The 51,570-nt window shown below is 73.1% G+C and carries 42 protein-coding genes and 1 pseudogene (1 of these 43 cut by a window edge); 11 read left to right on the forward strand and 32 right to left on the reverse strand.

Annotated elements, in window-relative coordinates:
* The 5 genes in view from IE273_RS26485 to IE273_RS26505 are tightly spaced (at most 9 nt apart) and all read right to left on the reverse strand, a layout consistent with a single transcriptional unit that may run on beyond the window.
* A protein-coding gene (locus IE273_RS26485) for an ABC transporter ATP-binding protein (protein ID WP_189817669.1) crosses the window boundary here: on the reverse strand, window positions 1–244 show its 5' portion. It extends 785 nt beyond the left edge of the window; only the first 244 of its 1,029 coding nucleotides appear in the window; it begins with the start codon at window positions 242–244; its stop codon lies off the left edge, out of view.
* A complete protein-coding gene (locus IE273_RS26490; RefSeq protein WP_189817670.1) occupies window positions 237–1,211 on the reverse strand; it encodes an ABC transporter ATP-binding protein in 975 nt (324 codons plus the stop codon). Before IE273_RS26490 ends, IE273_RS26485 begins: the two co-directional genes overlap by 8 nt.
* Before the next feature lie 9 nt (window positions 1,212–1,220).
* Entirely contained in the window at window positions 1,221–2,189 is a 969-nt protein-coding gene (locus IE273_RS26495) for an ABC transporter permease (RefSeq protein ID WP_189817671.1), read from the reverse strand.
* On the reverse strand, window positions 2,182–3,105 hold the full coding sequence (locus IE273_RS26500) for an ABC transporter permease (RefSeq protein ID WP_189817672.1): 924 nt from the start codon (window positions 3,103–3,105) through the stop codon (window positions 2,182–2,184). The genes IE273_RS26495 and IE273_RS26500 overlap by 8 nt, the downstream gene beginning before the upstream one ends.
* A 5-nt stretch (window positions 3,106–3,110) precedes the next feature.
* Window positions 3,111–4,739: a peptide ABC transporter substrate-binding protein gene (locus IE273_RS26505; RefSeq protein WP_189817673.1), complete on the reverse strand. Its 1,629-nt coding sequence runs from the start codon at window positions 4,737–4,739 to the stop codon at window positions 3,111–3,113.
* A 260-nt stretch (window positions 4,740–4,999) separates the two neighbouring features.
* On the opposite strand from IE273_RS26505, the gene IE273_RS26510 reads away from it, so the two are divergent.
* Window positions 5,000–6,397, forward strand: a complete 1,398-nt coding sequence (locus IE273_RS26510; protein ID WP_189817674.1) for a CHASE3 domain-containing protein — start codon at window positions 5,000–5,002, stop codon at window positions 6,395–6,397.
* Between the two features lie 62 nt (window positions 6,398–6,459).
* On the opposite strand, the gene IE273_RS26515 is transcribed toward IE273_RS26510, so the two are convergent.
* The 6 genes from IE273_RS26515 to IE273_RS26540 form a co-directional block, all read right to left on the reverse strand.
* A complete protein-coding gene (locus IE273_RS26515; protein ID WP_189817675.1) occupies window positions 6,460–7,605 on the reverse strand; it encodes a PAS domain-containing protein in 1,146 nt (381 codons plus the stop codon).
* Between the two features lie 286 nt (window positions 7,606–7,891).
* Window positions 7,892–9,823: an ATP-dependent zinc metalloprotease FtsH gene (gene ftsH, locus IE273_RS26520; RefSeq protein ID WP_189817676.1), complete on the reverse strand. Its 1,932-nt coding sequence runs from the start codon at window positions 9,821–9,823 to the stop codon at window positions 7,892–7,894.
* Window positions 9,824–9,930: 107 nt separating this feature from the next.
* Window positions 9,931–10,341 (reverse strand): SPW repeat protein, encoded by a 411-nt coding sequence (locus tag IE273_RS26525; RefSeq protein WP_189817677.1) that lies wholly within the window; start codon window positions 10,339–10,341, stop codon window positions 9,931–9,933.
* A 183-nt stretch (window positions 10,342–10,524) separates the two neighbouring features.
* Window positions 10,525–10,806, reverse strand: a complete 282-nt coding sequence (locus IE273_RS26530; protein ID WP_373309399.1) for a WhiB family transcriptional regulator — start codon at window positions 10,804–10,806, stop codon at window positions 10,525–10,527.
* Window positions 10,807–10,898: 92 nt separating this feature from the next.
* The gene (locus tag IE273_RS26535) at window positions 10,899–11,303 is read right to left on the reverse strand and encodes an SsgA family sporulation/cell division regulator (RefSeq protein WP_189817678.1); all 405 of its coding nucleotides are present in this window, start codon (window positions 11,301–11,303) and stop codon (window positions 10,899–10,901) included.
* A gap of 112 nt (window positions 11,304–11,415) precedes the next feature.
* The gene (locus IE273_RS26540) at window positions 11,416–12,030 is read right to left on the reverse strand and encodes a hypothetical protein (RefSeq protein WP_189817679.1); all 615 of its coding nucleotides are present in this window, start codon (window positions 12,028–12,030) and stop codon (window positions 11,416–11,418) included.
* Window positions 12,031–12,628: 598 nt separating this feature from the next.
* Here IE273_RS26540 and IE273_RS26545 point away from each other — a divergent pair.
* Both IE273_RS26545 and IE273_RS26550 read left to right on the forward strand, forming a co-directional pair.
* Complete coding sequence (locus IE273_RS26545) at window positions 12,629–15,520, forward strand: helix-turn-helix transcriptional regulator (protein ID WP_189817680.1); 2,892 nt, start codon at window positions 12,629–12,631, stop codon at window positions 15,518–15,520.
* Window positions 15,521–15,673: 153 nt separating this feature from the next.
* Window positions 15,674–16,333 (forward strand): response regulator transcription factor, encoded by a 660-nt coding sequence (locus tag IE273_RS26550; RefSeq protein WP_189817681.1) that lies wholly within the window; start codon window positions 15,674–15,676, stop codon window positions 16,331–16,333.
* Between the two features lie 15 nt (window positions 16,334–16,348).
* Here the strand turns inward: IE273_RS26550 and IE273_RS26555 are convergent, their stop codons facing one another.
* Both IE273_RS26555 and IE273_RS26560 read right to left on the reverse strand, forming a co-directional pair.
* Entirely contained in the window at window positions 16,349–16,753 is a 405-nt protein-coding gene (locus IE273_RS26555) for a response regulator (RefSeq protein WP_189817682.1), read from the reverse strand.
* 61 nt (window positions 16,754–16,814) lie between these two features.
* Window positions 16,815–17,372: an Lrp/AsnC family transcriptional regulator gene (locus tag IE273_RS26560; protein ID WP_229887566.1), complete on the reverse strand. Its 558-nt coding sequence runs from the start codon at window positions 17,370–17,372 to the stop codon at window positions 16,815–16,817.
* Between the two features lie 100 nt (window positions 17,373–17,472).
* On the opposite strand from IE273_RS26560, the gene IE273_RS26565 reads away from it, so the two are divergent.
* Window positions 17,473–18,945, forward strand: coding sequence for a pyridoxal phosphate-dependent decarboxylase family protein (locus IE273_RS26565; RefSeq protein ID WP_189817684.1), 1,473 nt, complete (start codon window positions 17,473–17,475; stop codon window positions 18,943–18,945).
* Window positions 18,946–19,142: 197 nt separating this feature from the next.
* Here the strand turns inward: IE273_RS26565 and IE273_RS26570 are convergent, their stop codons facing one another.
* A complete protein-coding gene (locus IE273_RS26570) occupies window positions 19,143–19,883 on the reverse strand; it encodes a response regulator transcription factor (protein ID WP_189817685.1) in 741 nt (246 codons plus the stop codon).
* Window positions 19,880–21,181 (reverse strand): sensor histidine kinase, encoded by a 1,302-nt coding sequence (locus tag IE273_RS26575; protein ID WP_189817686.1) that lies wholly within the window; start codon window positions 21,179–21,181, stop codon window positions 19,880–19,882. Before IE273_RS26575 ends, IE273_RS26570 begins: the two co-directional genes overlap by 4 nt.
* 181 nt (window positions 21,182–21,362) lie before the next feature.
* Here IE273_RS26575 and IE273_RS44745 point away from each other — a divergent pair, with 181 nt between their 5' ends.
* On the forward strand, window positions 21,363–23,885 hold the full coding sequence (locus IE273_RS44745) for an FtsX-like permease family protein (RefSeq protein WP_189817687.1): 2,523 nt from the start codon (window positions 21,363–21,365) through the stop codon (window positions 23,883–23,885).
* A 270-nt stretch (window positions 23,886–24,155) separates the two neighbouring features.
* Here IE273_RS44745 and IE273_RS26585 read toward each other — a convergent pair whose 3' ends face one another.
* From IE273_RS26585 to IE273_RS26640, 12 genes and pseudogenes are all read right to left on the reverse strand, one after another.
* On the reverse strand, window positions 24,156–24,722 hold the full coding sequence (locus tag IE273_RS26585) for a TetR/AcrR family transcriptional regulator (protein WP_189817688.1): 567 nt from the start codon (window positions 24,720–24,722) through the stop codon (window positions 24,156–24,158).
* A gap of 65 nt (window positions 24,723–24,787) precedes the next feature.
* Window positions 24,788–25,249: a cupin domain-containing protein gene (locus IE273_RS26590; RefSeq protein ID WP_189817689.1), complete on the reverse strand. Its 462-nt coding sequence runs from the start codon at window positions 25,247–25,249 to the stop codon at window positions 24,788–24,790.
* A gap of 175 nt (window positions 25,250–25,424) precedes the next feature.
* Window positions 25,425–26,213 (reverse strand): acetolactate decarboxylase, encoded by a 789-nt coding sequence (budA, locus tag IE273_RS26595; protein WP_189817690.1) that lies wholly within the window; start codon window positions 26,211–26,213, stop codon window positions 25,425–25,427.
* Window positions 26,214–26,227: 14 nt separating this feature from the next.
* Window positions 26,228–27,949 carry an acetolactate synthase AlsS gene (gene alsS, locus IE273_RS26600; RefSeq protein ID WP_229887568.1) on the reverse strand — a complete coding sequence of 574 codons (1,722 nt, stop codon included), beginning with the start codon at window positions 27,947–27,949 and terminating at the stop codon, window positions 26,228–26,230.
* 428 nt (window positions 27,950–28,377) lie between these two features.
* A pseudogene (locus tag IE273_RS26605) lies at window positions 28,378–30,249 on the reverse strand (MFS transporter); the annotation flags it as partial.
* Window positions 30,250–30,332: 83 nt separating this feature from the next.
* Window positions 30,333–30,869, reverse strand: a complete 537-nt coding sequence (locus tag IE273_RS26610) for a MarR family winged helix-turn-helix transcriptional regulator (protein ID WP_189817692.1) — start codon at window positions 30,867–30,869, stop codon at window positions 30,333–30,335.
* 125 nt (window positions 30,870–30,994) lie between these two features.
* Window positions 30,995–32,728, reverse strand: a complete 1,734-nt coding sequence (poxB, locus tag IE273_RS26615; RefSeq protein ID WP_189817693.1) for a ubiquinone-dependent pyruvate dehydrogenase — start codon at window positions 32,726–32,728, stop codon at window positions 30,995–30,997.
* Window positions 32,729–33,014: 286 nt separating this feature from the next.
* Window positions 33,015–33,263, reverse strand: coding sequence for a Sec-independent protein translocase subunit TatA (tatA, locus tag IE273_RS26620; protein WP_189817694.1), 249 nt, complete (start codon window positions 33,261–33,263; stop codon window positions 33,015–33,017).
* 148 nt (window positions 33,264–33,411) lie between these two features.
* Complete coding sequence (locus IE273_RS26625; RefSeq protein ID WP_229887575.1) at window positions 33,412–34,917, reverse strand: dolichyl-phosphate-mannose--protein mannosyltransferase; 1,506 nt, start codon at window positions 34,915–34,917, stop codon at window positions 33,412–33,414.
* A gap of 305 nt (window positions 34,918–35,222) precedes the next feature.
* On the reverse strand, window positions 35,223–37,484 hold the full coding sequence (locus tag IE273_RS26630; RefSeq protein ID WP_189817695.1) for an ATP-binding protein: 2,262 nt from the start codon (window positions 37,482–37,484) through the stop codon (window positions 35,223–35,225).
* A 250-nt stretch (window positions 37,485–37,734) separates the two neighbouring features.
* A complete protein-coding gene (locus tag IE273_RS26635; protein ID WP_189817696.1) occupies window positions 37,735–38,976 on the reverse strand; it encodes a cytochrome P450 family protein in 1,242 nt (413 codons plus the stop codon).
* Between the two features lie 201 nt (window positions 38,977–39,177).
* On the reverse strand, window positions 39,178–39,669 hold the full coding sequence (locus IE273_RS26640) for a hypothetical protein (protein ID WP_189817697.1): 492 nt from the start codon (window positions 39,667–39,669) through the stop codon (window positions 39,178–39,180).
* 228 nt (window positions 39,670–39,897) lie between these two features.
* Between IE273_RS26640 and dacB the strand changes: the two genes are divergently transcribed.
* The 3 genes from dacB (at window position 39,898) to IE273_RS26655 (ending at window position 43,971) form a co-directional block, all read left to right on the forward strand.
* Window positions 39,898–41,274: a D-alanyl-D-alanine carboxypeptidase/D-alanyl-D-alanine endopeptidase gene (dacB, locus tag IE273_RS26645; RefSeq protein WP_189817698.1), complete on the forward strand. Its 1,377-nt coding sequence runs from the start codon at window positions 39,898–39,900 to the stop codon at window positions 41,272–41,274.
* Window positions 41,275–41,611: 337 nt separating this feature from the next.
* Window positions 41,612–42,754, forward strand: a complete 1,143-nt coding sequence (locus tag IE273_RS26650; protein WP_229887572.1) for a ricin-type beta-trefoil lectin domain protein — start codon at window positions 41,612–41,614, stop codon at window positions 42,752–42,754.
* Window positions 42,755–43,008: 254 nt separating this feature from the next.
* Entirely contained in the window at window positions 43,009–43,971 is a 963-nt protein-coding gene (locus tag IE273_RS26655) for an AraC-like ligand-binding domain-containing protein (protein WP_189817699.1), read from the forward strand.
* 55 nt (window positions 43,972–44,026) lie between these two features.
* Here IE273_RS26655 and IE273_RS26660 read toward each other — a convergent pair whose 3' ends face one another.
* Complete coding sequence (locus IE273_RS26660) at window positions 44,027–44,617, reverse strand: flavoprotein (protein ID WP_189817700.1); 591 nt, start codon at window positions 44,615–44,617, stop codon at window positions 44,027–44,029.
* Window positions 44,618–44,736: 119 nt separating this feature from the next.
* Window positions 44,737–45,489 (reverse strand): TetR/AcrR family transcriptional regulator, encoded by a 753-nt coding sequence (locus tag IE273_RS26665; protein ID WP_189817701.1) that lies wholly within the window; start codon window positions 45,487–45,489, stop codon window positions 44,737–44,739.
* A 154-nt stretch (window positions 45,490–45,643) separates the two neighbouring features.
* Between IE273_RS26665 and IE273_RS26670 the strand changes: the two genes are divergently transcribed.
* Both IE273_RS26670 and IE273_RS26675 read left to right on the forward strand, forming a co-directional pair.
* A complete protein-coding gene (locus tag IE273_RS26670) occupies window positions 45,644–46,105 on the forward strand; it encodes an acyl-CoA thioesterase (RefSeq protein WP_189817702.1) in 462 nt (153 codons plus the stop codon).
* Between the two features lie 35 nt (window positions 46,106–46,140).
* Window positions 46,141–46,893 carry an SDR family oxidoreductase gene (locus tag IE273_RS26675; RefSeq protein WP_189817703.1) on the forward strand — a complete coding sequence of 251 codons (753 nt, stop codon included), beginning with the start codon at window positions 46,141–46,143 and terminating at the stop codon, window positions 46,891–46,893.
* Window positions 46,894–47,182: 289 nt separating this feature from the next.
* Here the strand turns inward: IE273_RS26675 and IE273_RS26680 are convergent, their stop codons facing one another.
* The 3 genes from IE273_RS26680 to cseB all read right to left on the reverse strand — a co-directional run bounded on the left by IE273_RS26680 (window position 47,183) and on the right by cseB (window position 50,334).
* Window positions 47,183–48,214 carry a D-alanyl-D-alanine carboxypeptidase family protein gene (locus tag IE273_RS26680; RefSeq protein WP_189817704.1) on the reverse strand — a complete coding sequence of 344 codons (1,032 nt, stop codon included), beginning with the start codon at window positions 48,212–48,214 and terminating at the stop codon, window positions 47,183–47,185.
* 148 nt (window positions 48,215–48,362) lie between these two features.
* Window positions 48,363–49,607 (reverse strand): ATP-binding protein, encoded by a 1,245-nt coding sequence (locus IE273_RS26685; protein WP_189817705.1) that lies wholly within the window; start codon window positions 49,605–49,607, stop codon window positions 48,363–48,365.
* Window position 49,608: 1 nt separating this feature from the next.
* Window positions 49,609–50,334, reverse strand: a complete 726-nt coding sequence (gene cseB, locus IE273_RS26690; protein WP_189817706.1) for a two-component system response regulator CseB — start codon at window positions 50,332–50,334, stop codon at window positions 49,609–49,611.
* Between the two features lie 204 nt (window positions 50,335–50,538).
* Here cseB and IE273_RS26695 point away from each other — a divergent pair, with 204 nt between their 5' ends.
* On the forward strand, window positions 50,539–51,429 hold the full coding sequence (locus tag IE273_RS26695) for a class I SAM-dependent methyltransferase (RefSeq protein WP_189817707.1): 891 nt from the start codon (window positions 50,539–50,541) through the stop codon (window positions 51,427–51,429).
* Window positions 51,430–51,570: the final 141 nt, after the last annotated feature.

The following is a 51,570-nucleotide window of genomic DNA, read 5'->3' on the forward strand; positions in this document are numbered from 1 at the left end:
TGATGTCCTCGCCCTTGTACCGGATGGCGCCGGCCGTCGGCCGCTCCAGGCTGACCAGCATCTTGGCGACCGTGGACTTGCCGCAGCCCGACTCCCCCACGATGCCGAGGGTCTCCCCGCGGCCGAGGGCGAAGTCGACGCCGTCGACGGCCCCGACGGCACCGACCTGCTTCTTGAACAGGATGCCCTGGGTGAGCGGATAGTGCTTGACCAGGCCGCTGACTTCGAGGATCGGCTCAGGCATCGAGGCACTCCCTCCAGAAGTGGCAGGCGCTCACCCGGTGGTCGGCCACCTGGTGCAGGGCGGGTGCGTCGGTGCGGCAGACGTCCCGGGCCATCGGGCACCGCGGGTGGAAGGCGCAGCCCGGCGGGATGTCCATGAGGTTGGGCGGCAGACCCTTGATGGCGTACAGCTCCCGGCCCTTGGCGTCCAGGCGCGGGATCGACTCCAGCAGACCCCTGGTGTAGGGGTGGGCGGGGGTCTTGTAGATGTCGCGCACCGGTGCCTGCTCCACGATCCGGCCCGCGTACATCACCGCGATCCGGTCCGCCACGTCCGCGACCACCCCCAGGTCGTGCGTGATGAGGATCAGTCCCATGCGGTACTCGCGCTGGAGCTCCGCGAGCAGGTCCATCACCTGGGCCTGCACCGTCACGTCCAGCGCGGTGGTGGGCTCGTCGGCGATGATCAGCGCCGGTTCCAGGGCCAGCGCCATGGCGATCATGATGCGCTGGCGCATGCCGCCGGAGAACTGGTGCGGGTACTGCCTGACCCGTTCCCTCGCCGCCGGAATGCGCACCCGGTCCATCAGCTCGACGGCCTTGGCCCGCGCGTCCTTCTTCGACATCCCCCGGTGCACCACGAACATCTCGCCGAGCTGGTCCCCGACCGGCAGCACCGGGTTGAGCGACGACAGCGCGTCCTGGAAGATCATCGCCAGCTGCGCGCCGCGCACCCGGCGCCGTTCGCCCTCCTTCAGCTTCAGCAGGTCCTTCCCCTGGAAGAGGATCTGGCCGCCGGTGATCCGGCCCGGCGGTGTGTCGAGGATCCCCATCACGGCCTGCGCGGTCACCGACTTGCCCGAGCCCGACTCGCCGAGCACCGCCAGGGTCTCGCCCGCGTCGACGCCGTAGGAGACGCCGTTGACCGCCTTGGCGACCCCGTCCCGGGTCCGGAACTCCACGTGCAGGTCACGCACTTCGAGCAGCATGACGACGACTCACCTCAGTTTCGGGTCGAGGGCGTCGCGCACCGCGTCGCCGAGCATGATGAAGGCCAGCACCGTGATCGCGAGCGCGCCCGCCGGCCACAGGAGCATGTGCGGGGCGTCGCGGATGTACGGCGAAGCCGCGGAGATGTCGATGCCCCAGCTCACCGTCGGCGGCTTGAGTCCCACCCCGAGGTAGGACAAGGTCGCCTCCAGCGAGATGTAGGTACCCAGCGCGATGGTCGACACGACGATCACCGGGGCCACCGCGTTCGGCGCGATGTGCCGCAGCAGCAGGCGGGAGCTGGACGCGCCCAGGGCGCGGGCGGCCTGCACGTAGTCGTTCTGCTTGGCGGTGATGGCCGAGCCGCGCGCGATCCGGGACACCTGGGGCCAGCCGAGCAGCACCATGAAGCCGATCACCGGCCAGACGGTGTCGCTGGTGACCACCGACAGCAGTACCAGACCGCCGAGGACGACCGGGATCGCGAAGAAGACGTCGGTGACGCGGGACAGGACCGCGTCCCAGACGCCCCCGACGAAGCCCGCGAGGCCGCCGAGCACGGAGCCCAGGACCGCGACCCCGAGGGTGGCCAGGACGCCCACGGTGACCGAGGTGCGGGCGCCGTACACGGTGCGGGTGTAGACGTCGCAGCCCTGACCGTCGTACCCGAACGGGTGGCCCGGCTGTGAGCCCTGCTGGGCCTTGGCCAGGTCGCACGCGAGGGGGTTGCCCGACGCGATCAGCGACGGCCGGACCGAGATGACCACGAGGAAGAGGATCACCAGGCCGGAGACGATGAACACCGGGTTGCGGCGCAGGTCGCGCCAGGCGTCCGACCAGAGGCCGCGCGGTCTTCCCCGCGGGTCGGCGGCGGTGGGCTCCAGGGAGCGGGCCTCGCTCGCCGCGAGGTCCATCGCGCCGCCCGTGCCGGTCCCGGCGACGGCGCCCTCGGGTTCGTACGGCGGTTGCTCAGGCATAGCGGATCCTCGGGTCGAGTACGGCGTACAGGAGGTCGACGAGCAGGTTGGCCGCCAGGAAGACGAGGACGAGCACGGTCACGAAGCCGACGACCGTCTGGGTGTTCTGGCGCAGGATGCCCTGGTAGAGCTGGTAGCCGACGCCGTGGATGTTGAAGATCCGCTCGGTGACGATCGCCCCGCCCATCAGCGCGCCGATGTCCGTGCCGATGAAGGTGACCACGGGGATGAGCGAGTTGCGCAGCAGGTGCCGGGTGATGACCCGGCGCCGGGGCAGACCCTTCGCGATGGCCGTACGGACGTAGTCGGCACGCAGGTTCTCGGCGAGGGAGGTGCGGGTCAGCCGGGTGACGTAGGCCAGGGAGACCGAGGCGAGCACCAGGCCCGGCACGATCAGCTCGCCGAAGGCCGCCTGCGGGGACACCGACGGGGAGATCCAGCGCCACTCGACGCCGAGCAGCAGTTGGAGCAGCAGGCCGGTGACGAACGTCGGCACGGAGATGACGACCAGGGTGAGCAGCAGCACGGCCGTGTCGAGGAGGCGGCCCCGGCGCAGACCGGTGAGCACACCGAGGCCGAGGCCGAGGACGACCTCGAAGAGGATCGCCACGATCGTCAGCCGGACGGTGACGGGGAAGGCGCTGCCCATCAGGTCGATGACCTTCTCACCGTTGAAGGCGGTGCCGAAGTCACCGGTGAGGACATGGCCCATGTAGGTCGCGTACTGCTGGAGCACCGGCCTGTCGAGGCCGAACTCGTGTGTGAGCCGGGCTGCGGTGGCCGGATCGCAGGCCTTGTCGCCGCACAGGCCCGCGACCGGGTCGCCCAGCACGTTCACCATCAGGAAGATCAGCAGCGTGGCCCCGATGAACACCGGGATCATCTGGAGCAGCCGCCGGACCACATACCGCCCCACGTGGATCAGCCGACCTTGATCTCGTTGTACACGGGGACGCTGAACGGGTCCAGCATGACGTGCGAGAGCCGGTCGGACCAGCCGGCGCTGCCGTTCTGGTACCACAGCGGGACGGCCGCCATGTTGTCCCGCACGACGCCCTCCGCCTGCTGGAAGAGCTGGACGGCCCGGTGCGGGTCGGTCTGCGCGTTGGCCTCGTCGACGAGCTTGTCGAACTTCTTGTCCGACCACTTGCCGTCGTTGGAGGAGGCGTCCGTGTAGTACAGCGGCTGGAGGAAGTCCTGGATCAGCGGGTAGTCCATCTGCCAGCCCGCGCGGAAGGGTCCGGTCAGCTTGTCCTGGCCGATCAGGTTGCGGAAGTCGGCGAAGGTGCCGACCGGGTTGCCGACGCACGCCTTGTCGTTGCCGAGGGCGTTGTTGATGGAGTTGCACACCGCGTCCACCCACTCCTTGTGCGAGCCGGTGTCCGCGTTGTACGTGATCTTGAGCTGGCCGCCGGGGATGCCGCCGCCCTCCTCGATGAGCTTCTTGGCCTCGGTCGGGTCGTAGTCGCAGGCGGCGCCGCAGAGCCCCTTGTCGTAGCCGCCGCTCGCGCCGAGGACCGGGGAGGTCCAGTCGGTGGCGGGGGTGCGGGTGTTCTGGAAGATCGTCTTGGTGATCTGCGCGCGGTTGACCGCCATCGACAGGCCCTTGCGGACCTTCGCGGCGCCGGGGGTGTTCCAGCCCTTGTCGTAGAACGGGAAGGCGAGGGTCTGGATGATGCCGGCGGGGGTGTTCAGGTAGCGGTTGCCCAGGTCCCGGTGGACGTTGCCCAGTTGCTGGGCCGGGACGTCGTCGACGAGGTCGAGGTTGCCGGCCAGCAGGTCGGTGTAGGCCGTGTTGTTGTCGGTGTACACCTTCAGGTCCACACCGTCGTTCCGGGCCTTGTCCGCGCCGGGGTAGGCGTCCCACTTGCGCAGCCGCATCTCGGAGCCCTTGGTGTACGACTTGATGGTGTACGGGCCGTCGCCGACCGGCTTGGCCAGCCAGGCGGCGTGGTCGGTGAAGAAGGTTTTCGGCAGGGGCGCGAACGCCACGTAGCCGAGGGTGTCGGGGAACGTGGAGAACTTCTGGCTGAGCTTGACGGTGAAGGTGTGGTCGTCGACGACCTTGAGGCCGGAGAGCGTGTCGGCGGTCTGCTTCCCGCTGTCGGGGTGGACCTTGTCGTAGCCGTCGATGTAGCCGAAGAAGTAGGCGTTCTTCTGGTTGTTCTTCAGGCTCGCGCCGTAGTTCCAGGCGTCGACGAAGGACGTGGCCGTGACGGGCTCGCCGTTGCTGAACGTCCAGCCCTTCTTGACCTTGATGGTGAAGGTCTGCGAGTCCTTGGTGGTGATCCTCTCGGCCAGCGCGTTCTCCGCCTTGCCGGTCCTCGGGTCGTACTGCTTCAGCCCCCGGAAGATCATGCCGAGCACCTTGCCGCCCTGCACCTCGTTGGTGTTGGCCGGCTCCAGCGGGTTCTGCGGATCGCCCCAGACCGCGCTGAGGACGGCGTCGCCGCTGCCGCCGCCGTCCGAGCCGCCACCGCCGCCGCACGCGGTGAGGGTGAGGGCCGCCGCGACGAGGGCGGGCCAGGTGGCATAGGTGACTGCGCGCATGGGTCTCTCCTCGGGGACGGACCGTGACGGCGGACAGATGGTTGACCGGAAAGGTAGACATCGACCGATAGATCCGACATCACACGTTTGCGCGATATGCGCCCCTGGACACCTGTGTGGCGGACCGACGCTGCGATGCCGCACCTGCTCGCATACCTCGTGGGCATACGCCCGCGCCTGCCATGTGGACATGTCTTCCGCTCCCGTGCGGATACATTGCAGACTTCAGGTGTCTCGATCCATTCACGGGCAGGCGGAACATGGGCGCACGACAGGAGAACACGGGCCGGCGGCTGGGGCTGACGAGCCTCACGGTCGCGGCGAGCGGCCTGCTCGCCTTGTTGATCGGTGTGGCGTTCGCCGTCCTGCTGTTCGCGATCTCCGACGCGAACAGCTCCGTCTCGGCCCGGCGCGCGTCCCGGACGGCCCTCGTCGAAGCCGGCAGCATGGAGCGGTTGCTCCTCGACCTGGAGACCGGGCAGCGCGGTTACGTGATCACGGAGCGGGAGGAGTTCCTCCAGCCGTGGCAGGCGGCGCGCAAGGCGTTGCCCGCGGAGGAGCGGCGGTTCACGGACAGCGCCACCTCCCCGGGGCAGCGGCGCACCGCCGAGCGGATCACGCGCGGCGTCCAGTCCTTCCTGAACGACTACTCGGTCCCGCTGGTCGAGATGGTCCGGCGGGGTGATCCCGCCGCGTCCGGCCTGAAGGAGACGGCCGAGGGCAAACAGCGCGTCGATGTCCTGCGGGCCGAGTTCAACAGCTACATGACGGACGAACGCGCCCAGCTCGCGGAACGCACGGACGCGGCGGGCACCAACAGCCGCCAGGCGGTGCTCGCCGCCGCCCTGGGACTCGCGGCGTCGACCGCGCTCGTGGCCGTCTTCACGGTGCTCCAGCACCGTGCGGTGGTACGGCCGGTGCGCGGGGCGGCGGGCGCGGCGGAGGAACTCGCGGGCGGTGACCTGAGCGTGCGGATGCCGCCCAGCAGGGTGGCGGAGATCGGGGCACTGGGCACCTCCTTCAACACCATGGCGGCATCCCTCCAGGACAGCCGCAGACGCATCATGGAGAGCACCGAGGCCGTGCACCGGCGTACGGCCCGGGACCTGCACGACGGGGCACAGCAGCGTCTGGTGAGCCTGATGATCGGGCTCCGGCTGGCACGGGAGCTGATACCGCAGACGGAGACGGCCGCGATCGATCTGCTGGACCAGTCCATCGACAACGCGCAGACGGCGATCAACGAGCTGAGGGAACTCGCCTCGGGCATCTACCCGCTCGTGCTGACGGTGAAGGGGCTGGTGGCAGCGGTGAAGGACCTGGCGTCCCGGTGCCCGGTGCCCACCGTCGTCGAGAGCCGGGACGAGCGGCGGATCTCCTCCACCGTCGAGTCGAACGCGTACTTCGTCGTGGCCGAGGCGGTGACGAACGCGGTCAAGCACGCCCAGGCGTCCCGGATCGACGTCACCCTCGCGTTCGGGGACGTGCTGCGGATCAAGGTCGCCGACGACGGCGTCGGCGGCGTCGGCAAGGCCACCGCCGGCAGCGGGATGAGCGGGCTCGCGGACCGCGTGGCGGCCTTCGACGGGAAGCTGGCCATCGACTCCCCTCCCGGTGGCGGCACCACCATCCTGATCCAGATACCGATTCCGGCCTGAGCCGGAGGGCGGGATCTCCGCTCCGCGCGCTCACACGTGTGTCCGTGGGCGCGGTCGCGCGGTCAGAGCGGGACGACCGCCGTGACCGTGGTGCCGGTGCCGGGCGTGTGACACACCCGCAGGGTGCCGTCCAGACTCGCGGCCCGCTCCGTCAGGGCGGCCAGCGCCGCCGCGTCCGCCTCCCCGGCCGGCGGCGCCCCGTCGTCCACGACGGTGACCACGAGGCTCGCGCCGAGGTCGGCGGTCACCCGGACGCGGTCGGCGCCGCCGTTCTCCACGGCTCGCTCGACGGCCTCCGCGACGAGGAGATACAGGTGCGACTCGACCAGTCGGGGCAGCCGTCCGGACAGGGAGCCCGAGACCGTCATCGGCACCGGGCAGCGCCCGGCGAGGGCGGCGAGCGCCGCGGGAAGCCCTCCGGCGCGCAGGGCTCCGGGGCTCAGGGCGTCGGTGACCTCCCGCACGCCGGCCAGGGCCGCCTCCGTGTCGCGGACCACGTCGTGGAGCAGATCGATCACCCGAGCGGGTGCCGGGCCCAGTTCCTGCCGGGCGATGCCCAGGCCGAGCAGGGCTCGCACCAAGCGCTCCTGGACCGTGTGCTGGAGGGTCCGGGCGTAGCGGTGCTGCCGTTCCACCTGCCGGTGCGCGAGGAGCGGGAACGGCCCGTCGTCGGGCATCCCGTGCCCGGCGCGGGCCGGCTCGGCGAGGGGCACGAAGGCGTACAGGGCCGCGTCGCCGCCCGGCCGGGACAGCGGCACGCGGGTCCACTCGACCGGGAGAAGGGAGCCGTCGACCCGGGTGAGCGTGCCCCGACCGCTTACGGGCCCGGTCCGCCCGGCGGTCTCCTGCTGCCCGGAGGCGGTGGCCGGGTCGCTGTCGGTACCCGGCGGGTCGGACGGACGGCCGTCCGTGTCCGGCACCTCGGCCGGACGACCGTCGGTGCCCGGCACCTCAGCCGGACGGCCGTCCGCGCCCAGCACGTCAGCCGGACGACGACCAATGCCCGGCCGGTCGGACGGACGGCCATCGGTGCCCGGCACCTCAGCCGGACGGCCGTCCGTGCCCAGTAGGTCAGCCGGACGGCCGTGTCCCAGCGCCTCGGCGGCGGCGGGGTTCGCGTAGCGCACCGAGTGATCGGCGTCCACGGCCCAGACCGGCTGCCGTATGACGTCAAAGACGCTTCCCAGCTCATCGGCGATCGACGTCATCGCGCTCGTTCCTTCCCCCAGGGCTCGGCACCCTGCCCTCGCGGCGTCGGAGAGCGACGCCGGCGGACAGCGGCCGCCGCACGTCCCCACGCGAGGCGGAGCCACGCACCTGACTGCGCCGGCGCCGCTGGCATCGACTCTCACAGACACACCCGGACGACGCATCCGTCATTTGACTGGAAGCCGCCTCGTGCGAGGTGCGCGGTGCTGCTACGGCGCGGTGCCCGAGGGGACGGTCCGCCGAAGAGCGCGGCCGGTCAGCCGGTTGCCGCCGGGCGGGGCGGGGTCACTCCCGTCCCCCGGCGGCGGGCGTGACTCCCGCGACGCGGTAGGCGTCCGCCTCCTCCAGCGTCTCGTGCTCCAGCAGCGCGGTGGCCAGACCGTCCAGACGGTGGCGGTTCTCCTCCAGGGTGCGGCACGCCTGGGCGTAGCACTCCTCGACGATCCGGCGCATCTCACCGTCGACCAGGTCGAGGGTGCGCGGGGCGGCGGACATCCCGTAGGGCTGCTGACTGTCGTCGGGCAGCACCGACAGGTGTCCCACCCGGTCGCTCATCCCCCACCGCGTCACCATCCCGCGGGCGATGCCGGTGACGTGTTCCAGGTCGTTCTCGGCACCGGTGGTGATCACCCCGAACACGACCCGCTCGGCCGCCATGCCGCCGAGGGCGCCGATGATCCGGCCGCGCAGGTACTCCTCCGTGTACGCGTACTTGTCGGCGTCCGGTGTCGACAGGGTCACCCCCAGGGCCCGGCCGCGCGGCACGATGGTGATCTTCCGGACCGGGTCGGCGCCGGGCTGGAGCATGCCGAGCAGGGCGTGGCCGCTCTCGTGGTAGGCGGTGCGCCGGCGCTCCTCCTCGGGCATCACCAGCGGGCGCTGCGCGCCGAGTTGCACCTTCTCCAGGGCGTCGGACAGATCGTGTCCGGTCACCCGGTCCCGGTCGCGCTTGACCGCGAGCAGCGCGGCCTCGTTGGCGAGGTTGGCCAGTTCGGCGCCGGTCATGCCCGGGGTCGTACGGGCGATGCGGGCCAGGTCGACGTCCCCGGCGAGCGGCATGGACCGGGTGTGGATGCGCAGGATGGCCTCGCGGCCCTTGCGGTCCGGCGGGGAGACGGTGACCACCCGGTCGAACCGGCCGGGCCGGGTCAGCGCCGGGTCCAGGATCTCGGCCCGGTTGGTCGCGGCGACCACGACGACGCCGTCGGAGGCGGAGAAGCCGTCCATCTCCGTGAGGATCTGGTTCAGCGTCTGCTCGCGTTCGTCGTGTCCGCCCACCGCCGAACCGGTGCGCGCCCGGCCGATGGTGTCGATCTCGTCGATGAAGACGATCGACGGGGCCACCTTGCGTGCCTCGGCGAACAGCTCGCGCACCCGGGAGGCGCCCACGCCGACGATCATCTCGATGAACTCGGAGGCCGAGGCGGAGAAGAAGGGCACCCCGGCCTCGCCGGCCACCGCCCGTGCCAGCAGCGTCTTCCCGGTGCCGGGGGGACCGGCGAGCAGTACGCCGCGGGGCATCTTCGCGCCCATCCGGCGGTATGCCTCGGGCCGCTTGAGGAAGTCGACGACGTCGTTGAGTTCGCCCTCGACCTCGTCGATGCCGGCCACGTCGGCGAACGTCGTGCGCCCCTGCTCCGCCTCCACCGGCTTCGGCGGCTTGCGGCCCAGGACCCCGCTCATGCCGCCGCCGAGACCGCCGCCCGCCTTGCGGGCGACGAACACCCATACGGCGATGAGCAGCGCGGTCGGCAGCAGCGACACCAGCAACGACTGGCCGAGGCCCGGTCCCTGCGCCACCGGCGACGCGGACACCGAGACCTTCTGCCGCGTGATCTCCCGCCACAGCCCGTCGTCGTCGGCGAAGGCGGGCTCGTACGTCTTGAACCGGACGTAGGTGGCGCCGTGGTCACCACCGGGCACCTCGCGGGCCTTCTTCAGCGTTCCCTGGATCTGCGAGCCCTGGGAGTAGACGGTCTTGACGTTGCCCGAGTCCAGTTGCGCGGTGAAGTCGGTGTAGTCGATGGACGTGGTGCCGTCGCCGTGCATGGTGTTGTAGAGCAGGCCGGTCCCCAGGTAGATGACGAGGATGACCACGATCTGCACCAGGCAGCCGCTGCGGGAGCGCCGGCCGTTCGGCGCGGGCGGCCCGCCCGGCACTCCCTCGGAACGCCACGGGGACCGCGGGTCGTGTCGGGGCGGTACGGGTGCGGCCATCGGACTTCTCCTTGAGGGCGACGCGGTGCTCGTCGGTGGACGGGGGCGGTGCGGGGGTGACGGTGCCGGGCGGTGCGGGGGGGCGGTAGGTCACGGGAGGCGGTAGGTCACGGGAGGCGGTTGGCGCGCCGGACCAGGGCGGTGGACAACAGGCCGAGCACCAGGGCGAGCGCGCCGAGGACCACACCGTCGACGGCGGCGGCGCGTCCCGGATGCCGGACCACCGCCCAGGGCGAGCACGCCATCCACAGACCCGTCACCCCCAGTGCGGCGCTCAGCCCGGTCATGCGCTCGGGGGCCACCGTGAAGCCGACGGTCAGGAGGCAGATGGCGCAGCCCACGACCAGGTCGTGCACGGCGAGGTCGTGGTGGGCGGCGGCGAAACCCAGCACCCACGGCGACACGGCGTAGAACAGACCGACCAGGAACACCGGGCCGTTCACCAGGGCCACGTCGTGGCCGCCCAGGACCCGGACGCGACGCTCCCGCGTCCCGAAGGCGTCCGGGCGGCGCGCCACGTCGTTCCTTCCACGGGTAAAGCCAGACACCTGGGTCTCCTCACTCGCCGCTCCAGTCGACACCTCACGGCGCCGGCGCCGCGTACGACATGGTGGTACCGACCCCTCGGGGACACATCACACATGTGAGTGATTGGCCCGTGGCACGTGTCGCGCCGTACCGGGGGCGGTGACGCGCCTGCGTCAGGCCGCGCCCGCGGTACCCGTGTCGAACTGCCGGCGGTCCGCGTCCGACATCCCGCCCCAGATTCCGTACGACTCCCCGTGCTTCAGGGCCGTGGCCGCGCAGATGTCGGCGACCTCGCACCGGCCGCAGATGCGCCGGGCCCGCTCCTCCCGGTCGCGGCGCGCCCGCCCCCGCTCCCCCGGCGGGGAGAAGAAGGTGGAGCTGCTCATGCCGCGGCAGGCCGCGCGCTGCTGCCACTGCCAGTCGCTGAGGAGGGGCCGCGGGTTGCTCGGCATCATCTTCGTCTTCCTTCCGACAAGGGGTGTGCGACGGTCCTTCGGGACACACGTCCCGGTGTCTGCTCGTTCGTGCTGTGCCGGCGGTGGACGCCTCACTCCGCCAGCTGGACCAGCTCGTCCCAGTCCACCCCGTCCAGCTCGGCCCCGCGCGGCACCATGGTGTAGGTCCCGGCGAGCCACGTGGTGACCGGTTCGGCGGGGATCTCGAAGAGTGCCGTGCGGGCGCCTCCCACCCGCACGCAGAAGGAGGACGGTTCGCCGTCGAGGTCACACACCGGCCAGAGCACCACATCGCCCTCGCCCACCCGGGCGGACAGGCCGTCGGCCAGCAGATCCCGGGAGAAGACCCAGCGCACCGGCCGCTCGCCGTCGGTGTCGAGGACCAGCGTGACGGCCAGCGGGTCATGGGTGTCGTAGGAGATCTCGGAGTTCAGTGTGAGGGTGAGGTCCGAGGTCACCCAGTGTGTGACCTCCAGCGAGAGCTGGCACTTCTTCATGGTCGCCTCCTCGGGGCTCGGCCGGTCGACCGGCCTGGAAACGTGGGTTGTCGTGTTCTGCGGTCCTGCCGCGCGGCTGCCTGGGAGTGCGCCGCCCCGGCCGGGGCCCGCCTCAGTCGATCGCGCGCAGGGTGCGGGGGTGCCGCCGTACCGCGGCGAACGCCTCGACCGCGCCGGTGGCCATCAGTACGGAGCCGCCGACGTCGGCCAGCTGCCCCAGGGACGAGAAGGGGAAGGCGGTGATGAACAGACCCGCCGAGACGATCACCGCGTTCAGTACGTCGTCGTAGACGAAGACATGACTCACCGAGGACGAGGTGGCGGAGACGGCCATGGTGAGTCCCCGCAGCAGCCAGCCGCAGCCGGTCCACAGTCCGAGCAGGAACACGGTGTCGGCCCAGCCGTGGAAGAGGACCGCGCCGAGCAGCAGCGCGGCGATGCCTCCGGCGGACAGCATCCAGCGGACCGCCGCCGACGCCTTCGACTCGTGGACCGCCAGCAGTTGCAGGATCCCCTGCACGGCCAGGTGCACCCCGAAGAACGTGCCGGCCTGCGTCACCGTACGGACGTGCGCGACGATCAGCGCGCCCCCGACGGTCGCCGAGACCAGGGAACCGGCCAGCATCGCCCTCCGGGTGAGGACACCGCCCGGGCCGGCGACCATGCGTACGCCGGTGCTGCCCAGGGGGTGACGGACCTCGGCCCGAATGGTGTCCAGCTGTGCCATGCCCAGTTCCCGTTCGTCAGCCGCAGGCGTCCGGTGCACTGCGGGCCTTGTTGTCGTCGTTGTCGCTCAGACGTGCCGGTTCCGGTGGGCCGGTCGGCGCGAAAGGTGTCCGGCGGTGGCGGCTGTCCGTCGCGTCGCGTTCTCCTGGACAGCACCCCTGCGTCCGCCGGCCCTCCGGACCCCCGTGGCGGCGGGTCGGGGCTGACCGGGAACCCCCCGGATACAAGCGTTAGTCTCGGAATCGGGCCGCATCCGGGTCTGTCGTGTGATCCCTCGCCCTTCGTAGGGGCTCCCCCACGCCCGTGTAGGGTCCGCCCCACACCCGGGCGGGCATCGGCCGTGTGACGTGCGGCGACGTGCCCGCGCCGGCCGCGGCGCGCCGGCCGGATCCGGGGTGGCACACGCGCAGACGTCGGGTTGTCCCCACATCGCTCGTGGAGTACGCCCCCCTGCGCCTTTCAGGTGTGCTTGACAGCCACTGGAGGCGACGGCGGCACATCCTGTGTCACGAACCGAACCGAGGTCACATCACGTGTGCGGGTCCTCGGCCAGGCGGAAACGCGGCCGGCCGCGCGGCACACGACCACTGGAGGCTGCCTTGATCCAGGCGACTGACATCCCGCCGACGACGGACGGCACCGCCGTCCCCGTGCCCGCGGCGGTCCCGCGCGGGCACGGGCGCCAGCGGGAGCAGATCCTCCAGCGGGTGCTGCGGCTCCTCCACCGTGACGAGGGCGGGGTGCTGTGGATCGAGGGGCCCGCCGGCGCCGGAAAGTCCCGCCTGCTGGCCTTCGCCGCCGAGGAGGCGGCGCCGGCCGGGGCCCTGGTCCTGACCGGCGGCGGCGTCGCCGGGCACGGCATGCCACCGCTGGCTCCCCTGCTGGACGCCCTCGGTCCGATACCGGCCCTCCGGAGCCGCGAGCCCGGTACCGCGCATCGCGAGCCGGGGTCGTCGTACCCCGAGGCCGGTTCTCCGTACCAGCTGATGCGGCAGGTGGAGGACCACCTGCGGGACCTCGCCCACGACCGGCCGCTCGTCGTCGTCCTCGACGACGTGCAGCACTGCGACGAACTGACGTTGCTCGCGGTGCGGGGGCTCACCGCCCGGCTCGCCGGGCTGCCGCTGCTGTGGGTGCTCGCCGCACGGTCCCACGTCGACGTGCCGGCCGTGGAGTCGCTGCGGCGCGATCTGCTCACCGAGCGGGCGGTCCCCCTCGACGTCACGGCCCTGGAGCCGGACGCCGTACGGCTGCTGGTCCGGGACCTGCTGGGGCCGCGGGCCGCGCAGGCGGATCCGTACCTGCCCCTCTGCGGCGGCCTGCCGGGCGCCGTCAGACAGCTGTGCGCCCTCCTCGCCTCGCGGACCGGGACCGCCGGCGCCGTCCGTACCGGCGGGGACCCGGTGGCCGGGGCCGTGGCCGCCCGCAGGCTCGACCAGTTGACGCAGCAGGCGAAGGAACTGGTGCTGTTCGCCTCCGCGCTGGGCGACAGCCTCACCGTCCGGCACCTGTCCCGGGTGCTCGGCCGCGGCGAGTCCGCCCTGCTGCGCCCCCTCCGCGAGGTGCTGGCGGCAGGGCTGATGCGGGCCGGGCAGCAGCACCTCGCCTTCGCGCACCCGTCGGTGCGCGACGCCGTCGTCGCCACCCTGCCGTCGCCCGTACGGCTGTCCGTGCGCCGGCGCTCGGTCGACCTGCGGCTCGCGGACGGCACGCCCCCGGCGGTGCTCGCCGCCGAGATCGCCGAACTGGCCGAGCCCGGCGACGAGCACGCGATCCGCGTCCTGGCGACCGCCGCCCGGGAGCTGGCGCCCCACTCGCCCGCGACGGCCGCGGCCCACCTGCGCCGTGCGGTGGAGCTGAGCCGGGACGCCGCTCCCCGGCGGATGCGGCTGGCCGCGCGGCTGATTCCGCTGCTGTGGGAGACGGGCGAGTCCGACGAGGCCCGCGCCCTGGCCCGCGAGGTGGTTCAGGTGCCGCCGGACGCGGCCACCCACGCGCGGGTGTGCCTGGAACTGACCCGGATGGGCGGCCGGTTCCCGGTGGCCGAGGCCGAGGCGCATCTGCGCCGGGCCCTGGGCCATCGCGGGGTGCCGCAGCCGGTGAAGGACCAGTTGCTGTCGACGACCCTGCTGAACCGTCTGCTGGCGGGCGAGGCCGAGGAGGCCGGCGGAGCCCTGGCCGGGTCCCTGGCGCGCGCCCGGGGCACACACCCGCTCAACGACCTGACCCAGCGCACCCTCCGGTCGATGAGCGCCTGCCACCGGCAACGGTGGACCGAGGCGCTCGGACACAGCGAGTCGGTGCCGGCGAAGGTCGCCGAGCTGGACCCGTCACACGGGCCCGCCCTCCCCGAAGTGGTCGTGGCGACGGTCTGGAGGGCCGCGCTGCTGGGCCTGGCCGGTGACGGCACGGCCGCCGCGGAACTGGTGGAGGGCGGCCTGGCGGACGCGGAGCAGCGGGGCCGGCGGGCGTACCTGCCGCTGTGGCGCACCGCGCGGGCCCGGCTGCTGCTGGACGGCGGCCGGCTGCCGGAGGCGGCACGGGAACTGTCGGCGGCACGGGAAGTGGCCGCTGCCGGGGCCGGATCGCTTGCTCGGGGGACGTCCGCGGCGAGCGAGGCGGCCATGGTGTGCGCCCGGGCCCGGATCGCCTTCCACACCGGGGACGACGCCGAACTGGAGGCGTGCTCGGCCCTGGCGCAGACCTACCTGGAGGGCGAGGACCGGCAGTCGCGCAGGGCAGGGGCGTGGATCGCGGTCCTGACCGCCCTGTACCGGGACGAGGCCCTGACCCGTCACCAGCTCGGCGAGGCCGCCGCCCACCTGCGCCGCGGCTTCCTCCACGCGACCTGCCTCGACGCCGGGGACGTGGTGCTGCTGGTGGCGGTTGCCCTGGCCTCCGGGCAGCGGGACATGGCCGCCGCGGCGGTGGAGTTCGCCGAGGAACGGGCCCGGCTCAACCCCGGCCTGCCGCTGTTCGCGGGCGCCGCCGCGCACGCCCGGGGCCTGTTCGCCCGGGACGCGGACCTGCTCGCCGAGGCGGCGGAACGCCACGGGACCGCCCGCCCCCTGCTGCGGGCCCGCGCCCTGGAGGACGCCGGGGAGCGCGCCGCCGCGGCCGACGCCGCCACGGCCCGGTCCCGCTTCGAGGAGGCGTTCCGGCTCTACACCGAGTGCGGGGCGGAGCGCGACGCGCGGCGGGTGCACGGCAGGCTCCGCAAGCTCGGCATCCGGCCCCTCGGCGCGGCGGGCGCCGCCGCCCCCGCCGTACCGGAGCCGGAATGGCGCGGGCTGACCCGGTCGGAACTCGGCGTGGTGCGGCTGATCGCCCACGGTGCCACCAATCGCGAGGCGGCGGAGCGGCTGTTCCTGTCCCCGCACACCGTGAACACGCACCTTCGGCACGCCTTCGAGAAGCTCGGCGTCCGCTCCCGGGTCCAGCTGGCCCGCCTGTACGCGCGGGAGGTCGACTCGGCGGCGGTCTCCGCCTGAGCGGCCGGCGTGTGGAGGCCCGCGGGCTCGGCCGAGCACTTCCGCGCCGGCGCCACGCGATCCGGCGGCGTGCCGGTCACCGCCTCCTCGTCAACTCGACTCGTCAAATCGACTCGTCAACTCGACACGCACACCGCAGGCTAGGATTCCGCCATGAGCCAACCACTGCGGGCGGTGCTCGGAGAAGACCAGCCGATCGTACGCGAGGGCATCGCGACCATCCTGCGCCACGCGGGCATCGACGTCGTCGCGTCCGTCGACAACGCGGTGGACCTCGTCCGGGCCGCCGAGGAACACCGGCCCGACGTGGTGATCACCGACATCCGGATGCCGCCGGCCCTGGAGGCCGACGGCCTGGACGCCGTACGGAAGATCCGCGCGGCGCGGCCGGAGACCGCCGTGATCGTCCTCTCGCAGTTCCTCGACTCCTCCTACGCGCTCGATCTGGTCGGGGACGATCCGAGCGGGGTGGGCTACCTGCTGAAGGAGAAGGTGGCCAGTCCCCAGATCCTCATAGACGCCGTCGAGCGGGTCGTGGCCCGCGACTCGGCCCTCGACCCGGACGTCATCTCGGCCCTGCTGGGCCGCAAGCGCCCGGAGGACCCGCTGGCGGCGCTGACGCCGAAGGAGCGGGAGGTTCTGGCCCTCATGGCCGAGGGCCATTCCAACACCGGGATCTCCGAGAAGCTCTTCGTGAGCGTCGCCGCCGTGGAACGGCACGTGACCGGCATCTTCATGAAGCTGGGGCTCAGCCAGTCGGCTTCCGGGCAGCACCGCCGGGTGCTGGCGGTGCTGCGCTACCTCGGGCAGTAACGGGGCCGCCGGGGCTCACTGCCCGGGGCCCGCGGGCCCGGCCGGGCCGGACCGTCGGGGTGCCGAGGGGGCGAACAGGCCCCGCAGATCGGCGTCGAACAGCTTGTCCTTGGCGACGAAGGACTCGATTCCCGCTCTGCTCAGTTCCTCCTGCGACCAGAACGACTTGTCCGTGGAGGTCAGCACGATCCGCGGCGGAGCGTCCTCCTCGGTCAGCCGGCGGGCCACGCTCAGTCCGTCCAGGTCGGGCAGGTGCAGGTCGAGCAGCAGTCCGTCGGGGCGGTGTGCCCGCACCGCGGCCAGGGCCGAGGCGCCGTCCCGGGACTCCGCCACGACACGCAGGCCCCGTGCCGTCAGCAGCGTCGTGGCGATGCGGCGGAATCCGGGGTCGTCGTCGACGACGACGATGTTGATGCACATGTCCTCAGCATGCCCAACGGTCGGACGGCGGGGCCATAGGGGGAGCCCTACGGTTTGTGTATCACTCACGCAAGGGGATTTCCGCGCGCGCCCTCGTGGCCTCCCGCACCGGACGGGCGGCGTCGGGCGGGTTCCGCCTCGGCCGCCCGGCCTCCCCTCCCCTCTCGGCGGCCCGCTCGATCAGCGCGCGGGTGCGCGGCGGCAGTTCCTCGCGCAGCGAGACGACGGTGCTGGTGCGCACGACACCCGGCACGTCGAGGAGTTCCCCCGAGACACGGTGCAGGTCCGCGGTGTCGCGGGCGACGACCTTCAGCAGCAGGTCGGCCTCGCCCGTGGTGGAGTGCATCTCGACCACTTCGGGGAAGGCCGCGAGCGCGGCGGTGGCCCGGCGCCCGGTGGTCTGGCTCAGCGCGACGGAGACGAAGGCGACGAGGCCGTGGCCGAGGGCGGCGGGGTCGACGCGACGGGAGAACTCGCGGACGACACCGTTCGCCCGCATCCGCTGGAGCCGGGCGTGGAGTGTGTTGCGGGCGATGCCCAGCCGTTTGGCCAGGGCGAGGCTGCTGGCGTCGGGGTCGTCGTCGACGGCGAGCAGGATACGGGCGTCGAGAGCGTCCATGGTGACCATTCTGATATTCGATGCCTTGTGCACGTATCATAATGCTCAGTGACAGGTTGCTCTGTTGCGGGGACACACACGTGTTTCGCACGCTGCCGCCATGCCTCGATCCCCTGAACTTCCTCTGTCCGTGCCGCCCTGCGGCCCGCCCGCGGCGCCGGCCGAGCGGGCGGAGATCCTCGACGACCTCCGCCGCTACCTGGCGACGGCCTGGGAGTCGTTCGACCGTCCGCGGCCGAGCGAACCGCACCCGGACGCGGAGCTGGTCGGCAGGCTCGGCGGCCCGCTGCCGGAACTGCCGGGCGAGACACGTGCCGCGCTGGACGACGCGGTGCGCGTCCTGGAGGCCAGTGTGTCGCCGTCGCGACCGCTGTTCCTCGCCTACGTCGGCTCCACCGGTCTGGAGACGGGTGTGCTGGCCTCGGCGCTGTCCGCCGCCTACGACGCGAACCTGGCGACCGCCGCCGGGGCCGCCGACCTGCTCGACGAGCAGGCCGTGCGCTGGGTGGCCGAGTTCGTCGGCTACCCGGTGGCGGAGGGGCACTTCACCAGCGGCGGCCAGACCTCCAACTTCACCGCGCTGCTCGCGGCGCGGGAGCAGGCGCTGCCGGGCGCCCGCGAGCACGGGGTGGCCGGCCGGCGGGCCACCGTCTACTGCTCGGACGAGGCGCACCACTCCGTCGTACGGGCCGTGGAGGCGGCGGGACTGGGGCGCCGGGCGCTGCGCCGGATACCGACCGACGGGCAGCGCCGGATGCGGGCGGACCTGCTGCACGCGGCCCTGGTGCGCGACCGGGCGGAGGGCTGCACCCCGGTCGCCGTCGTCGCCACCGCCGGCACCACGCTGACCGGGGCGGTCGACCCGCTCGCCGCGATCGCCGACGTGTGCGAGCGCGAGGGCGTGTGGCTGCACGTCGACGGCGCCTACGGCCTGCCCGCCGCCGCCACCCGGACGGCCGCGCCCCTGTTCACCGGGCTCGACCGGGCGGACTCCGTCACCGTCGACGCGCACAAATGGCTCGGCGTGCAGAAGAGTTGCAGCGTGGTCATGCTGCGGCGGCGCGGTCCGCTGCGGGCTGCGTTCGGCCACGAGGAGCGCTACATGCTCCACCAGGAGGACACCGGCAACCCGGTCGACCACACCTTCGAGTACTCGCGGCCGTTCCGTTCCCTGCGCGTGTGGCTGTCCCTGCGGGTGCACGGCGCCGACCGGTTCCGGTCCTGGATCGAGCGGACGCTCGCCCTCGCCGCGCTGCTCGCCGACGAGGTGCGGGCGCACGCCTCGTTCGAGCTGCTGCACGAGCCGATGCTGTCGACCGTCTGCTTCCGGCACCTCGTTCCGGGGCTGGGCGACGCGGAACTCGACGCCCACAACGAGCGTCTCGCCCGCGCCCTGCAAGCCGACGGCCGGGTCTTCCTCGCGCCGGCCGTCGTCGACGGCCGCACCTGCCTGCGCGTCTGCTTCGTGAACTTCCGGACCGCCCCCGACGCCGTGAAGACGGTGCTGGAGGTGGCGGACGAACTGGGACTGGCCCTCGCCACCGGGAGCGGCGTCACCGGGGCGCACCTGTAGGGAGGGCCCTACACACATCGCCGTGGAAACATGGGGTCCGCTCCATCGCGGGGGGGCGTCCGCGGCGAGAAACATATGTCCTGACCTTCCCGGAACCGCCGCGGTCCCCAGGGGACGCACCGACCGCGGCAGGTGTCGCCGGGCATCCGTGAGGGACGGGTGCCCGGCGACACCGTTTCCGCGGCGCGTCCATGGCGTCAGTCGGCGGCCGGACCCCGTGCGTCCTGGGCGGTGCACACCCCGTTCTCCCAGGCCCAGGCGGCGATCTCCACCCGGTTGCGGGCGGCGAGCTTGCGCTGGACGCTCCCGAGGTGCGTCTTGACGGTGGACAGGGAGACGTACAGCTCGGCCGCCAGCTCCTCGTTGGTACGGCCGCGCGCGACGAGTCGTACGACGTCCAGCTCGCGGGCGGTGAGCGGGAGTTCGAGCGCTGTCGGGCGGGTCCGGGACGAGCCGCGCCGCCGGTCCGCGGGCCTGCCGGGGGCCGCCTCGGACGCGGCCTCGGACGCGGCGTCGGTCATGTGCCGGAGCAGCCGCACCGTCACCGCCGGGGAGATCAGGGCGTTGTCGGCGGCCACCGCCCGCACGGCCTCGACGAGCAGCGCGGGGGAACCGTCCTTGAGGAGGAAGCCGTAGGCGCCGTTGCGCAGCGCCCGGTACACGTACTCGTCCAGGTCGAAGGTGGTGGCGATGAGCACCTTCAGCGGGTCGGCCGCCTCCGGGCCCGCCAGCAGCCGGGTCGCCTCCAGGCCGTCGATTCCCGGCATCCTGATGTCCAGCAGGCACACGTCGGGACGCAGCCGCCGGGCCTCCCGCACCGCGCTGGTGCCGTCGGCCACCGAGGCGACGATCTCCATGTCGGGCTGGGCGCCGAGGATCATGCCGTAGGCCGAGCGGATCATCTGCTGGTCGTCGGCGATGAGGATGCTGATCGTCATGACTCCAGGGTGGCAGTCGTACGGTCGTCACCGTGACGCCGGTCGTCGCCGGGGGCGGGGAGCGGGCCGGGCAGCGGGATGTGTGCCTCGACGAGCCAGCCGACGCCCGCTCGCGCCCCCGCGGTGACGGTGCCGCCGACCATGGCCGCGCGTTCCGCCAGCCCGACCAGCCCGTAGCCGGAGCGCCCGGACCGGCCCGCGCCCCCGGCGGCGGGTTCGCCCGCGCCGCCGTCGGCGGGTTCCGCGCCGCTCCCGGCGGCGTCCGGTCCGTCGTCGGTCACCGACACGAGCACCGCCGGACGGGCGGTGTCGCCGCCCAGCCGTACGTCGACGGTGACCGACTCGGCCCCGCGCGCGTGCTTGCGCACGTTGGTCAGCGACTCGCGTACGACCTGGTGCACGGTGGCGGCGACCCCCGGCGGCAGGGTGGCCGCGGTGAGGCGGGGATCGAGGGCGAGCCTGGTGGCCGGGCCGGTCGCGGAGAAGCGCTCGGTCAGGGTGCGCAGGTCGGCGAGTTCCCCGCCCGGACCTGCCGTGGACGCCGGGCCGGCGGGGTCGCGCAGGACCGCCACCATGCCGCGCATCGACTGCATGGCCTGCGACCCGGCCTCCTCCACGGCCGCCAGCATGCCGTCCAGTTCCTCCGGCGACGGGGGGCGGCCGGCCGCCGTCGCGTACCTGACGGCCTTGGTCTGGGCGATGATCGCGGTCACGTGGTGGCCGACGAAGTCGTGCAGTTCGCGCGCGTAGTCGAGGCGTTGCGCCTGGAGGCCGGCCTGGTGCTCCTGCGCCCGGTACCGGTCGAGCAGCCGGAGGTACAGGCCCAGTACCGCCGCCAGGACGGCGGCGAACCAGAACGCCGGGACCACGAACGGCACCAGCGGTTCGTACTCGGACCGCGGCAGCCGCAGGAGGATCACGGTCAGCGCGACCAGCGCCCCGCCGGCCAGTGCCGCGGCGCGCAGCGGCGGACGCAGGCGCGCCGCGCGGACGACGACCAGCAGCAGGGCACAGGTCTCGACGAGGCCGAAGGTGGTGTCGGGTCGGGCGGCCACCCGGGTGGTCACCAGGGTCACCAGGCAGGACGCGAGGACACCCGCGGCGGCCACCGCGTCGAAACGGTCCCGGCGCACGGCGACGGCGGCGAGCAGCAGGCCGCCGGCCACCGTCCAGGCCGCGGCCAGCGGCACGGAGCCGGTGTCCGCGCCCTCGGTCGCCACCGCGGCGATCAGGAGCACCGCCGCGCAGGCCGCCGCGATCCGCCTGCCTCCCGCCGGGACGTCGAAGAGCTGGTTCATGCCGGGAGGGTACGGCGCCGCCCCACCGCCGCGCCTCGTCCGTTCGGCCGAGGGACGCCCGGCCCGCACCCCGGACCTTCGCACCTCCGGCTGATCCACGCGCACCCCGGCCCCGGTCAGGATCGGACCGTCCGCCGGCTCCCCGGCACCGTCACCCCCGACCGCAGCGCTGGAAGGCCTCATGCTCCGTACCGTCGTGCGTTCCGTGCTCCGCGACCGGCACCGTTTCGTCCTGCCCGCCCTGGCCGTGCTGATCGGGGTCGCCTGCGTCAGCGGCTCCCTGCTGTACACCGGGTCGCTGGCCCGGGGCGCCGAGCGGCTCCAGCGGGCCTCGCGCCCGGACGTGTCCGTGGAGGTGCGCCCCACCGGAGGCGGCGCGGCGCCCGGCGAGGCGCTGCGGCGCAGGCTCGCCGCGCTGCCCGGGGTGGCGGCGGCCCGGGGCACCCTGCGCGGCCCGGCCTTCCTCGTGGCGCGCGACGGCACCCTGGTGGGTCCGCCGTCCGCCGACGCCGGCGTGAACTTCGTACCGGACGCGCACGGCGCCGACCCCCGCTACCCGATGACGCGGGGGCGCGGCCCGCAGGGTCCCGGGGAGATCGCCGTGGACCGGTGGTCGGCCGAGCGGGCCGGGCACCGGGTCGGTGACCGGATGCGGGTCGTCGTCGCCGGCGAGGTCCGCTCGGTCCGGCTCACCGGTGTCTTCACCGTGTACGACCCCGCCACCGCCGCCGGCGGCACGGTCACCGCGTTCGACGGTGCCACCGCGCGGACCCTGTTCGCGCCGGCGCCCGGCCGGTACGCGTCGGTGACCCTCACGGCCGCCCCCGGTACCTCGGCGCCGGCCCTCGCGGAGCGGGCGTCGCGGATCCTGCCGCGGGGCCTCGAGGCGGTGACCCGCGCCGAACTGGACAGGGAGGCCGCGGCGGCGCCCGACCGGCAGAAGCTCGGCACGCTCCTGCTGCTCTTCGCCGGCATCGCCCTGTTCGTCTCCGCCTTCCTGGTGAGCAACACCTTCACCATGCTGAGCGCGGTGCGGGCCCGCGAGCACGCCCTGCTGCGCGCGGTGGGCGCGAGCCGCCGCCGGGTGCTGGGCATGGTGCTCGCCGAGGCGGCCGTCGTCGGAGCCGTGGCGGCCGTGGCCGGGTACGCGCTCGGGGTGGGCGTGGCCACGCTGCTCGGCGCCCTGTTCGGACCGGCCGCCGGGCCCGCGGACACCGCCGCGCCGGCGCTGCTGTCCCCCGTTCCGCTGCTGACGGCCCTGTGCGTCGGCGTGGGGTTCACGGCCGCCGCCGCGTACGTTCCCGCCCTGCGGGCCTCCGCCGTCGCCCCGGTGGCGGCGCTGCGCACGCACCTGCCGACCCCGGCCGCCGCGCTGCGGCGCCGCAACCTGGCCGGCCTCGCGGTCACCGCGGCCGGTGCGCTGCTGATGGCCGCCGGCGAGGGCGACCTCGGTGTCCTGTCCCTCGCCACGCCGGTGCTGCTGGCCGGGCTGATCCTGCTCACGCCGCAGCTCGCGCGCGCCGCCACCCGGGCGCTGCGCGCGCCGGTACGGGGGCTGACCGGGGTACGCGGCACCCTGGCCCTCGCCAACGCGCGCCGCGATCCACGGCGTACGGCCGCGACCGCCGGGGCGCTCACCGTGTGCGTGGCGCTCGTCAGCGCGGTCACCGTGGCGCTGTCCTCGCTGAGCGCCACGGCGGGGCGTCAGGCCGAGGCCGGCATGCCGACGGACCTGCGGATCACCGCGGTCGACTACGCGCAGGTCGGCGCGCACACGGCGGCACGGGTGGCACGGCTGCCGCACGTGGCGGCGGTCAGCGCGGTCCGCGAGGCCGGCATCCGCCTCCGCGACGGCTCCGACCTGTGGACCACGGTGGTGGATCCGCGGGCCGTGGGCCGGGGCCGCCTCGCCGACCTCACGGTGCGCGCGGGCGACCTGGACGAGCTGGCCGACCGGGCCGACGCCATCGCGGTCACGCGGGACCTGGCCGAGGAGCACGGGTGGCACCTGGGCGACCGGATCGCCGGCAGGCGTCTGTCGGACGAGGGCGCGGCGGACGGCCCGGCGCTGGACCGCCGGATCGTCGCGGTCTACGACGGCCCCGACGCCCTCGGCCCGGCCCTGCTGCCGGAGAGCGCGGTGGCCGGGAGCGGTACGCCGCAGGGTGCGGTGATGTCGGTGCTGGTGCGTGCCGAACCGGGGCGCACGGCCGCGCTGAAGGAGGAGATCCGCCGGGCCCTGCGCAATCCGGTGCTGCTCGTGGAGGACCGGGCGGACGCGGCGCGGGACGCCGAGAGCGGCTTCGGACCGCTGTTGTCGGTGCTGTACGCGATGCTCAGTGTCACGGTCGCCGTCGCGGCGCTGGGCGTGGCGAACACCATGGGCATGGCGGTCTTCGAGCGGGTGCGGGAGATCGGCCTGCTGCGCGCGGTCGGTCTCGACCGTGCGGGCGTGCGGTCCATGCTGCGGGTGGAGGCGGTGGTGGTCTCGGCGCTGGGCGCCGGGCTGGGCATCCTCGCGGGCGCGGCGGCGGGGGTGGCGGCGGTGGCCGGACAGCACGGGGCGGTGATCTCGGTGCCGTGGGCCGCCCTGCTGGCGCTGTTCGCGGGCGCCGGAGCCGTCGGTGTGCTCGCCGCGCTCGGACCGGGTGTGCGGGCGGCGGCTGTACCGGTGACGCGGGCGGTGGGCGGCGAGGTCGGGTGAGCGGTGCGGAACGTGTGCCGCTCCCGGCCCACGGATGGAGCACCGGGAAGGAGGCGTGTCCCCGCGCACGGAGCCGAACCGGACCGGTACCCCACTGGGACCACCGGGCACACGGCGGGCCGAGCTCCGCCGGAACAGACGCCCGACAGGGCACGCGTACGGCGGGACACACGCCCCGCTGGACACGCGTCCGGTGGGGCGCGCGCCCGGCCGCGCTGTCGTCCCGGCCGCGCGGCAGGTCAGGTTTTGTGGACCACGCCTGCGCGCCGGTCAGGAGTCCAGCAGCCGCTCCGTCGTCTTCCGCAGGGTCTCGGCCACGTCCCCGAGGTCGTCGAGGTAGCCGCCGGCCATCGCCCCGTCCCGCAGGACGACCAGCGTCCGCGCCAGGTCCTCGGGTTCCGGGTGGCCCGCCGCGTCGGCCGCGTCCCGCAGGACGCCCAGGAACCACCGGCGGTGCTCCGCGACGCAGCGGCGCACCGGGTGCCCGGGGTCGGGGTGTTCGGCGGCGGCGTTGAGGAAACCGCAGCCCCTGAACCCCGGCCGCCGCACGCTGTCGCCGATCATCGCCATGATGGCGAGCAGGGCCTCGCGTCCCTGGTGGGCGGCGAGGACGGCGGCCACCTCCTGGCGCACGCGCGCGTCCCGCTGCCGCAGGTAGGACAGGACCAGGCCCTCCTTGCCGGCGAAGTGGCGGTAGAAGGTGGCCCGGGTGACCTTGGCCTCGGTGACCAGCTGTTCCACGCCGACGGTGTGGATGCCGTTCTCGTAGAACAGCCGGGCCGCTGTGCCCAGCAGCCGGTCTCGCGGATGCGTGTGGTGGGTGGCGCCCGACGTCATGGCAGCAGGGTACGGACGGACGGCCCCCGGGGCGCACCCGGTGTACGAGTGCGCCCGGTCTGGCATCAGTAGGTGGTCACGAGGGGCTTCGTCTCGTCGACGACGTACGTGGAGAGCATCATGGTCGTCACCGTGCCGACGTTGCGGGCGTTGTGGATGACGCCGTTCGGGATGAAGAACGGGTCCCCCGTGCGCAGCCTGAGCGGCGGCCTGTCGTCGAACTCCATCAGGACGTCGCCGCGGATGATGTAGCCGACCTCGATGCCGGGGTGGCTGTGCCGGCCCGACTCCTTGTGCCGCGGGATCTGCACGAGCGTCTGCACGGCTTCCCAGCCCTGGGCGGGCGAGGGGTGTTCCTGGAGCAGGGTGCGCGTCACGCCCGCGGTGGGGTCGGAGTCCACCGGGTGGTGGGCGGCGGAGTGCCCGGCGGGCTCCGCCGCGGCGGCGGTGGACGACAGGGCGGCGGCGCCGAGCGCGCCGGCCGCCGCGCCGCCGGTCGTGCGGAGCAGGAGGCGTCGGTTGATCATCGTGTGTCCTTCTCGTCGGGGCCGAGCCGCACAGGCAGAACGACCGTTCTTTCTACGAGACAATCACACGTTTCGGCACACCCACAAGGGTGAAAGTCGGCCATCGCAGACACGTGTGTGGCGGGGTCCCGACGGGAGGACATGTGCGCGTCGGACGGACATACCGTCCGGGCCGTCAGCCGTTCTCGATACGGCGGATCTGCTCGTCCAGGGGGGTCGAGGGCGTGCGCGCCCGCAGGAAATCCTGGGTGGTGGGCAGCCGCAGCCGCAGTTCCGGTATCGCTTCGACGGTGACCCGTGCGTCGGCGAGCGTGAAGTCCAGGCTGTGGCCGCCACGCGTCCGGCTCTCGTCGATGAAGTGCAGGTGGTAGCCGGCGACGGACACACCCTGCTCGAAGGAGGGGGTGAAGAAGCCGGCGAGCGTGCCGGACACCTCGCGGAAGGTGTTCTCCGCCTGGCCGGCCGTCGCCTCGGCGAGGGTCGGGTACGGCCGCTGCTGCCGGGCCACGGTCCGGGTGCGCAGGTCGGTGAAGTGTCCGTCGATCCGTACCGCGTGCACCAGGTTGGGGCTGGTCAGCAGTCCGTCCACGGCCTCTTCCGTCTCGGCCCGGGTCAGCGGCCCCGACAGCCCGGCACGCCGTTCGGGCCGGAAGCGGGTCACCGCGGCGAAGGGGGTCGGCTCGTCGCCGCCGGCCTCCTCGACCGAGCCGTCGGCCCGCAGGCGGTAGCAGGTTCCGCCGAGCACGAGCATCTCGCCGTCGAGCCGGTCGAACGTACCGAGGCCGAAGTCGCCGTGCCGCAGCAGTTCGGCGACGGTGACGTCACCGTCGTAGACCCCCGCGAGCAGGGCGGCGATGGTCGACGTCTGGTAGAGCGCCGGTGGCGCGCCGCGGAACGGCGGCAGGTGCCGCAGCGCGGAGACGAATCGGTGCAGCCGGTCGGCGGCGCCTTCGGTCGCGGTCATGTCCTGTTCTCTCCTCACTCGAACGCGCCGGGAATCAGGTGCTCGCCCAGTTCGGTGTTGCGCGAGTAGTCGACCGGCACGTCGATGATCGTGGGTCCGTCGGCCCCGAGCGCCCGGCGCAGCGCGCTGCCGAACTCCTCCATGGTCCGCACGCGCACACCCCGGGCGCCGAACGCCTCCGCGTAGGCGACGGCGTCGTAGTCGCCGAGGGCGACCCCGCTCCTGCGCCCGTACTTGAGGTCCTGCTGGAAACCGACCATGTCATAGGTGTTGTCGCGGAAGATGATGTGGACGAAGGTCAGGCCCAGGCGGGTCGCGGTCTCCAACTCCTGTGCGGAGAACAGGAACCCGCCGTCCCCGGAGACGGAGACGATCTGCGTTCCGGGGCGGACCAGCGCGGCGGCGACGGCCCACGGCAGTGCCACGCCGAGGGTCTGCTGGCCGTTGGAGAACAGCAGCCGCCGCGGTTCGTAGACGCGGAAGTGGCGGGCCATGTGGATGTACACCGAGCCGATGTCGCAGGCGATCGTGGCCTGGTCGTCGAGGTGGTCACGCAGTTCCAGGCAGACGGCCGCGGGGTCGAGACCCCGGTCGGAAACGGGCCGGGCACGGGCCTCGTCGTCGATGGCGGTCAGCCGGGCGCGCTGCGCCGCCACGGCGGCGTCGGCCTCGGGGCCCAGCCGGACCGGTCCGGTGTGGCGGGCCAGTTCGGCGAGGGTGGCGGCGATGTCGCCGCGCAGTTCGAGCGCGGGCTGGTAGTGGTTGTCGATCTCGGCGGGCAGGGCGTCGATGTGGACGACGGTGCGCTCCGGGTCGGTGTTCCACAGTCCGGGGTCGTACTCCACCGGGTCGAAGCCGATGGCGAGGATGACGTCCGCGGCGGCGGCGACGACGTCGGCGGGCTGGTTGCGGAAGAGCCCGACCCGGCCGAGATAGTGGCTCTCCAGGTCACGGGAGACCACACCGGCCGCCTGGAAGGTCTCGATCACCGGCAGTCCGCCGCCGGCGATGAGGGAGCGGATCGCCGCGCAGGCCGCCTCGCCGGCACCGCGCGCGCCGACCAGCACGACCGGGTTGCGGGCGCCGCGCAGGAGGCGGGCGACCTCGCGTATCTGCCCCGTGGGGGCGGGCCCCGCGGGCGGAACGGGCAGCGTCTTGCGGATGGCCGCGGGCGTGGTCTCCGCCGCGACGTCGGCGGGGAGGATCACGGCGGCGGCGCCGCGTGGCTCGGTCAGCGCGCAGCGGAAGGCGTTGGCGACGGCCTCGGGGACGTTGTCGGGGTGGCTGACCTCGCCGGCGGACTTGGTGACGGCCGCCGGCAGCGCGGCGGCGTCCATCGACTGGTGCGTGCGCTTGAGCCGGTCGGGCCGGGAGACCGCGCCGCACAGGGCGACCACCGGGTCCTGCTCGGTGGTGGCGGTCAGCAGTCCGGTCGCCAGGTTGCTGGTGCCCGGGCCGGAGGTGACCAGGACCACTCCCGGGATCCCGGTGAGCCGGCCGACGGCCGCGGCCATGAAGACCGCGTTCTGCTCGTGCCGGCAGACGACGAGTTCCGGTCCCCCGTCGACCAGCGCGTCGTAGACCGCGTCGATCTTCGCGCCGGGAACTCCGAAGACGTACGGCACGTCGTTCGCTTGCAGGCACTCCACGACCCGCTGCGCGGACCTGGTCGGCTCGGCGGGAACGCCGCCGGTGCCGCCTGCGGCGGCCGACGGAGGGCGGACGGGTGCGCTCACGGGCTTCACCTCGTTGCTCGGGCGGCCTGCGGGACGATGCCACGGCCGCGTGGGGGGGGACGGGCCGGTTCGGGCTTCGGCCCGCTTCAAGCATCGTGCCAACTCCCGTCGCTGTCGCGGCGAGTGACGGCCCGCCGATGGCCGGCGGGGTGTTCCGTGGCGGTATCCGGTGGGCACTGTCGCCCCCAACCGGGCGAAAGGGAGGGGAGATACGTGTCTGAGATCGTCGATCCGGCCGCGTGCCTCCGCCATCTGACGCTGTGGCGCCCGTGATTGACATCACGTCAGAAGACGCGCCCGCGTCCAGCCCCTCGGGCACGTGTGGGTGTCGCAGCCGTCGGAGACCCGGCCGGTGGCCCCGGCCGGCGCGGTACGACACGGCCGTGCCGGTCCCTGGCGGGAGCGGCACGGCCGTGTCGTACTGGTCAGCCCGTGGCTGCCGTCAGCAGGACGTCGTGGACGACCGACTCGTCGTCGACCACGATCGTGGACTCCTGCGGCTGGTAGCCGTCGGCGGAGGTGATCAGGACGTACCGCCCGGAGCCGGGGGCGTCCAGCGTGTAGGAGCCGTCGGCCTGTACCTCCGCCCGGGTCACCTGCCGGCCCTCCGGTGAGGTCAGCGTGACCTCGGCCCGCGGTACGGGCTCGCTCCCGGCGGCGCGGACCCGGCCGCGGACCGGGATGCCCTCGGACCCGGGGGCCTGCGCGACCGCGTCGACGGCCTCCGCCGGCACGGGTATCCCGGCGACGGCCTCGGCGGTCTCCGCCGCCTGGGCCGCCTCCGCCGCCTGGACCAGGCCGCTGGAGGCACGCAGCGGGACCTCCTTGATGAACAGGGTCACCAGGAAGGCGATCAGCGCGATCGGGGCGACGTACATGAAGATGTCGCCGATGCCGTGCCCGTAGGCACCTTCCAGCCAGGTGCGGACCGGGGCCGGCAGCAGGGCGAGGTCGGGCAGCTGGCCGCCGCCGGACGCCTTGGCGGCCACGGCCTGGTCCGGCGGGCTGAGCTGGGTGATGGTCTCGCGCGCGTAGTGGCCGATGCGGGTGGTGAGGACCGAGCCGAGCACGGAGACGCCCACCGCGCCGCCGAGGGACCGGAAGAAGGTCACCGTGGAGGACGCGGCACCGAGGTCGGTCGGGGCGACCTGGTTCTGGGTGCACAGCACGAGGTTCTGGAGCGTCATGCCGACGCCGAGGCCCATCAGCGCCATGCACAGCGCGATGAACAGGTACGGGGTGTCGTAGCGGAGCATGCCCAGCAGGGCCAGGCCCGCGGTCAGCAGCACACCGCCGGTCAGCAGCCAGCCCTTCCACTTGCCGGTGCGGGTGATGACCCGGCCGGAGACCGTGGAGGAGACGAACAGGCCCGCGATGAACGGGATCGTCATGATGCCCGACCTGGTCGGGGAGTCGCCGCGCGCGAGCTGGAAGTACTGACTGAAGAAGACGGTGCCCGCGAACAGCGCGATGCCGACGAAGAGGGAGGCGAGGGAGGCGAGGGCGATGGTGGGGTTGCGGAACAGCCGCAGCGGGATGATCGGCTCCGCGGCCCTCGTCTCGACGAACAGGAAGATCAGCGCCAGCACGATCGACGCGGCGACCAGGGTGTACGTCTGCCAGGACAGCCAGGCGTACTTGTCGTCGGCGAAGGTGACCCAGATCAGCAGGGTGCAGACGGCCGCGGTGACGAAGAAGGCGCCGGCCCAGTCGACCTTGACGTCACGCTTGGCGACCGGCAGGTTCAGCGTCCGTTGGAGGACCACCAGCGCGACGAGCGCGAAGGGGATGCCGACGAACAGGCACCAGCGCCAGCCGAGCCAGCTGGTGTCGGTGATGACACCGCCGAGCAGCGGGCCGCCGACGGTGGCCACGGCGAAGGTCGCGCCCAGGTAGCCGGAGTACCGGCCGCGCTCGCGCGGAGAGATCATCGCGGCCAGGACGACCTGTGCCAGCGCGGACAGACCGCCACCGCCCAGGCCCTGGATGACACGTGCGGTGATCAGCGTCGCGGGGTTCGGCGCGAGACCGGCCACCAGGGAACCGATGGAGTAGACGATCAGCGCCGACTGGACCAGGATCTTCTTGCTGAACTGGTCGGCGAGCTTGCCCCACAGCGGGGTGGAGGCGGTCACCGCCAGCAGGGAGGCGGTGACGACCCAGGTGTAGGCGCTCTGGCCGCCGCCGAGGTCACCGATGATCCTCGGCAGCGCGTTGGTGACCACGGTCGAGGACAGGATGGCGCAGAACAGGCCGAGCAGCAGTCCGGAGAGCGCGCGCATGATCTGCGCGTGGGTCATCGGCGCGTCGGGCGAACCTCCTCTTGGACGGGCGTGGGCCCGCACACCGGCTTTCGGGGTGGTTGTCATGGGGTTTCTCGTCCTTACGTGGTGACAGCGGGTGTACGGGGCGAGCGCTCGTCCTCGGGCGGTCCGGTGCCGGGGTCCTGTTCGGTCCCGGGGTGCCGTTCCGCCCAGGGCTCCTCATCGGTCCACGGATCCTCGAAGCTCGCCCGGAGCCGGGCCATGAGGCACGTCAGCTGCCGGATCTCCTCGTCGCTCCAGTCGCTCAGCCGCCGGGCGAGCGTCTGTGCGGTGCGCTCGGACAGCCGGGCGAGCACGGCCCGGCCCGCGGGGGTCAGGCGCAGGATGCGCGAGCGCCGGTCGGCGGGATCGGGGCTGCGGTCGATCCAGCCCCGGGCCGCCACGTGCGCGACGTGGCGGCTGGTGACGGACATGTCGACGGCGAGCAGTTCGGCGAGCCTGCCGATGCGCATGTCGCCGTCGCGGCCGAGCAGTGCCAGCACCGTGGCGGCGACGTTGGAGCAGCCGTCCGGAAGGTTCCGGCCCAGCTCCCGCCGTACGGATCCGATGGCGCTCAGCTGGCGCATCAGCTCCTCGTACTGCGCGGTGTCGGCCACACGTGCCTCCCAACATTCTTGCTTAAGGCAACTATGGAGTTGCTCGGTTGCCTGGGGCAAGCGTTTCAGGTGTGCCCTGGAGCACACATGTCACCGGGGACACGTGTTACCGGGTGCCCGGCCGCTCAGTGCAGGATCCGCCGGGCGACATTGGTGGTGACCAGGTCGAGGAGTTCCTCGCCCCGGCCGGACAGGATGGTGCGGATGGCGTAGAGGGTGAAGCCCTTGGCCTGCTCGACCGTGACCGCCGGCGGCACGGACAGCTCCTGGCGGGCCGTCATGACCTCGACCAGAGCGGGTCCGTCGTGCGCGAAGGCACCCTTGAGCGCGTCCTCCAGATCACCGGGCCGCTCCACCCTGCGGGCCCACAGCCCGACCGCGGCGGCGACCTCGGCGAGCTGCGGGTTGTCCAGCTCGGTCGCGTAGTTGACGATGCCCGCCGCCTTCATCTCCAGCTCCACGAAGTTCAGCGAGCCGTTGTTGAAGACGACGATCTTGGCGGGCAGGCGGTTCTGCCGCAGGGTGAACAGCTCCCCGAGGAGCATGGTGAGCCCGCCGTCGCCCGACAGCGAGACCACCTGACGGCCCGGATACGCCGCCTGCGCGCCCACGGCGTGCGGCAGGGCGCAGGCCATGGTGCCGTGGTTGAACGAACCGAGCAGCCGCCGGTGTCCGTTGAAGGTCAGGTAGCGGGCCGCCCACACCACCGGGGACCCGACGTCGACGGTGAAGACCGCGTCCCGGTCCGCGAGGCGGTCCAGGGTGCGGGCCACGAACTGCGGGTGGATGGGGGTGCGTTCGCGGTCGTTGACGGCGAGCGCGTCCAGCGACTTGCGCGTGCGGGCGTAGTGGGCGAGGGCCTCGTCGAGGTGCTTGCGCCCGCTCTTGACGGTCAGCAGCGGCAGCAGCGCGGGCAGGGTGTCGCGCACGCTGCCGACCAGGGGCAGGTCGACATGGGTGCGCCGGCCGATCTGCTCGCCGCGGAGGTCGAGCTGGATCACCTTCGCGCCCTGCGGATAGAACTGCCGGTAGGGGAAGTCGGTGCCCAGCATCAGCAGGGTGTCCGCCTCCTCGATCGCCTTGTAACCGGAGGCGAAGCCGAGCAGACCGGTCATCCCGACGTCGTACGGGTTGTCGTACTCGACGTACTCCTTGCCCCGCAGCGCGTGCACGACGGGCGCCTTGAGGGTCTCGGCGAGCCGGACCAGGTCGTCGTGGGCGCCGGCCGCGCCGGCGCCCGCCAGGATCGTCACCCGCTGCCCGTCGTTCAGCAGCGCGGCGGCCTCGCGCAGGTCGGCGTCGTCCGGGCGGACGACGGTCCTGGCCGGGCGCACCACCGTGGGGGCCAGGTCGCGGCCGGTCTTGCCGAGGAAGATCTCGCCGGGTACGACGACGACCGCCACGCCCCTGCGTTCGACGGCCGCCCGCATCGCCATCTCCAGGATGCGCGGCCCGTGCTCGGGGCTGGTGACGACCTCCGCGTAGACGCTGCAATCGGCGAACAGCTCCTGCGGGCGCGTCTCCTGGAAGTAGCCGGAGCCGATCTCGCCGCCCGGGATCTGGGCGGCGATGGCGAGGACCGGCACGCGGCTGCGCTGGGCGTCGAAGAGCCCGTTGATCAGGTGCAGGTTGCCGGGACCGCAGCTGCCGACGCAGACGGTCAGATCTCCGGTCAGCCCGGCCTCGGCCGCCGCCGCGAAGGCGGCGCTCTCCTCGTGCCGCACGTGCACCCAGTCGACCTCGCCGTCGCGCCGGATGGCGTCCGTCAGACCGTTGAGGGAGTCGCCGGGCAGGCCGTACAGGCGCCGCACGCCGGAGGCCTTCAGGGAGGCGATGACGTGGTCAGCGAAGGTGGGCATACAGGTCGCCTTTCGTCGGTCGTGAGCGCGTCCGGGGCGGCGGGGAAGCCCGTGGGCTGATGCCCGCCTGCTCTCGGCCCGGCGCGCTGAGCAGCGCCTGATCAGTGTCGGGGAACCGACATTGCGCACACATCCGTCGAATGACTGCGTCACCGGCGCGACGGCGTCTTCCGTCCCTGGGTCGGACGACTGTCCGGCTCCGTCCCCCGGCGGCCCGAGGGCCACGCATGCGGCCCTCGGCCGGGTTCGCACCGGCGCGGACGGCCCGCGGTCGCCCGCCCGGCGGTCAGCGCTCGGTGGCGGGCTCTGCCGTGGCGGTGTCCGCGGCAGGGGCGCGGCCGGCGTGCGCCACGGTGGCGGCGGTGGTTCCGTCCGCGGCGTCGTCCTCCCGCATCGCCCGGGCCTCGCTCTTGAGGATGCGCATCGAGCGGCCCAGTCCGCGGGCGGCGTCGGGGAGTTTCTTCGATCCGAACAGCGCGATGAGCACGACCGCCACGATGAGCAGGTGCCAGGGTTCCAGTCCGTTGCGAAGCATTGCGTGTTCTCCTCGGGTCAGGAAGGTCGGTGTGTGAGGCCAGTACGTGGGCCCTTGCGTCAGGTGTCGGGGTCCACATACAGAGCGGAACACACATGTGCCTTTCACGCAATGCCGGGCAACCTGGCACGTATGCGCAACACGGCCGTCAGATCCAGGTGTCGAGCCACATTCTGCTGTGCCAGTCGGCGTACGGGATCGTCTGCCCGGTGTAGAGCGGGAAGAAGTAGACGAAGTTCCAGGCGATGAGCAGAACGAGCACGCCCGCGGCCACCGCGCCCACGGTGCGGCGTCCGCGGTCCGCGCCCGGCGGCCCCGACAGGGCTCCCACCATCATCGTCACGGCCAGGCACAGGTACGGCACGAAGACCACCGCGTAGAAGGAGAAGATCGTGCGGTCCTGGTAGAGGAACCAGGGCAGTTGACCGGCGCCCACCGCGCACAGGATGGCGCCGGCCCGCCAGTCGCGGCGCAGCGCCCACCGGTAGAGCAGGTACACGAGGGCGCAGCATGCCGACCACCACAGCAGCGGTGTGCCGAGGGCGAGGACCGTCTGCGAACAGTCGACCGCCGTGTGGCAGCCGTCCCGCCCGGCTTTCGGCGACTCGTAGTGGAACAGCACGGGGCGGCCCAGGACCAGCCAGCTCCAGGGGTTGGACTCGTACGCGTGGGGAGAGTGCAGCCCCACGTTGAACTGGTAGACCCCGTACTCGTAGTGCCACCAGCTACGCAGCGGGGCGGGAACCCATGACCAGGTGCCGCCGCGGCCGTCGGCCCAGTGGCGTCCGTAGCCCTTGTCGGACAGGAACCAGCCGGTCCATGTCGCCAGGTACGTCGTCGCGGCGACCGGAACCAGGGACAGGACCGACCAGCCGAGGTCCTTGCGCAGCACTGCCCGGTACGGGCGGCGGGCCCCGGCGACACGGCGGGCGCCGACGTCCCACAGCACCGTCATGACCACGAAGAACGCCAGGACGTACAGCCCGTTCCACTTGGTGGAGGCCGCCAGCCCCAGGAAGAGGCCGGCGGCGAGCCGCCAGGGGCGGGCCCCCGTCCCGGCGTGGTCACCGGTGCGCGCGTCCGGGCGCGCACGGCCGTCCGCGCCGACCGGCAAGGCCGCCGCGAGCCGGGCGCGCGCGTGGTCCCGGTCGATCAGCAGGCAGCCGAACGCCGCCAGGACGAAGAACATGACCACGAGGTCCAGCAGCGCGTTACGGCTCATCACCAGGTGCAGACCGTCCACCGCCAGCAGCGTGCCGGCCAGGCATCCCAGCAGCGTCGAACGGAACAGGCGGCGGCCGATCCGGCACAGCATGAGCACCGACAGGGTGCCCAGAGCGGCCGTCATGAACCGCCAGCCGAACGGGTCCAGGCCGAACATCCACTCGCCGAGGGCGATCACCCACTTGCCCGTCGGGGGGTGCGCGACGAAGGCCCCGGTGTCGGAGAGCGGGATCGTCCGGGGGTGGGCGAGGATCTGCGGGTCGGAGATCTTGCGGTCCGGCCAGGTGCCCTCGTAGCCGAGCCGCAGCAGGGACCAGGCGTCCTTGGCGTAGTAGGTCTCGTCGAAGACGAGGGCCCGCGGCCGTCCGAGGTGCCAGAAGCGGAGCGCTCCGGCCAGGACGGCGACGAGTAACGGCCCCACCCAGTCCATCGCCTTCGCGACGGAGTACACACGTGCCGGATCGAGACGTGTCGGCTCCCACAGCCGGACCGCCGGCTTCGGGAAGGGCGGAACGAGGCGCTCACGGGTATCGGGCCCCGGGCGTGCCACGTGTCCGAAGCGGCGAAGTCGCCCCTGCCGGTCTCCGGGCTCCGCCGTCGGACCGGTGCCGTCGAGGGAACGCGTCGCGTTGTGTTGATGCACTGCCGTCGCCTTGTTCCTTGCGTGTCGCTGTGCCACTGATGATGCTGTTCTCACCTGTCCGACGACAGCTGCCGCGGCCCGGCGGCCGGTGGTCACTTCCCGGCGCGGTGGGCCGTCCTCGTCCCCGGCCGTGCCACGGACCGTGCCTTGGCTCGCATCTGCGCGGCGCGTGCGACACGGAGCCCGCCGAACAGCTCGGCCGCCCTGGCCCAGCTCGCCCGCGCCTGCTCCGCGTCCCCCCGTTCCAGCTGGGCGGACGCAAGATGGTCCCACACCTCGGCGGCGCTGTAGTCGTCGAGCACTTCACCGAAGAGCCGCAGCGACTTCTCGTAGCCGGCGACGGCGGCGTCGAGATCGCCCAGTCCCTGCCAGGCGTATCCGATGGTGCTCCACACATGCGCCTCGAAACGACGCTCCCCGGCCTCCTGGAGCATGGACAGCGCCTCCTCACACGTGGCGATGGACTGCCGGTACTCGCCGAGTGTGGCGAGGGACCAGCTCACATAGCAGAGCGCACGTCCGATCTTGTCGGGCTGCCGGCGGGCTCGGTAGATCATGAGGGCGTTGCGCGCGTGCTGGAGAGCCTCGGTGAAGCGTCGTTGCTGCTCACGCAGCCAGGCGAGGTTCAGCTCGGCACGGGCGCGGTCCGCGTCGGGCAACCGGTGCATGTGGGTGAGCATGACGTCGATCGGCTCGTCGGCGTCGTCGTGGTTGCCCGTCTCGATCAGGGCACGTGCCAGGATCGCGCTGGTTCTCACCATGGCGACCGGGTCACCGAGCGCGCCGGCCGCGTCCAGTGCGATGCGCTCGACCGTGATCTCCTCCGCCCAGCGGCCCTCGACCGTGTTGTAGCCCACCCATTCCAGCACGAGGTCGACACAGTGCCGCAGCAGCCGGGGGTCCTGGACGACGCGCAGGACGGCGGCCGTGGTCGACTCCTCCTGCCGGTACCAGTCGAGCGCCTCCTCGCGGCTGTCGACCGGCACGTGCACGACGCCCTCGGCCGCGGAGCCGGGCGGGTCGGCCTTGTACCTGGACACATACAGTCCGGCCGCGTACGCGTTGTGCCGCAGGTAGTCCATGAGGCGGATCTCGGCGGCCAGGCGGTCGTCGCGCTCCCTCTCGATGAGTTCGATGCCGTAGGCGCGGACCAGGTCGTGCAGGACGTAGCGGCCGTCGGCGTCACGGGAGAGCAGGCTGGCGGAGACGAGCGCGCGCAGCTGCCGCCGGACCCGCGCCGGCTCCGCCCCGACGAGTGAGGCCGCGGCCTCGACGGAGGCCGCCGGCCCGGGGTGCAGGGCCAGATGCCGGAACACCCGTGCCGTCCCGGCGTCGAGCGCCCGGTACGACCAGGAGAAGACGGCCCGGACGTCGGCCCGGCGGTCGCCGGTCGACAGGGCGTCCAGCCGGGCTTCCCCCAGCTCGCGCGCGGCGAGCCGCAGGGGTATCCCGGGTGTCGCGCTGAGCTGCGCGCCCACCACGGCGATCGCCAGCGGAAGAAACCCGCACAGCTCCGTCAGGCGGGCGGCGGCCTCCGGCTCGGCCCGGCACCGCTCCTCGCCGATCCGCACGGCCAGCGCGGCGAGCGCCTCCTGCCTGGTCCACACGTCCAGGCCGATCACTGAGACCCCCTCGCGCGCCGCCAGTCCGGCCAGCCGGTTGCGCGAGGTGATGATCGTCAGGCAGCCCGCGGCACCCGGCAGCAGCGGCCTGACCTGCTCCTCGTCCTGCGCGTTGTCGAGTACGACGATCAGTTGCCGGGACGCGGTGTGTTCCCGGAAGAGCGCCTCGCGCTGGTCGGTGCCACGCGGCAGATCCCCGCTGGGCACACCCAGCGCTCCGAGGAACCCGCCCAGAGCCTCTCCGGGGTCCAGGGGCTGCTCGGAGTCCTCGAATCCGCGCAGGTTCACATACAGCTGACCGTCCGGGAAACGGTCGGCCACCCGGTGTGCCCAGTGCACCGCGAGAGCCGTCTTGCCGATGCCCGCCATACCGACGATCGCCGAGACGACCGCGCGCCCGTCCCGCCCGGGAACCGGCGCCGTGACACCGTGGACCTGCGCCAGCGCCTCTTCCCGACCGCAGAACCCGGCCGGATCGGGAGGCAGCTGCCGCGGCACCTGCCAGGTGCGGCGCGCGGACGCCTGCACCAGCCGCCGCCGATCGGCCTCGTCCAGCTCCAGGGCGTCCATCAGCTCGCCCAACGTCGCCTGCCGCGGCAGGCTCTTCCCCCGTTCCATGTCGCTGATGGCCCGCACACTCACCCCGGACGCCTCGGCGAGGCTCTCCAGCGTGAACAGCGAACGCCGCCGGGCCGCGCGCAGCAACCGGCCGAACGTGGTCCTGTCGTCCATCCCCACCCCCGGCTGCCGGCCTCGGGCTCCGGCCGCGGGTCGGCGCCGGCACCTCGGATGGCGGCAAACGTAACAGGGCGGGGCCGGATGGCGACATGGCCGTCTCACGAGGTGGGCCGTCACACACCCGGCCGGACCCGCGCGGTCGCCGCACACCCGCTGTGGGCGTCACCAGGCCGGCCGGGCAGGGGTGTCGGTACGGCACTGGACGGCGGACACCGGGCGGCCGGCACATGTGTGACAGCCGGCATCAGGTCCTGCGGTACCGCACCGGCAGCGACAGCACCCCGCGCACCATGCCCGCCGGGAACCAGTCCAGGGAATCGGCGGGGACCGCCAGTTCCAGGTGCGGGACGCGGGTGAGGAGGGTGCGCAGGGCGATGCGGGCCTCCAGGCGGGCCAGCGGGGCGCCCAGACAGTGGTGGATGCCGTGGCCGAAGGAGAGGTGCCGGGCGGCGGGACGGGTGATGTCGAGCACGTCCGGGTCGCCGCCGCCCGGCAGGGGGGCGTCACGGCTCGCGGAGGCGAGGGCCACGGCGACGACGCCGCCGCGGGGGATGTGCACGCCGCCCAGTTCCAGGTCCTCGGCCGCGTACCGGTTCGTCGTGCGCTCGACGGAGGTGTCGTAGCGCAGGAACTCCTCGATCGCGTCGGGCAGGAGGCCGAGGTCCTCCCGCAGCAGCCGCAGCTGGTCGGGGTGCTGGAGCAGGGCCAGCACGGCGTTGCCCAGGAGGTTGACGGTGGTCTCGTGGCCGGCGATGACGAGCAGGGCCGCGGTGCCGGCCAGTTCGTCCTGGGAGAGGCGGCCGTCGTCCTCGTCCCGGGCGGCGACCAGCGCGGACATCAGGTCGTCACCGGGAGCGCGGCGCTTGTCGTCGGCCAGTCCGCGCAGGAACCCGTGCAGGCTCGCCACCGCCGAGGCGTACTCGGGGTGACCCACCTGGAAGGCGAGCGTCGTCCAGCGGCGGAAGTCCTGGCGGTCGGCCTCGGGGATGCCGAGCAGTTCGGCGATGACCGCGACCGGCAGCGGCGCGGTGAAGGCCTCCACCAGGTCCAGCTCGCCGGACGGCGGCATGGCGTCGACGAGTCGGTCCGCGATCTCGGTGATGCGCGGTTCCATCTCGGCGGTCCGCTTCGGGGAGAAGGCACCGGAGACCAGACGGCGCAGCCGGGTGTGCTCGGGCGGGTCCGCCTCCAGCATCTGGCCGCCGAACCCGGTGCCGCGCTTGTGGCCCAGGAAGCCCGCCGCCTCCAGCATCTCCGCGGCCGGCTCCGGGTCCTTGAGCAGCGCCGGATGGGTCAGCGCCTCGCGGGCCAGGTCGTAGTCGACGACCACCCAGCCCGTGATGCCCGGGAAGAACTGCGCCGGGTGGACGGGGCCCTTCGCGCGCAGCCGCGCGTACTGCCGGTGGGCGTCCGCCTTGAACTCCGCGCTCATGATCACCCGCTCGTGCGGTTCACCGACCGGCCGTGCCTGCTGGTGCGTGTCCATCCGAGTTTCCTCACCTTCTGCCCCGGACAGTCCCGGGGGTTCCGAGCCGGCCGCGGAACGCGCCTGCCCCTGTCGGCCGGTCCGCGCGGGGACGGGAACGTGCTCACCCCGTCGGCCGGTCCACGCGGGGACGGGAACGCGGGCCGCCCGGCCGGCCGCGGAAGCCGTTTCACACAACACGCGGGCCGGCCCCCCGCGGGTTCACCGGACCCCGACCACCTCCAGGCGGTTCGGCCCTCCGTCCGTGCCGCGCAGCGTGATGTCGAACAACAGCCGTCCCGCGCCGGGGCGCAGCGTCGTCTCACCGCCCGGCCCGACCGCCTGCCGCGGGCCCTCCTCGCGCACGCCCGGCCGCGCGCCCGCCAGGTACGTCACGTACACCAGGGCACGGCCCGGGTTGCGCACCGTCACCTGTGACGTCCGCTCGCACCGCGCACCGTCGTGCCGCCGGGCGGCGCAGACGTACCGCAGGTCGCCGAAGCCGTACGTCCCACAGGACAGCTCCATGCCGCGCGGGAGCGCGGACCGGCACACCCGGCCCGCGGTCACGCGGTCGGCGGTCGCGTCACCGGCATGGCTCGGCGACTCGCCGGCCCGGCCGGAGAACCAGCATCCCGCGGTGGCCAGCCCCAGCACGACGGCCCACGTACCCGCCGCGAGCCACCGTGCGTTCTCCCGGCGTGCGGACTTCATCGGACGGTACCCTCCACATGTCACACCGGCCCGGTGGCGCGTCGAACGGACGAACACAGTGTGCCGCACTCCCGTTCCCGAGACATCTGTCTCAGTCTAGGCACACGCAGGGATGACGTCGGTGTGAAGAAGTGGTGGCGAGGGACGGAAGCTGTCCGGGGCCGGGACGCGACGGAGTAAGGTGCGCGCCGGTCCACTTCACACGTATCTCTATCGAACCTGGAATCCATGAACAACTCCACAGCGGAAACACAGACCACCTCCTTCGTGCCGGGCGGCCGTCGCCGGCACCGGAGGACGAAGCAGAGCAGCGCGGGTCTGCGGCGTACCGTCGTGCTGGCGCTGGCGGTGCCCGTCGCCTCGGCCGCGCTGGCCGGGCCCTCGGCCTTCGCCGCCGGCAACGGCACCACGACGACGGCCGGCGGCGCGTCCGGCGGCGCGGAGTCGGCCGACCCCGGCGACCAGCAGATGGCCGCGAACCTCGATGCCCGCGTGCTCGACCAGCGGCTGGGCGCCGACGTGAGCGGCGTGGTCCTCGACGCGGACTCCGACGAAACCCTGTGGGACCACGACGGCTCCACCGCGCTGATGCCGGCCTCGAACGTCAAGCTGGCCACGGCGACCGCGGCGCTGACCGTGCTGGGCCCCGAGCACCGGTTCACCACCAAGGTCGTCTACGGCCACGGCACCCTCACCCTCGTCGGCGGCGGCGACCGCACGCTCAGCAGCGCCGACCTCGCGGAACTGGCGAAGACCGCGGTCGCCGGGCTGAAGAAGGCCGGCCTCGGCACGGTGAAGGTCGCCGTGGACGACAGCCTGTTCCCCGCACCGGCTCTCGCCGACGGCTGGAACGACGGCTACTACCCGGACACCGTCGCCCCGGTCCGCGCCCTCGTCGTCGACGGCCGCGGTGTCCAGGACACCTCGATCGACGCCGGGCAGACCTTCGCCAAGCTGCTCGCCCAGGACGGCGTCACCGTCTCCGGCGACGTCACGCGCGGCACGGCCCGCCACACCGATGTGCCGGTCGCGCGCCACCGGTCGGCCCCGCTGGCGGACGTCGTCAAGAAGATGCTCAAGACCAGCGACAACAACATCGCCGAGACCCTGCTGCGGATGACCGCCCTGGGTGCGGGACGCCCCGCCACCTTCGAGGGCGGCACCGAGGTCGTGCGCCACGTGCTCAGCCACCGCTACGGCGTCTCCCTCGACAACTTCGAGATCCACGACGGCAGCGGCCTGTCCCGCACCGACCGCATCCCGGCCGCCACGCTCGCGCAGATCCTCGAACTGCTCACCCAGCCCCGCTACGCGCACACCCTGGGCGCCATCCTGGACGGTCTCCCCGTCGCCGGCGAGGCGGGCTCCACCCTCGGCCCGGAGTGGGGCCGGTTCGACGACCCGCACTCCCAGTGCGCCGTCGGCAAGGTGCAGGCCAAGACCGGCACCCTCACCGGTGCCATCGCCCTGAGCGGTCTGACCCGGACCGACGACGGCGAGTGGCGGGTCTTCTCCTTCATCGAGAACGGCTCGACGGCCGCCCCGAACGACATCAAGGACGCGATGGACGGTCTGGCCGCCACCGTGAACGGCTGCTGGTCCTAGCAGCACCCAGGCGCCGCCCGGCCGCGAGGTCGGGTGGCGTTCGTGTGTGCGGCGGCGTCCGCGCCCACCGGTGCGGCCGGCCGCACCGTCCGATGCGCCGGTTTGAGTCCTCACTCGCCGACCGGTATGAGTCACATGTCACATGTCGTAGCGGTGACGTGTCGTAGCGGTGATGTGTCGTAGCAGTGACATGTCGTAGCAGTGATATGTCGTAGCGGTGAACCGGAACGGCGGCGGATCCGCTACCCGTGTGACAGGGCCGGACCGTCCCGGAGACCGGTCGGGCCACCCCCCGCGACATCGCCGCCCATGCTCCGGCTCCGCTGGAAAGGAACACATGAAGCCTCCACACACGCCCCGGTCCGCGGGGGATCTCCCCAAGAGAGTCCCGGGCAGCGCCAGATCCGTCAGTTCCGGTTCCGGGCCCGGCCAGGACGCCACCGCGGCCGGCGGCGCGGAGCCGCCCGCGCCGGGCAGTGGTGACCGGGCGCCCGACGCGGCCGGGAGAGGCACCCCGCTGCCCCGGCTCACCCAGATCTCCTCCCTGGGATCGCGGGGCAACGCCGGCCGCGGTAACGGACCGTCGTCCCCGGCCGCCGACGGCGCGGTGGGCGGCTCCGCCGGAGACGGACCCGCTGACACCTTCGCACGCCGCGCCGACACGGACCGGAGCCCCGCCGCGGACCAGGTCGTCTCACTCGACACGGTCCGCCGGGGCAAGGGCGACAAGATCCGGCGCGAGGGACTGCGCGGTGCTCTCGGCGTCGTGGGCGTCGTCGGACTGCTGGCGGCGGGCGGTGTCCTGCTCACCCTGGGCGCGGTCAACGGTCACGACGACGGCAAGCGCGACGGAACCTCGGTGACCGTCGACTCCCGGGGCCGGGGCACCGACGTCATCCACGGGTTCGGCGATGTACCGGCGCCCTCGGTGACGGCGTCCGCGACCGGCCCCGGCGAGAAGGCCGACGGTTCCCGCGAGCCCACGTCCGCCTCGCCCGGCGGCAGCGCGTCGAGCACGGCCTCCGCGTCCCCCGGCCGGCGCGCCACCGCCACGGCGAAGGCCACGACCGGGACCGGGACGACCGCGCCGGCCGCGGCACCGGGGGTGAACGTGTTCAGCCACGCCTCGCATCGCTGCATAGACGTCGTGGGCGGCGAGGCCGTGCGGGGCGCGGGCCTGATGATCCGGGACTGCTCGGGATCCGCCTCCCAGCACTGGACGTTCACGGGCGGAACCATGCGGGCGCTCGGCATGTGCGTGCAGCTCGTGAACGGTTCGACCGCCGACGGGGCGGACCTCGAACTCGCCTCCTGTGACGGGAGTCCGGCGCAGCGGTTCGAGCTGAACGTCAGACACGACCTGGTCAGCACGCTCGCCGACAAGTGCACGGACGTCCGGGACAACGGCACGGAGAACGGCACCCGGCTCCAGCTGTGGTCCTGCTCCGGCAGCCCCAACCAGAAGTGGTCCACGTCCTGAGCACCGGCGGGGCGACGGCGGGAGCGGAGGGGCCCGCGCCGAGCCGGTCTCCGGCACGGCGCCCGCCGACTGATCCGACCGGCACCCGAGCCCGGTGACGGTCCGGCGGTGCGGTCCAGGGACGACACATGGGTCAGCAGGGGTGAGCGCGCCAGGTGCGCCGGCCCAGGTGTCGACGCACCTGGTGTGCTGACCCAGGTGTCGACGCACCTGGCGCGCTCACCCATGGGTCGGCGGAGCGCCATCATGGAGGTATGAACACCTGCCCGTGCCCCGTTCCGCGCACCGTGTGGTCCAGCGCGGACGTCGACACCTCCGACGCGTTCGCCTACTGGGCCGACGTCATCTGTGACACGTTCGTCGGAGTGGCGGTGCGCCCCGGGCCGGACGGGGCCTTCGAGGGGCGGATCGAGCACTCCGTCCTGGACGGCATCGGCTTCGCCGAGCTGACCGCGGGCCCCCAGCAGGTGGTCCGGACGCGCCGGCTGATCGGACGCGACCCCGAGGACGTCTTCCTCGCCAACATCCAGCTGCGCGGCCGGGGCAGGCTGGAGCAGGACGGGCGGGTCGCCCTGCTCACGCCGGGCACGATGGCCTTCGTCGACAGCACCTGCCCCTACGCGCTGGACTTCGAGGACGACTTCTCCCAGCTGGTGGTCAAGGTGCCCAAAGCCCGGCTGGCGCACCGCTCGCCGACCGGGGCGACCAGCGTGGAGCTGGGCTCCTCGGGCCCCGGCCGGGTCATCGCCGACTTCCTCGTCGGCCTCAACCGTACGCAGGGGCACGATGCCGGGGCGGCGGCCGCTCTGCTGCCGCACGCCGTCGACCTGCTGGACACCGGTCTGGCCTGGGCCGCGGGCAGAGCGCCGCGGGAGGCGTCCGCCACGGCGCTGACCCGCGAACGGATCCACCGGTTCGTGCGCCGGCACGCCACGGATCCAGGCCTCGACGCCGCCGGGGTGGCCGCGGGCTGCGCGATCTCCCGGCGGACGATGTACCGCGCCCTGGCCGCGGACGGCGAATCGCTGACTGAGCTGATCCGCCGACTGCGGGTGTCGCACGCCCGGCGGCTGCTGCTGTCGCACCCCGAACGCCCTCTCGCCGCCGTGGCCCGCGCGTGCGGATTCGGTGGCGAGGCACAGCTGCACCGGGCGTTCCGGGCCGTCACGGGCATGACGCCCGGCGCCTACCGGGCCCGGCAGCCGGGTGCGCGGTGACGGTCCGGCCACCGGAGGGGATGCGCCGGCTCCTCGGCCGTCCCCCGGGGCGCCCTCAGCCTTCCTCCGGCCCGCGCCGGGGCATGAGTTCCCGGACCACCTCGACGAACTGGGGCGGAGCCGGCGGCATGGGGGCCTTGACGAGCTGCTTCAGGCCGACGTCGTAGCGCTGTCCCCACTGCGGGTCGACGACGTGGTAGCCGTCCTGGCGGAGCTGGTCGGCATTGCGCTGGACGGCGGGCTTCAGCCACATCTCGCCGGTCATCACCGGGAAGAACACCACGGGGAAGTCGGCGGCGGCGATCGTCGCGGTCAGCATGTTCGGCACGGCACCCGTGGCGGTGGCGGCGAGCATGTTGGCGGTGGCCGGCAGGACGGCCATCATGTCGTGCTCCGCCGCGAGGGTCGCCTGGTTCTCGTGGGCCCAGTCGTCCGGCGCCGCGCCCGTGACCACCCGGTCCGCGAACAGACCGACGGTGTGCGGCGGGAGGAACGTGGCAGCGGTGTGCGTCATCAGGACGGTGACGGTCCCGGTGAACGTGGTGCGCAGGGTGTTGATGTACATCGGGAGCATGGCGATCGCGGCGGAGCCGGTCGCGCCGATGAGCAGGCGTCCACCGAAAGTGGACGTGTCGTTGCTGGTCATGCCCCCACGATGCGCCGCCGCGCCGACCGGAACATGACCGTGTGCGCCACGACGGCTGACCATCCGTGCCGGACGGACTGTGACCGTGCCCGCCCCGTCAGGTGTCCACGTCCCCCGCGTCAGACCTCAACGTCCCCCGCGTCGGCCAGCCGGTTGAGCCACTCACGCAGCAGACTCAGCTCCGCGGGACTGAGCGCCACGGTGTCCTCCTGCCCCAGGGCGGCCAGCAACGCCATGGCACTGCTCACGACGGCGGCGCGGGGGGCGACGTCGTCGCCGTCGCCGCTCTCCGCGAGCGGGAGCGTGAGGGTGTCGATCACCATCTCGCGTGCCGTGTCGGCGGTCCGCAGGTCGCAGACGCCCTCGGGCCGGCTCATCAGCGTGAGGATCGTGCCCACGCCGGCGGAGTGCATCACCTCGGTGGCGCGTTCGACGCTCATCCGCAGACGCCCGGCCGCGGCCACTCGGGTGATCATGTGCCGCAGTCCGGCGGCGGCCCGTCGTCCGGCCTGCGGTATGTGGCCGGGGCGGACCTGGCCGTAGACGAGCGAGTAGTAGGCCGGGTGCTCAAGCCCGAAGCGGATGTGCAGGTCCCACGCGTCGCGCAGCGCCTGGACCGGGTCGTCGCCGGTGAGCAGTTCGCCCTTCACGTCGAGGTAGCGCCGGAAACCGTGCTCCGCGACCTCCTCCAGCAGCCCTTCCTTGTCCCCGAAGATCCGGAAGATCGACGGTGTCGGCACGCCGGCGCGGGCGGCGACGGCGCGGGTCGACACCGCGTCCAGGCCGCCCTCCTCAAGGAGCCGGGCGGCGGCCAGGACGATTTTCTGCCGCAGTGTCGTGCCTGCCTGCTCCGTTGCCGTCTCCGTGGTCATGAATCGACGATATCAGTTGTGTGAATCACTGATCCCATCAGTCCCGCGGCGGACACACATTCACATCCCGACCAAACACGTGTGTCGTTGCGTGACCAACACCGTCGTGACAGGTATCGTCCGAAGGGACACACATGGCGCGAGGAGAAGACCGATGCCCCCCACACCCACCGTCGGCACGCCCGGCACCGACGTCGGTGTCCTGATGCCCGTGGTCGTCCACTTCGACGACCTCGACCCGATGGGCCTGCTGCACAACGGCCACTACCAGGTGCTGGTCGAGCGGGCGTGGGGGTGGTTCTGGCGGGACAAGGGCATCGGCGGCAAGAGCGGCCTGGAAGGCGACGGGTTCAACGTCGCCAAGCACTTCGACATCACCTACGACCAGCCCGTGGCGGGGGTCGGCGAGTACGCCGTACACCTGTGGATGACTCGGCTGGGCACCACCTCCGTCACCGCGGGCTACCGGGTGTGTTCGGCCGACGGGAAGACGACGTACGCGCACGGCAGCCGCACCGTCGTCCGCCTCGACAGCACCACCTTGAGGCCCACTCCCTGGTCGGAGCGGGTCTGGGAGATCGCCCGGACCATCGGTCTGCCGCAGGAGCGGGCCTGAGGCGGGACTTCGCCGGAACGAAGAGCGAGGACGACGTGCCTGTACTGAGCGGAAAGGGGGCCATCGTCACCGGCGGGTCCAACGGGATCGGCCGGGCGGTGGTCGAACGCCTCGTCACGGACGGGGCGCGCGTGGCGTTCTCCTGCCTCTCCGGCACCGAGCGCGCCGCCGAGGTGGAACGCGCGGCGGAGGCGAACGGCGGCGCGGCGAAGGGGTTCCGTGTCGATCTCGCGGAGCCCGACGCCGTACGGCGGTTCCTGAGCGAGGCCCGGGAGTGGCTGGACGGCCTCGACATCCTGGTCAACAACGCGGGGTCCGCGCTGCCCGCGTCGATCGCGGAGGTCACCGAGGAGGACTACGACCGGATCATGGCCGTCAACGCGAAGGCCGTGTTCCTCGCCCTCCAGGAGGCGGCCCGGCACATGCGCGACGACGGGCGGATCATCAGCGTCTCCACGATCAACACCCGGATGACGGTTCCGGGCGCGTCCGTGTACGTGGGCAGCAAGGGTGCCGTCGAACAGTTCACGGCGGTCGCGGCGCGCGAACTCGGACCGCGCGGCATCACCGCCAACACGGTCTCACCCGGTTTCACCGACACGGACCTGCTGCGGTCCGTGAACACCGAGGAGACCCTGCGGCAGGCCGCTCAGCTGTCGCCGTTCGGCAGACTGGGCGATCCGGGCGACATCGCCGACGTCGTCGCCTTCCTCGCCGGTCCGCGGTCTCGGTGGGTCAGCGGCCAGAACCTCCACGTCAACGGCGGAGTGACCCGGCTGGTGGTGTGACCCGCCATGGTGTGAGCCGGATCGTGGTGTGACCCGGCCGTGGTGTGACCGGTGCCTGGTGTGACCCGGCCCGGCGCACGGCGGGCCGCGGCCGGCCGTCGAGGTGTCCTGGGACGACGGGCGCCGCCGGCGGCGGCTGCGGGAACGCGGCGGGCGCTACGTCCCGCACGGGCCACGGGAGCCGCCTTCATGTCCCTGCGGATGAGCGCCGCCGGCACGGCGGGCAACGCGGTGACGCGGAGCCTGGCGCACGGACCGTGACACGCGCCGTCGGCTTGCGCCGGGCCCGTCACCGGGTGGCCGGTCCCGTCGCCGCCACCCACCGCCGCACGCTCGCGATCAGCGAGCCGCTGGCCGACAGCGCGGCGTCGAGACCCTGCTCGGAGCCGGTGCCGGCCTCCTGGTGCAGTACGACGCCCAGCACCAGCCGCTCGTGCCCGTCGCGGTCCGGCGCGGTGGCGGCCCACATCAGGTTGCCGCCCGCCGGGGTGCTCGACCCGGTCTTGACGCCGATGACCCCGTTCTCGCCGACCAGGGTGTTGGTGTTGCGGACCGTGCCGGACACCCCGGGCACGCCGGCTTCCCGCTCGGCGACGACGGACCGGAACACCGGGTCGCGCATCACCTGCCGGGCCAGCTTCAGCTGGTCCTCGGAGGTACTGACCGTCGTCGGGGTGATGCCACTGGAGTCGGTGTACGTGGTGTTCGTCATGCCCAGATCGCGGGCGGCGCGGTTCATCTTGCCGACGAACGCCTCCTCCGAGCCGGCGTCCCAGCGGGCCAGCATCCGGGCGATGTTGCCGGCGGAGGGAAGCAGCATCAGTTCCAGCACCTGCCGTTCGCTCAGCCGGCGCCCCGCCTCGACCGCCACCGTCGACTCCGCGCCCAGGCTGGACTCCTGGGCCGCCCGCGCGTCGACGGTGATGCGGGCACCGTCCCCGTCGGGAGGGACCGGATGGTCGCGCAGGATGACGTACGCGGTCATCACCTTGGTGACGCTGGCGAGCGGCACGGGCTTCTGCGCGCCACGGGAGCCGAGTGCGCCCCGGGGGCCCAGGCCCTCGACGTGGACGCTGGTCTGCCCCTGCGCCGGCCAGGACAGGGACGCCGGCGACCCGGGGGCCGCCGGACGGTCACCACCGGGGTGCACGACGGTGCCGAGCGCCACCAGGGCGGTCAGCGCGCCGGCACCGGCGGCGCCGGAGACGAGCAGGCGCGACCGGAGCGGGCGGCGCGGCCGAGAGGTGCGTGGCGGGACGGTGGACGGTGGCACCTGGTCAGGGCACGGCTCGGACGCGCCGGGAACGGTGGCCGGGCACATGGGAACACACCTCCTACGGGCAGGTGCGTGACGCCCACGCACCTCGCTCACCTTGCGGGGAGGGCGTGTCCGGACGGCGGTGGCCGGCTCTCCGGCACCGCTCGGCTGTGCATCCGTCGTGTATCGGCGCCCGGGTACGGCGGTGTGTTCAGGGCGCGGCGGGCAGCCGGAGCACGGCCACCGCCCCGCCGTCGGGGGAGTTGGCCAGATCGAGCCGGGCGCCGATGACCCGTGCCTGGCCCAGCGCGATGGTCAGGCCCAGGCCGTGGCCGTGGCCGCGCTCGGCCGCCCCGGTGCGGAAACGCTGAGGTCCGTGGGCCAGCAGGTGGGCGGGGAAACCGGGGCCGTGGTCGCGTACGGTGACCGTCGTGCCCGTGACCTCGACCTCGACGGGCGCGCGGCCGTGCCGGTGGGCGTTGGCGACCAGGTTGGCGACGATCCGGTCCAGCCGGCGCGGATCGGTCTCGGCCCACGGCTCCCCGTGCGCGGTGAACCGTGCCCCGAGGCCGGTGCGGGCCAGCGAGTCGCGGATCACGGCGGCCAGCGGCACCGGGCGCGGATCGGCCGTCTCGGCTCCCGCGTCCAGCCGGGAGATCTCCAGCAGCTCCTCGACGAGGTTCCGCAGCACCGCCACCCGGTCCCGGACCAGATCGGTCGCCTCGCCCTCGGGCAGCAGGCCGCTCGCGGTGACGAGCCCCATCAGCGGGGTGCGCAGTTCGTGGGCGACGTCGGCGGTGAAGCGCTGCTCGGCCAGCAGGCGTTCGTGCAGGCTGTCGGCCATCGCGTCCACGGTGGCGGAGATGGCGCTGATCTCGTCCCCGCCGCCGGCCCCGGTCCGCGCGGCCAGGTCGCCGTCCGAGATGCGGCGCGCGGTCCTGGCCACCCGTCGCAGTCTGCGGTGGGGCAGCTCGGCGGCGAGCGCCGACACCGGCACCACGATCCCGAGCACGACCAGCGAGTACTTCCACATGTGCCGGTCCAGCGCCTGCCGGGTGAGCAGATCGGGGGTCATGTCCGCGTACACCGCGAAGGGCTCGCCACGGTAGCTGGTCGCCGCCCACATCCGGGGGGCGTGGGGACCGCCGTCGTACCAGGTGACGGGGTTGTGGGCCGGGTCCTTCCGTTCGTGGAGCCGGCGCAGCAGCTCCTCGGGCATGGCCCCGGGGTCAAGCTCGTCGCCCGGTTCGGACGTCCCCTCGCGCGCGTAGCGCTCCACCGAGTGGGACAGGGCGGTCACCGCCTTGGCCGCGCCGTCGTTCATGGAGCGCTCCAGGGTGCTGCGGTGGACCAGCAGTCCGACGGTGAGCGCGACGGCGCAGCAGGCCACGGCCACCAGCAGGGCGATCTTCCAGCGCAGCGAACGCCAGTTGACCAGGGAGCGGACGGTGCGCACGTCAGGTCCGCCGCAGCTTGTAGCCGAAGCCGCGTACGGTCTCGATCCGGTCGGCGCCGATCTTCTTCCGCAGCCGCTGCACGCACAGGTCGACCACCCGGGTGTCGCCCTCCCAGCCGTAGTCCCACACGGTGCGAAGGAGCGTCTGCCGGTCGAGGACGATGCCGGGGTTGGCGGCGAACTCCAACAGCAGGCGCAGTTCGGTGGGGGCCAGCGCGACCGGCTCACCGCCCCGTGACACCTCCAGCCCCGCCGTGTCGACGGCCAGGTCACCGAAGACCAGCACGGTGTCCTTCCGCGCGGCCTCGACGGGTGGGGCGTCGGCCGCGAAGGTGGCACGGCGCAGCAGTGAGCGGATCCGGGCCACCAGTACGGCGGTGTCCACGGGTTTGACCACGTAGTCGTCGGCACCGGCCTCCAGACCCGAGACCACGTCCAGGGCGTCGCCGCGCGCGGACATCATCAGTACGGGCGTCGTACTGGTCTCCCGGACGCGCCGGCACAGTCCGACACCGTCCAGGTGGGGCAGCATCACGTCCAGCAGCAGCACGTCGTGCCCGCCCTCCCGGAACCGCTCCAGCCCGGTCAGCCCGTCCCCGGCCGTGGCGACCTGGTAGCCGTAGCGTTCCAGGGCGAGCGCGACGGACCTGCGGATCACCTCGTCGTCCTCGACGAGCAGGATGGAGACGGAGGCCGGGCGGCCTTCCGGTACCGGTACGGCGGACATGTCTTCCCCTCCGGGCGCGTGGGTGCGGGGAGCACCATCATGCCGTCAGGGGTACGGCGGGGGCGGGCGGGGGCGGGCTTCGGCGCGGGGTGCCGACGGGCGCCGGGCCCGGTATCCGCACACGTGTGGAGTGAACCCCCGACCCGTTCGACGACGTGTTAGACACACAGGAACCGCCCAGGACACGGCACCGCGGAGAGCGACATGACCGATACCGCCCGAGGAAGCAGCACCGGAGTCGCGGGGGTGGGCGTGACCGCCTTCCTGGTCGCCGCGGCCCGCGCGATCGAGACGTCCCGGCCCGACGCGCCGGCGCGGGACGAGTACGCGGAGCATTTAGTCCGCGCGGCGCCCGGCTGCGCCGACTGGCCGCGCCGGTTCGACGAGGTGCCGGACGGTGACGCCGATCCGCTGTGGGGCCGGCTGGCCCGCTTCTTCGGTCTGCGCACCCGCGTCTTCGACGGTTTCCTGCTCAGCGCCGCGGCCGGCGGCTGCCGGCAGGTGGTCGTGCTGGGCGCCGGTCTGGACACCCGCGCCCACCGGCTGCCGTGGCCGGACGGCAGCACGGTCTTCGAGATCGACCTGGAAGAGGTGCTCGCCTTCAAGCAGTCCGTCCTGGACACGCTCGGGGCCGTACCGCGGGCCGCCCGTGTCGCCCTCGCCGCCGACCTGCGCCAGGACTGGACCCACGCCCTGCTCGCGGCCGGTTTCGATCCGACGCGTCCGACGGCCTGGCTCGCCGAGGGGCTGGTGCCGTATCTGCCGCCGGCCGCGGAACACGAACTGCTCGCGACCGTCAACGCGCACAGCGCACCGGGCAGCGCGCTCGGCTACGAGGTCAAACGCGGGGTGGACCCGGCCGGGCAACGCGACTATCCCGTCTACGCTGCGGTCCGGGAGCGGCTCGGCATCGACCTGCTCGCCCTGTTCGATACCGCGCCCCGCCCGGACTCCGTCGCCGATCTCGACGCCCGGGGCTGGGACACGGCCGTGCACACGCCGTTCGACTTCGCGGACCGTCACGGCGTCGGTCTGCGGCCGACGCCGGACGACGCGCTGGCCGCCAACCGCTGGATCCTCGCGGTCCGCCCCTGACGACCTCCCGCACGGCGGGCCGGGGTGCGCGGGCGGCGGCCCGCCGGGACACGTGTGCCGCGCCCTCCCGACGCTGCGGGAAGGGGGGCAGGATCCTTCCCGGGCAGGAACTTGTCTCTTCCGTCGGGGTGCGGGGTGGCG

The organism is Streptomyces olivaceoviridis (genome assembly GCF_014650115.1).
GTDB classification, from domain to species: domain Bacteria; phylum Actinomycetota; class Actinomycetes; order Streptomycetales; family Streptomycetaceae; genus Streptomyces; species Streptomyces olivaceoviridis.

Coding starts and splice junctions, on each gene's coding strand:
- cseB (WP_189817706.1), bottom strand. CDS start 50,334: ATGTCCGCCGTACCGGTACCGGAAGGCCGCCCGGCCTCCGTCTCCATC.
- IE273_RS26530 (WP_373309399.1), bottom strand. CDS start 10,806: ATGATGCCGAGCAACCCGCGGCCCCTCCTCAGCGACTGGCAGTGGCAG.
- IE273_RS26625 (WP_229887575.1), bottom strand. CDS start 34,917: ATGGACTGGGTGGGGCCGTTACTCGTCGCCGTCCTGGCCGGAGCGCTC.
- IE273_RS26665 (WP_189817701.1), bottom strand. CDS start 45,489: ATGACCACGGAGACGGCAACGGAGCAGGCAGGCACGACACTGCGGCAG.
- budA (WP_189817690.1), bottom strand. CDS start 26,213: ATGACCGCGACCGAAGGCGCCGCCGACCGGCTGCACCGATTCGTCTCC.
- IE273_RS26585 (WP_189817688.1), bottom strand. CDS start 24,722: ATGACGTCGGGCGCCACCCACCACACGCATCCGCGAGACCGGCTGCTG.
- IE273_RS44745 (WP_189817687.1), top strand. CDS start 21,363: ATGCTCCGTACCGTCGTGCGTTCCGTGCTCCGCGACCGGCACCGTTTC.
- IE273_RS26575 (WP_189817686.1), bottom strand. CDS start 21,181: ATGAACCAGCTCTTCGACGTCCCGGCGGGAGGCAGGCGGATCGCGGCG.
- IE273_RS26670 (WP_189817702.1), top strand. CDS start 45,644: ATGCCCCCCACACCCACCGTCGGCACGCCCGGCACCGACGTCGGTGTC.
- IE273_RS26655 (WP_189817699.1), top strand. CDS start 43,009: ATGAACACCTGCCCGTGCCCCGTTCCGCGCACCGTGTGGTCCAGCGCG.
- ftsH (WP_189817676.1), bottom strand. CDS start 9,823: ATGGCCGCACCCGTACCGCCCCGACACGACCCGCGGTCCCCGTGGCGT.
- IE273_RS26680 (WP_189817704.1), bottom strand. CDS start 48,214: ATGTGCCCGGCCACCGTTCCCGGCGCGTCCGAGCCGTGCCCTGACCAG.
- IE273_RS26650 (WP_229887572.1), top strand. CDS start 41,612: ATGAAGCCTCCACACACGCCCCGGTCCGCGGGGGATCTCCCCAAGAGA.
- IE273_RS26535 (WP_189817678.1), bottom strand. CDS start 11,303: ATGAAGAAGTGCCAGCTCTCGCTGGAGGTCACACACTGGGTGACCTCG.
- IE273_RS26560 (WP_229887566.1), bottom strand. CDS start 17,372: ATGGACGCTCTCGACGCCCGTATCCTGCTCGCCGTCGACGACGACCCC.
- IE273_RS26515 (WP_189817675.1), bottom strand. CDS start 7,605: ATGACGTCGATCGCCGATGAGCTGGGAAGCGTCTTTGACGTCATACGG.
- IE273_RS26495 (WP_189817671.1), bottom strand. CDS start 2,189: ATGCCTGAGCAACCGCCGTACGAACCCGAGGGCGCCGTCGCCGGGACC.
- IE273_RS26695 (WP_189817707.1), top strand. CDS start 50,539: ATGACCGATACCGCCCGAGGAAGCAGCACCGGAGTCGCGGGGGTGGGC.
- IE273_RS26550 (WP_189817681.1), top strand. CDS start 15,674: ATGAGCCAACCACTGCGGGCGGTGCTCGGAGAAGACCAGCCGATCGTA.
- IE273_RS26540 (WP_189817679.1), bottom strand. CDS start 12,030: ATGGCACAGCTGGACACCATTCGGGCCGAGGTCCGTCACCCCCTGGGC.
- IE273_RS26590 (WP_189817689.1), bottom strand. CDS start 25,249: ATGATCAACCGACGCCTCCTGCTCCGCACGACCGGCGGCGCGGCGGCC.
- poxB (WP_189817693.1), bottom strand. CDS start 32,728: ATGCCCACCTTCGCTGACCACGTCATCGCCTCCCTGAAGGCCTCCGGC.
- IE273_RS26635 (WP_189817696.1), bottom strand. CDS start 38,976: ATGGACACGCACCAGCAGGCACGGCCGGTCGGTGAACCGCACGAGCGG.
- IE273_RS26640 (WP_189817697.1), bottom strand. CDS start 39,669: ATGAAGTCCGCACGCCGGGAGAACGCACGGTGGCTCGCGGCGGGTACG.
- IE273_RS26510 (WP_189817674.1), top strand. CDS start 5,000: ATGGGCGCACGACAGGAGAACACGGGCCGGCGGCTGGGGCTGACGAGC.
- IE273_RS26630 (WP_189817695.1), bottom strand. CDS start 37,484: ATGGACGACAGGACCACGTTCGGCCGGTTGCTGCGCGCGGCCCGGCGG.
- IE273_RS26555 (WP_189817682.1), bottom strand. CDS start 16,753: ATGTGCATCAACATCGTCGTCGTCGACGACGACCCCGGATTCCGCCGC.
- IE273_RS26570 (WP_189817685.1), bottom strand. CDS start 19,883: ATGACGATCAGCATCCTCATCGCCGACGACCAGCAGATGATCCGCTCG.
- IE273_RS26565 (WP_189817684.1), top strand. CDS start 17,473: ATGCCTCGATCCCCTGAACTTCCTCTGTCCGTGCCGCCCTGCGGCCCG.
- IE273_RS26505 (WP_189817673.1), bottom strand. CDS start 4,739: ATGCGCGCAGTCACCTATGCCACCTGGCCCGCCCTCGTCGCGGCGGCC.
- dacB (WP_189817698.1), top strand. CDS start 39,898: ATGAACAACTCCACAGCGGAAACACAGACCACCTCCTTCGTGCCGGGC.
- tatA (WP_189817694.1), bottom strand. CDS start 33,263: ATGCTTCGCAACGGACTGGAACCCTGGCACCTGCTCATCGTGGCGGTC.
- IE273_RS26490 (WP_189817670.1), bottom strand. CDS start 1,211: ATGCTGCTCGAAGTGCGTGACCTGCACGTGGAGTTCCGGACCCGGGAC.
- IE273_RS26660 (WP_189817700.1), bottom strand. CDS start 44,617: ATGACCAGCAACGACACGTCCACTTTCGGTGGACGCCTGCTCATCGGC.